Origin of the sequence: Sphingomonas sp. GC_Shp_5 (assembly GCF_026540855.1) — a bacterium.
GTDB lineage: Bacteria > Pseudomonadota > Alphaproteobacteria > Sphingomonadales > Sphingomonadaceae > Sphingomonas.
The window spans coordinates 285,786-340,577 of sequence record NZ_JALNUP010000001.1; the positions used below are offsets into that span (position 1 = coordinate 285,786).

Below are 54,792 nucleotides of genomic sequence, written 5' to 3' on the forward strand. Positions count from 1 at the left end.
TCGTCACCGCCTGCTCGAGGTAGGAGGTGATCTGCATGTCCTCGCCGCGATAGATCGCGCCGATTTCCTCGACGCCGGCGACTTCCTCGGCAAAGCGCACGCAGCGGGTGCACTGGATGCACCGGGTCATGATCGTCTTGACGATCGGGCCCATGTACTTCTCGGTCACCGCGCGCTTGTTCTCGGTGTAGCGGCTGTGGCCCTTGCCGTACGCGACGGACTGGTCCTGCAGATCGCACTCACCGCCCTGATCGCAGATCGGGCAATCGAGCGGATGATTGATCAGCAGGAACTCCATCACGCCCTCGCGGGCCTGTTTGACCATCGGCGAGGTGGTGAACACCTCCTGGTTGTCCGCGGCCGGCAGCGCGCAGGAGGCCTGCGGCTTGGGCGGGCCGGGCTTCACCTCGACCAGGCACATCCGGCAGTTGCCGGCGATGCTGAGCCGCTCGTGATAGCAGAAGCGCGGGATCTCTTTGCCCGCGATCTCGCACGCCTGAAGCACGGTGGCGCCCTGCGGCACCTCCACTTCGATTCCATCGACCTTGAGCTTGGGCATTACTCGGCAGCTTCCATCATCGGTGCCAGATCGCCGCCGCGCTCGCGGATGCGGCGTTCGATTTCGGGGCGGAAATGCTTGATCAGACCCTGGATCGGCCAGGCCGCAGCATCGCCGAGCGCGCAGATCGTGTGGCCTTCGATCTGCTTGGTGACCTGCTGCAGCGTGTCGATCTCGGAAATGTCGGCGTCGCCGGTGCGCAGCCGCTCCATCACCCGCCACATCCAGCCGGTGCCCTCGCGGCACGGCGTGCACTGGCCGCAGCTCTCATGCTTGTAGAAATAGGAGATCCGGCTGATCGCGCGGACGATGTCGGTGGACTTGTCCATCACGATCACCGCAGCGGTGCCGAGCCCCGAGCCAACCGCCTTGAGGCCGTCGAAATCCATCGGCGCGTCCATGATATCGCGCGCGGGCACCAGTGGCACCGACGAGCCCCCCGGGATCACCGCGAGCAGGTTGTCCCAGCCCCCGCGGATGCCGCCGCAGTGCGTTTCGATCATCTCGCGGAAGGAGATCCCCATCGCGTCCTCCACCACACAAGGCCGGTTCACGTGCCCCGAGATCTGGAAGAGCTTGGTGCCCTTGTTGTTGTCGCGTCCGAAGGAGGAGAACCAGGCGGCGCCGCGGCGGAGGATGGTCGGGACCACGGCGATCGATTCGACGTTGTTCACCGTCGTAGGGCAGCCATAAAGGCCGGCACCCGCCGGGAACGGCGGCTTGAGCCGCGGCTGGCCCTTCTTGCCCTCAAGGCTCTCAAGCATCGCGGTTTCTTCGCCGCAGATGTAGGCGCCGGCGCCGCGGTGGACGAAGACGTCGAAATCATAGCCAGAACCGCTGGCATTCTTGCCAATCAGGCCCTTGTCATAGGCCTCGGCCACCGCCGCGAACAGCGTTTCGGCCTCGCGGATATATTCGCCGCGGATGTAGATGTAGGCGGCGCGAGCGCGCATCGCGAAGCCGGCGATCAGCGCGCCCTCGATCAGCTTGTGCGGATCGTGGCGGATGATCTCGCGATCCTTGCACGAGCCCGGCTCGGACTCGTCGGCGTTTATAACCAGGAAGTTCGGCCGGTCCGGCTTGGGCTCCTTGGGCATGAACGACCATTTGGTCCCGGTCGGGAAGCCGGCGCCGCCGCGGCCGCGCAGCCCCGAGGCCTTGACCACGTCGATGATCGCATCTTGGCCAAGCGTCATCAGCGCCTTGGTATTGTCCCAGTCGCCCCGCTTCAGCGCGCCCTCGAGGTTCCATGGCTGGAACCCGTAGACGTTGGTGAAGATGCGGTCCTTGTCAGCCAGCATCAGGCCCACTCGCTCCGATAATCGTGGTTGTCGCCCACCATCGCCGTGAGCGTGGTCGGCTCGCCTTCCGGCGCACTGGTCTGGCGGCCGATGGTAGAACCGGTCTTGGGCTGTTCACCCTTGGCCAGCGCCTCGAGTACCGCCACGGTGCGATCGTAGTCCAGGTCTTCGTAATTGTCGTCGTTGATCTGGACCATCGGCGCGTTGGCGCAGGTGCCGAGGCATTCCACCTCGGTCAGCGTGAACATGCCGTCCGGCGTGGTGCCGCCCTTGACGAGCCCACGGTTCTTGCAGGCCGCGAGCACGTCGTCCGACCCGCGCAGCATGCACGGCGTGGTGCCGCACACCTGGACGTGGAACCGGCCGACCGGGGCGAGATTGAACATCGTGTAGAAGGTCGCGACCTCGAACACGCGCATATACGGCACGCCGATCTGACGCGCCACGAACTCGATCACCGGCACCGGCAGCCAGCCCTGGGTATGCGTTTCCGCCCCCACCTGGCGCTGGGCGAGATCGAGGAACGGGATCGACGCCGACTGCTCGCGACCCTTGGGGTAGCGACCGAGGATCTCGTTGGCCGTGATCTGATTCTCGTCCGACCAAGTGAAGCCGCCCCAGCGGGCGCGGGTCTCGGCTTCGTCGGGGATTTGCGCTGCTTCAGCCATCAGCGGTCACACTCACCAAAAACAATATCCATCGCGCCCAGGATCGCCGTGATGTCGGCAAGCATGTGGCCGCGGCTCATGAAGTCCATCGCCTGGAGATGGCTGAACGCGGTCGGGCGGATCTTGCAGCGATACGGCTTGTTGGAACCATCCGCGACCAGGAACACGCCGAACTCACCCTTCGGGCTCTCGGTGGCGACATACACTTCGCCGGCGGGGACGTGATAGCCCTCGGTATAGAGCTTGAAGTGATGGATCAGGGCTTCCATCGACTGCTTCATCTCGGCGCGCTTGGGCGGCACCACCTTGCGGTCGCTGCTGGCGATCGGTCCCTCGGGCATGTCGCGGAGGCACTGCTTCATGATCCGTGCAGACTGACGGACCTCTTCGACGCGGACCATGAAGCGATCATAGCAATCGCCGCGGGTGCCGACCGGAATGTCGAAGTCCATCTTGGCATAAACATCATAGGGCTGCGACTTGCGCAGATCCCAGGGAATGCCGGCGCCGCGGATCATCGGGCCCGAGAAGCCCCAGGCGATCGCATCCTCGCGGCTGACGATCGCGATATCGACGTTGCGCTGCTTGAAGATCCGGTTGTCGGCAACCAGGCTGATCGCATCCTCGAACAGCCGCGGCAGGCGGGTGTCGAGCCAGTCGGCGATATCGGTGAGCAGCTTGAGCGGCACATCCTGATGGACGCCGCCCGGACGGAAATAGTTGGAGTGCATCCGCGCACCGGTCGCGCGCTCGAAGAAATTGAAGCAATCCTCGCGGATCTCGAACAGCCACAGGTTCGGCGTCATCGCGCCGACGTCCATCACATGGCTGCCGAGGTTGAGCATGTGATTGGAAATGCGGGTCAGCTCGGCGAAGAACACGCGGAGATACTGCGCGCGCTCCGGCACCTCGAGATCGAGCAGCTTCTCGATCGCCAGAACGAACGTGTGCTCCATGCACATCGGTGAGCAATAATCGAGGCGATCGAAGTAAGGGATCGCCTGCGCGTAGGTCTTGTACTCGATCAGCTTCTCGGTGCCGCGATGCAGCAGGCCGACGTGCGGATCGATCCGCTCGATGATCTCGCCATCAAGTTCGGTGACCAGCCGCAGCACGCCGTGCGCGGCAGGATGCTGCGGCCCGAAGTTGATGGTGTAGTTCTGGATCGCGACATCGCCCTCGGTCGGGTGCGCGCCGCTGGTCTTGTCCAGCAGCTCGTCGACATAAGGATCGACCGTCGTCGTGGCGGGCGCGATCAGCGTTTCCTGGCTCACTGGTTCTGTCCTTCGCCCTTGGAGGGGACGACGTCGGCGTCCACGGGCTTGTCTTCACGCTTGTTGCCGGCATCAGCGTCGCCAGCGCCGGTCTTCGCGGTGCTGGTGGCGTCGTTCTTGGCGTAAGGCTCGCTACCCGCGGTCGGCGCCTTGGCAGGCGACTGGGCGGCATCGGCCTTCTGGATCGCATCGGCGTTCAGCGGCGTCGGCGCACCCTTGGCCTCGGGCAGCGCCGCCTTTTCGTCACCCGGCAGCACATATTGCGCGCCTTCCCAGGGACTCTGGAAGTCGAAGGTGCGGAAGTCCTGCGCCAGCTGCACCGGCTGGTAGACGACGCGCTTGTCTTCCTCGGAATAGCGCATCTCGACAAAGCCGCTGAGCGGGAAGTCCTTGCGCTGCGGATGTCCGCTGAAGCCATAGTCGGTGAGGATGCGACGCAGGTCGGCGTTGCCGGTGAACAGCACGCCGTACATGTCGTACACCTCGCGCTCGAGCCAGCCGGCGACCGGCCACAGCCCGGTCACCGACGGCACCGGCTGGGCGTCATCGGTCGAGACGTGGACGTGGAGGCGATGATTGCGCGTGAGCGACAGCAGACAATAGACCACCTCGAAGCGCTCCGGGCGCTCCGGATAATCGACGCCGGCAATCTCCATCAGCTGCTGATATTCGAGGCCGGGCGTGTCACGCAGCGCGGCAAGCACCGTGACGATCGCCTGGCGCTCGACGTACAGCGCGACCTCACCAACCTGCTCGACCGCGTCGATCAGCGAAGCGCCAACCGCGGCGCGAACCGCATCGATCGTCTCACCATTGAGGTTGGCCGCAAAGGCAGGAGCAGGCGCCCTCACCGTTCGATGCTCCCCGAGCGACGGATCTTCCGCTGCAGCTGCATGATGCCGTAGAGCAACGCCTCGGCCGTCGGCGGGCAGCCCGGCACGTAGATGTCGACGGGCACGATCCGGTCACAGCCGCGCACAACGCTGTAGCTGTAATGGTAATAGCCGCCGCCGTTCGCACAGGATCCCATCGAGATCACATACTTCGGGTTCGACATCTGATCGTAGACCTTGCGCAGTGCCGGTGCCATCTTGTTGCACAGCGTGCCAGCCACGATCATCACGTCAGACTGGCGCGGGCTCGCCCGTGGCGCGGCGCCAAACCGCTCCAGGTCGTAACGCGGCATGTTGACGTGGATCATCTCGACCGCGCAGCAGGCGAGGCCGAAGGTCATCCACCACAACGAGCCGGTACGGGCCCATTGGAACAGATCCTCGGTTGAGGTAACAAGGAAGCCCTTGTCGGTCAGTTCGCCGTTGAGGCTGTCGAAAAAGCCCTGGTCGGGCGGAACGAGCGAGCTGGCAGAAGCCGCGCGATCGAGCTCGACGGGTCCGGAAGAGGGCATCATTCCCAATCCAACGCTCCCTTCTTCCATGCGTATACGAGGCCAAGCGCAAGCTCGGCGATAAAGATCATCATCGAGAACCAAGCCGTCCACCCGAGGGTGAAGACAGAGACCGCCCAGGGATAGATGAAGGCGGCTTCGAGGTCGAAGATGATGAACAGGATGGCGATGAGGTAGAAGCGCACGTCGAACTGGCTGCGCGGATCCTCGAAGGCCGGGAACCCGCATTCATATTCGGAGAGCTTCTGCTCGTTGGGCTTGTGCGCCCCGGTGAGCCGACCGACTACCATCGGCAGGAACACAAAGGCGCTCGACAGCGCCAGGGCGACGCCGAGGAATAGCAGGATCGGCAGGTATTGCGACAGATCGACCAATTGGCTTCTCGCAAGTGCGAATGATGGGGTGGCTTTAGGACGATGCAAACGACCCGGCAAGGCCGCGAGGCCTTGAGAATCACTCGCAAAAATAGGTCAGGCGTACGACCGTTAGCCACCGGCCGCACTATAGGCGCCGGAACCTCGCCACGCTGATGAGATCCCGTGCTTTTACAGATAGTAACGATGACCGGCGATGCAAACCCCGCCGGCTCATCAGCGGCGGATCAGCGCAGCGCGCTCGCCACCAGTTTGTGCAGTCGCGAATGGAGGGAATCGTTGGCGGCGAGGAACTCGTTACGCTCCATCGCTCGATCGCCGCCGCGGAAATCGGTGACGAAGCCACCGGCTTCTTTGACCAGCAACACGCCGGCGGCGACGTCCCACGGCTTGAGCCCGGATTCCCAATAACCGTCGTAGCGGCCGGCGGCGACCCAGGCGAGATCGAGCGCCGCGGCGCCGAACCGGCGGATGCCGGCAACCTCAGGGGCGACGGCACCGAAGATGCGGCTCCACTGGACGAAATCGCCATGGCCGAGGAACGGGATGCCGGTCGCGATCAGCGCCTCGCTCATGTCGCGCCGCGACGACACGCGTAGCCGCTGGTCGGTGAGCCAGGCGCCGCGGCCCTTCTCGGCCCAGAAGCTCTCGTCGGTCAGCGGCTGGTAGATCAACGCGGTGGTCACCTCGCGCTTGCCGCTCGGCAACGGCTCCTCGACCGCGATCGACATGGCGAAATGCGGGATGCCGTGGAGGAAGTTGGAGGTGCCATCCAGCGGATCGATGATGAAGCGCGGCTTGCTCGGATCGCCGATCACCTCGCCACCCTCCTCCATCAGGAAGCCCCAGTCCGGCCGCGCCTTGCTGAGCTCCTGGTAGAGCGTGTCCTCGGCGCGCTTGTCGGCCATGGTCACGAAATCCGCCGGTCCCTTGCGGCTGACCTGGAGGTGCTGGACCTCGTTGAAGTCGCGACGAAGCTGCGGCGCGGCCTTGCGGGCGGCGCGCTCGATGACGGTCATGATGCCGGAATGGCTGGGCATGGTTTCTTCTCGATACCCCCCTCCCGGCGGGAGAGAGAAGGACCCGCCGCTGGTGACGGTGGGATGGTGAGGCCGGGCGAGGCATGGGCCCCGCCGGGCTTCGGAACGCTGGGCCGTGCTCTCCCGACGGGAGAGGGATGCGATCAGTCGGCGCGGCGGACGTAGGTCTGTTCGTAGACATCAACCACGATCCTGGTACCGGCGCCGATATGCGGGGGTACCATCACGCGCACGCCATTCTCGAGCAGCGCGGGCTTGTAGCTCGATGAGGCGGTCTGCCCCTTCACCACGGCGTCGGCCTCGACGATCGTCGCCTCGATCGTGCTCGGCAGCTCGACCGAGATCGGGCGCTCGTCATAGAGTTCGAGGACCACGTCCATGCCGTCCTGAAGGAAGGCCGCGGCATCGCCGAGGATGCCGGCATCGAGCGTGATCTGCTCGTAATTGTCCTTGTCCATGAAGGTCAGCGCATCGCCGTCGCGGAACAGGAACTGGAAGTCCTTGGTGTCGAGGCGGACGCGCTCGACCGTTTCGGCGGAGCGGAAGCGGACGTTGTTCTTGCGGCCATCGATCAGGTTCTTCATCTCGACCTGCATGTAGGCGCCGCCCTTGCCGGGCTGGGTGTGCTGGATCTTCACCGCACGCCAGATGCCGCCTTCATACTCGATGATGTTGCCGGGACGAATGTCCACGCCGCTGATCTTCATGGATTTGACCTACTGCAAAGAGCGAGGGCACCCAGCGGCGCCCGATGGCGCGCCTTTAGCTTGCGGGCCGCCGGGCGGCAAGCATCGGGTAGGGGTTGATGTCCTCACCCTGGTACCAGCGCTCGTCCGGGCGGGTACGCTGCAGCCCGAAATGGAGGTGGTAATTGCCGGGTCCGGCATCGCCGGTGTCGCCGACAAAGGCGATCCGCTCGCCCGTCGTCACGGCCTGGCCTTCGTGCAGCCCCGGCACGTAACCGGCGAGGTGGGCATAATAATAGACCATCTGGCGGTCAGGCGAGCGGACGTAGACGGTGGTGCCGCCGAGCCGCGACTGGAACAGCTTCTCGACCACGCCCGGGGCCGCGGCGACAACCGGCGTCCCGGCCGGCGCGGCGATGTCGGTGCCGTGGTGGCTGCGCGCGCCGCCGCCCCGCGCCTCGCCCCAATTGTCGCGGATCGCGCTGCGCGCGATACCCGCGACCGGTACGGCGAGCACGCCGGTGGAGAGTGACGCCAGACGCTCGGACCGCGACTCGCGATCTGTTGGCGGCGGCACCGCGATCGACATGCGTTCGCCCCCACTGCCGAAGCTGGTCATCGACAGGAAGGCTCCCAGTCCGGCGACAATCAGCCCGAGAATGCCCCAGCCGAGCCGCGTCATGCTCGCACCCGCCATGTCGTCGCCGTCATCGTTCGTTCTCCCGTCCGAAAACAACGGGCGACCCGCCGCTTTGTTTCCCATACGGAACGATCGTGGTCTGGCCTAGCCGAGCAGCGCGGCGAAGTCGCGGATCGCCGCAGCCTCGTCGCCGTTCCACACCGCACCCGAGACGGCGATGAAATCGGCGCCGGCGACGATCAGCGGCGCGGCATTGGCCGGGGTGATCCCGCCAATCGCTACCGAGGGAAGCTCGAACATCGACGCCCACCACGACAGGATCGACGGCTCGGCGTGATGCTTCACCTCCTTGGTGGTGGTCGGATAGAAGCTGCCGAACGCGACATAATCCGCGCCGGCCTCGCCGGCCTCCATCGCGAGGTGGCGGCTGTCGTGGCAGGTGACGCCGATCTGGGCGTTGGGCCCAAGCGCGGTGCGCGCCTCGCGCGAGTCGCCATCCTCCTGGCCGAGGTGGACGCCATCGGCCCCGAGCCGCTTGGCAAGGCTGATGCTGTCGTTGACGATGAACGCCACGTCGCGCTCGGCGCAGATCCGCTGCAGCGGATCTGCGAGCGCTGCGGCGGCATGCTGGTCAACGTCCTTGATGCGGAACTGGAAGGCGGCGACCGGCCCCGCGTCGAGCGCACGCGCGAGCCGGTCGGCAAAGCCGCCGGTGACGTCGAGCGGCGAGATCAGGTACAATTGGCAGGGCGGCCGGCGGTCGGTCCGCTTGAAGTTGGCGGCGAAATCAGGGTCGAGGGGCCCGAGGGGATCGTCTTCAATCATGCCAGCCCCCCTACCCTGTCCGTGCCGCCAGCGAAAGCAGCGCGCTTATGCCTCGTTCTATTCATCCCCCTTGTAGATGGCGATCAGCTTGGCGAGCATGTCCAGCGCCTCCTCGCGCGGGCGCTGGAAGGTGTTGCGGCCGATGATCGAGCCGTTGCCGCCGCCGGCGAGAATGTCGCGCGCATCCTGGTAGACGGCGTCGGTGCCCTTGGCGGCGCCGCCCGAAAAGACGACGATGCGGCGCCCCGCGAAGCTTGCCTGGACGACATGGCGGACGCGATCGGCCTGGCTAGACCAGTCGGTGCCCGCATAGGCCTGCTGCGCCTCGGGCTGCTCGATGTGCGCGGTCGGCAGCTTGACCTTGATGATGTGCGCGCCGAGCAGCGCCGGGATATGCGCGGCATAGGCGCCGACGTCGAGCGCGAGCTCGCCCTCCTTGGAGAGCTTGCCGCCGCGCGGATAGCTCCACAGCACGGTGGCGATGCCGACCGACTTGGCTTCTTCGGCGAGTTCGCGAAATTCCTCGATCTGCTCGAGGATCTGGTCCGAGCCCGGATAGATGGTGAAGCCGATCGCCGCGCAGCCGAGCCGCAGCGCATCCGAGACGCTGCCGGTCACCGCCTGGTCGATGCTGGTCGCCCAGCTGTTCGAGCTGTTGAGCTTGAGGATGGTCGGGACCTGCCCGGCGAAGGTATCCGCCCCCGCCTCGAGGGCGCCGAGCGGCGCTGCATAAGCGGACAGACCGGCATCGACGGCGAGCTGATAGTGGTAATGGGGATCATAGGCCGCCGGGTTGATCGCGAACGAGCGCGCCGGACCATGTTCAAAGCCCTGATCGACCGGCAGGATCACCAGCTTGCCGGTGCCGCCGAGCTTGCCGTGCATCAGGATGCGGGCAAGGTTCGCCTTCACCGCCGGGCTGGTCGCTTCATAGTTGTCGAGAATTGCTTGGACGGTCGGCGTCATGGCAGGCTCCTTGGAAACAAGAACAACAGGTCGGTCAAAGCATCAGCCAGCGGCGCAGCGCCTGGTCGATCTGCTCCATCCGGGTTGCGGAGGCGTGCCCGATCACGCCGCGCAGCCGTGTGCGGGGGATGCTGGCGATACGATCGACCTGCACCTCGCATTCGGCGGTCAACCCGTTCTGCTCGCGCGGTGAGACCGTGACGCGGAACAGCGCCTCGCCCCCCACCCTGCTGGTCAGCGGGCACAAAGTGACGGTGCTGTGAGACTCGTTGAACAGATCGGACTGAACGACCACGCACGGCCGCTCGGCTCCGTCCCCCCAGTCGGCAACGAGCACGATCGCGCCATGGCCGACGGCGCCGCCATCGGGCTGCGCAGGATTCGCCCAGAACCGTTCGTCCGCGGCATCGTCGCGAGCAGAGGCGCGCAGCGACTGGCGCCGCGCCTCGCGCCGATAGGCGTCGTCGTGCAGATCAACGAAGCGACGCACCGCCTCGCGTGCGACATCGCTCTTGCTGCGCCCCTGGGTGCGCGACACCGCGGCAAGCCGTTCTTCCAAATCGGTATCGAGCCGAACGCCCAGCATCACCTATCCCCGTTTAACATGTTAAACGCTAGCTCACGCCGGTGTTCGGTTCAACTGCAGAATGGCTTGGATCGCCCCGCCCTTCCTCTTGACGAATGACGTGAATTCCGATGGATTCTAATTCAGGGGGGACAAGGACGATGAAGAGGATGGCCCAGTGGGCTGCAGCCCTGCTGCTCATAGCGGGCACGGCAGCCGGAACGGGAGCCGGTGCGGCCGCCGACAAACGGCTGACGGTCGGCACAAGCGCGCCCGATTTCGAGCTGACCATGCTCGACAACAGCAAGGTTCGGCTCGCCGATCTGCGTGGGCAGGTGGTGGTGCTGAATTTCTGGGCGACCTGGTGCGGCCCGTGCCGAGCGGAACTGCCGCTGCTCGACACCTATTATCGGGCGCGCAGCAATCGTGGGCTGAGGGTCATCGCCATCGCTACCGAGGATTCGCTGCCGGTCTTCAAGCTGAAGCCGCTGTTCGCGGCGATGGCCATCCGGTCGGCACGGCGCATCAAGGGGCCCTATGACATCATGGGGGCGCTGCCGACAAACTACGTGATCGATCGCACCGGCGTGATCCGCTACGCCAAGGCCGGCGCTTTCACGCTAGACGAACTCAATGGCGTGCTGGTGCCGCTCCTCAACGAAGCGGCACCGGCCAAGCTCGCCGCGGCGAGCTGATCAGCGCGGGCTGATCAGTTGGTCAGCGCCGCGACGCCGGGCAGGTCGCGGCCTTCCATCCACTCGAGGAAGGCACCGCCGGCTGTCGACACGAAGGTGAAGCGATCGGCGACGCCGGCCTGGTTGAGCGCGGCGACGGTGTCGCCGCCGCCGGCGACCGAGACCAGGCTGCCATCCTGGGTGAGCGCCGCCGCGGTCTTGGCGAGGCTGACAGTGGCGACATCGAACGGCGGTGTCTCGAACGCGCCCATCGGCCCGTTCCACACCAGGGTGCGGCAATTCTTGAGCACGTCGCCCAGCGCCTCGACCGCCGCCGGACCGACATCGAGGATCATCTCGTCGGCCGCGACCTCGTGGACGTTGACGGTGCGGGTAGCCGGGTTCGGCTTGAACTCGGTGGCGACGACCACGTCATAGGGCAGGTGGACGGTGCAGCCGGCACGGTCCGCGGCGGCCATGATCTCGTCGGCGGTGCCGGTGAGATCATGCTCGCACAGCGACTTGCCGACGTTGACTCCGCGTGCGGCGAGGAAGGTGTTGGCCATGCCGCCGCCGATGATCAGGTGATCGACCTTGCCGACAAGATGCTTGAGCACATCGAGCTTGGTCGAGACCTTGGCGCCGCCGACCACCGCCGCCACCGGGTGCGCGGGGTTGCCCAGCGCCTTTTCCAGTGCGTCGAGCTCGGCCTCCATCGCGCGGCCTGCATAGGCGGGCAGGCGATGCGCGAGCCCCTCGGTCGAAGCATGGGCGCGATGCGCGGCGGAGAAGGCGTCGTTGACGTACAGATCGCCGAGCGCCGCGAAGCGATCGACCACCGCTGGATCGTTCTTTTCCTCGCCGCCAAAAAAACGGGTATTCTCGAGCACGGCGATGTCGCCCGCTTGCAGTGTCGCCACCGCGTCTTCCGCGCCCTCCCAGTCGATGTAGCGGACCGGGCGACCGAGCACCTGCTCATAGGGCTTGGTCACCAATGCCAGCGACAGATCGGGGGTCGGCGCCTTGGGCCGGCCGAAATGGGCTAGGACGAGCACGATCGCGCCTTTATCGGCCAGTTCGGTGACGGTGGGGATCGTCGCGCGCAACCGGGTGTCGTCGGTCACCACGCCATCGGCCATCGGCACATTAAGGTCCTCGCGGACGAGCACGCGCTTGCCGGTGACGTCGCCGATATCATCAAGCGTCTTGAAGGTCCTGGTCATCGCGCGCTCCGCTTGGTTCGTTGAAATTGACGTAAAGTATCAGATCGCCGGCTCGACGAGGATCACGTCGCCGACAGCAATGGCGCCGCCCTCGATCACCCTCGCCAGCACGCCGCCGCGCCAGTCCGGGGTGAGCGCCGCCTTCAGCCCGGCGGCCAGCGTCTCCATGCGGCTGCACGGATCGCATTCCTGGGTGATCTCGAGCACGACCGTGCCGATCCGCAGCCGCGTGCCGGGGATCTGCGGCAGGTCGAGCCCGTCGACCAGCAGATTGGCGCGGCGTTCCTGCCACGGCAGGCTGTGGCCAACCGCCGCCATCGCAGCCTCCCAGTCGCCGCGTTCGACCAGCGAGACCTGGCGACGGCCCCGCCCGCCGGGTTTTACCGCGCCGCGGAAGTCGCCCTCCAGCCCTGCCTCAACCGAGACGTTGACGTGGTCGACGACCTCCATCGGCGCCTTGGGAAAGGCATGCCGCGCGATCCCGGCGAGGATGCCGCCCATCCGGTTAGAGGAACTTCGCCATCGCCGCGGCGGTATCGACCATGCGGTTCGAGAAACCCCATTCATTGTCGTACCAGGACACGACGCGGACCAGCTTGCCGTCGATCACCGCCGTCTCGAGGCTGTCCACCGTCGAGCTCTGCGGCGTGTGCATCAGATCGATCGAAACCAGCGGCTCATCCGAATAGACCAGGATGCCCTTGAGCGGACCGCTCTCGGACGCCGCCTTGAGGATGGCGTTGATCTCTTCCTTGCTGGTGTCGCGCTTGGGCGTGAAGGTGAGATCGACCAGGCTGACGTCCGGCACCGGCACGCGGATCGCCGAGCCGTCAAGCTTGCCCTTGAGCTCGGGCAGCACCTCGCCAACGGCGCGGGCGGCGCCGGTGGTGGTCGGGATGATGTTCATTGCCGCTGCACGGGCACGGCGCAGATCGGGGTGGATCTGGTCGAGGATCTTCTGGTCGTTGGTATAGGCGTGGACGGTGGTCATCAGGCCGCGCTCGATACCGACGCTGTCGTTGAGCACCTTGGCGACCGGCGCCAAGCAGTTGGTGGTGCACGACGCGTTCGAGACGATCGTGTGATCGGCGGTGAGCTGGTCGTTGTTGACGCCGAACACCACCGTCAGGTCGACGCCCTTGCCCGGTGCCGAGATCAGCACCTTCTTGGCGCCGGCGTCGATATGCTTCTGGCACGAGGCCTTGTCGGTGAAGAAGCCGGTGCATTCGAGCACCAGCTCGACGGCCAGTTCCTTGTGCGGCAAGTTGGCGGGATCGCGCTCGGCGGTGACGCGGATGCGCTTGCCGTCGATCACCAGATCATCGCCTTCGGCGGCGACGGTGCCGGGGTATTTGCCATGGACGCTGTCGCGGCTGAACAGCCAGGCGTTCGACTTGGCATCGGCGAGATCGTTGATCGCGACCAGCTCGAGATCATGGCCGTCGCGCTCGATGATCGCCCGTGCGACGAGGCGGCCGATGCGCCCGAAGCCGTTGATCGCTACCTTGGTCATCCGAAAGTCTCCTCGCGTGTCGCGTGCTGGATCGTCGCGGCCCTGCCCCGGATCGCAGGGCGCCGGCCACGGCGGGCGGGTCGCCTTTGCGGGGGGCGCCCCACCCTGTCAACCGCCGCATCGCCACCGCCATCGGCGTGAGCCGTCGACGCGACGAGCGGGACGAACGGCGCGGTCAAGCCGGGTTGCCGCGAGAGGTGCGCGCGCTTACTTGCCCTCGATGGCAGACACCCACTCCGCGGTCGACCGGGTCGACGCGGCCCTTGCTCGAATCGAAGCGGCAATCGACGCCCGTGCCCGGGCAGGCGATGCGCTGGCGCGCCGCCATGCCGCGCTTAAAGCGCGAATGGCCGAGGCGGTGAGCGCGCTCGACGACGTCATTGCCCGCGGGAGCAATGGCTGATGGCCGAGGTGACGCTGCAGATCGGCGGCCGCCCGCACACCGTTGCCTGCCGCGATGGCGAGGAAGCCCGCGTCAAACTGCTGGGGCGGATGCTCGGCGAGCGTTGGCCGGCGGCGAACCGCGCGGCAGGCGGCATGGACAGCGAACGCGCGATGCTGCTGGTCGCGCTGATGCTCGCCGACGATCTCGACGAGATGATCCAGCGACCACCCGAAGGCGCCGCGGTGAGCGAGGCCGCGCTGGCGCGGATCGCCGACCGGCTGGAAGCGCTTGCGAATGCCCTTGAGCAGACGCCCTCGACCACCTAGATAGGTGGTGGCGGGTTCTGCCCGGTACGAGCCTCAAACATCCCCGAGGCTATTCTTCATCCTAGGGGGCTGTCCCTGCCCAGGCCCTGGCCTGACGCACATGGTCCCCACCTGACGTTCTGGGCGTCGGAGGATAATTTGGCAAACGGCCACGGCGGGCCCGCCACCCCGCCCCCAATGATTGCCGCAGCGATAGGCTGCTGCGTTTCCTGCGCGGGCAAATCGTGTAGACGGCAGCCATGGTTGTTGCGTCGCGGGGCTGCTGACATGACCGACAAGAACGCGCTTCGTGCCCGGTTGCGGGCTGCTCGCGACCGCTTCGATCGCGCAGGCGCGATCGCGCCGCCCGGCGCCTACCTTCGGCGTCTTACCCACGGCATGACGGTCGCCTCCTACGTCCCGATCGGCAGCGAGGCTTCGCCCTCGGCGCTGGCGCGGGCCGCGAGCGAGGCGGGATGCGTGCTCGCCCTGCCCCATGTCACCACCCGCAGCGAGCCGCTACGCTTCCTCGCCTGGGAAACCGAAGCGGCGCTCGCGAGCGGGCCGCTGGGGCTGCAGCAGCCCGCAGCGACGGCGCGCGAGCTGGGGCCCGACATCATCCTGACGCCGCTGATCGGGTTCGATCGTCGTGGCAACCGGCTCGGCCAGGGCGCCGGGCATTACGATCGCGCCTTCGCGCGCCATCCCCAGGCGTGGCGGATCGGCGTCGCCTGGTCGATACAGGAGGTTGAGGCGCTGATGCCCGATGCATGGGACGTGCCGCTCCACGCGATCGTCACCGAGCGCGAATGGATCGTGGCATGAGCCCGAGCTGGCGCAAGCCTGCCGGCATGCTGGCGATCCTGGCGCTGATCGTCTTATGGTGTGGTATCATCGCCAGCGCCTCGACGACGGTGGGTGGCTGGCACTGGCTGGCGCAGCTTGGCTTCTATGCGGTGGCGGGGATCATCTGGATCGCGCCGTTGAAGCCGCTGCTTCGCTGGATGGAAACCGGCCGCTGGCGGTAGCGCCCTCCCCTGGCGGGGAGTGGCGCGAGTGACGGGGCTCGAACCCGCGACCTCCGGCGTGACAGGCCGGCGCTCTAACCAACTGAGCTACACCCGCAAACCCGGGGACGGACCCGACCCGGGCCATTTGACCCGTGCCTAATCCTGGTTTCTGAGAGGCTTCGATACGCATTCCCGGCAAAAGGAATGGCGCGAGTGACGGGGCTCGAACCCGCGACCTCCGGCGTGACAGGCCGGCGCTCTAACCAACTGAGCTACACCCGCTTAAAGCGTCGAGGCGCGCCAACTAGGCGAGCCGCCGGGGGGTGTCAACGGTCTAATCCGCGCGCCTATTCGCTGGGCTCGTCGGGCGAGCGCTTGCGGTCGCGCTGCTGCTGGACGAGCGTGCCATGTTCGAACAGGAAACCGGTGATGTCGGGCTTGCCCGCGGCACCGATCACGGTCTGGATGATGATCAGCAGCGGCACCGCGAGCAACGCTCCCGCCGTGCCCCATACCCAGCCCCAGAAGCTCAGCGAGATCAGGATCAGGATCGGGCTGATCGTCAGCCGGTGGCCGACCACCAGCGGCGTGATCACATTGGCCTCCACCAGGTGGCAACCGATCATGATCGCCGGCGGCAGCAGCGCCACCCAGATGTCCGAGAAGGTCATCAGCCCGCCGACCGCCATCAGGAACGCCGCAACGATCGGCCCAAAATACGGCACGTAGTTGAGCAATGCGACGATGCCGCCCCACATCAGCGGATAGGGCATGCCGACCAGATACAGCGCGCCGGACACCACCATGCCGAGGATGATGTTGATCACGGTGATCGTGCCGAGATAGGCCGAAACGTCGTCCACCACGTCCTGGATCACCCGCGCCGTCGCCATTGCGCCATCGAAGCTGGTGCGGCCGGTGATGGTGCGCTTGCGCATTCGCGTCCAGCCGGAGAGGAAGAAGAACACGATCAGCACGCCGAAGAAGAATTGCACGATCACCGCCGGCGCCGAGGTGGCGGCAAGCTCGAGGATCGAACTCGGTGGTGCCACCGCAGCGGTTTGTGGCTGGCGCACCGGCGTGGTCGCGATCTGCCGGAACAGGCGGTTCACCGATTTCTCCAGCGTCGAATAGAGATCGAGCAGCGGCGACAGATTATGCTGGATTCGCGAGATGCGGGTCGGCAGCAACTGGAAGAAGTCGGTGGCGGGCACCACGATCGCCGCGATCGCGACATTGGCGACGAGCAGGAACACCAGCACGCAGAGCAGCGCCGCAATCGGTGACGGCAAGCCGCGGCGTTCGAGCCATTCCAGCACCGGCACCAGCGCAATCGCGATCACCAGCGCCGCGGTGAGCGGCATGAAGAACTCGACGCCCGACTTGAGCGCGAATGGCGTGCCGACCACCAGCCCGATACCCGCGATCAGCGTCAGCGCCGCGAGAAGACGATCGCGGCGCTGCGCGATCCGCACGATGTCGTCGATCGGCACCCCCGCATGATGGGCGATCGCCTCTTCATTGTCCGCCGCGGCGGGAAAACTGGGGTGGGAAGCACCTAGGTCTGCCATGACGACACCCTAGCGTCATTCCCGCGCCGTGTAAGCATCCAGCCATCATGGCTGGATCTTTACAGAGTTGAACAGCCGGTGTGGTGCGCGTGACGCCCAGCCATGTTTTTCGCTTGATGATATCGGCCAATCCAGCAATATCCTCCACAAGTTAGAAAGGCGGGTACGCTGCTGAGGTAGATCGGCGCCCCGCTACGCCCTGTCAACGCGGAGAGAAGAATGGCTGCGCCGATCCGTGCCGAGCGGCATGACGACGTCCTCGTCATCATCGCCGACAACCCGCCGGTCAATGCGCTGGGCGCGGCCGTGCGCAGCGGATTGGCGGCTGCGATCGAAGATGGCGAGCGAAATCCGGCGATCGGCGCGATGGTGATCCGCTGCGACGGCCGCACCTTCTTTGCCGGCGCCGACATTACCGAATTCGGCAAGCCGATGCAGGAGCCGGGGCTGCCCGCGGTGGTGGACCGGATCGAGGCCAGCACCAAGCCGATCGTCGCGGCGATCCACGGCACCGCGCTCGGCGGCGGCTGCGAGATCGCGCTGGGCTGTCACTATCGGATTGCCGTCGCCTCGGCCAAGCTCGGCACTCCCGAGGTCAAGCTCGGCCTACTGCCGGGTGCGGGCGGCACGCAGCGGCTGCCGCGGATCGCCGGGGTAGCGTTGGCGCTGGAAATGACCGCGCTCGGCACGCCGATCAGCGCAGCCCGCGCGCACGATGCTGGGCTGATCGATCGGATCGCGGCAACTGATGATCTGGAAGCCGAGGCGATCGCCTTCGCGCGGAGCAAGGTCGGCCAAACGCCCCTGCCCCGCGCGTCGGCGCGCACGGTCGCGCCCGATCCCGCTGCGGTCGAAGAGTTCACCCGCGCCCATGCCCGCAAGTTCCGCGGATTCGATGCGCCTGCCGCCAACATTGCCTGCGTGGTCAAGGCGACCGAGCTGCCCTTCGCCGACGGCATTGCCTTTGAGCGCCAGGAATTCATGCGGCTGATGACCGGCACGCAATCGGCAGCGCAACGCCACCTGTTCTTCGCCGAACGCCAGGCCGCCAAGATCGACGACCTGCCAGCCGGCACGACACCGCGGACGATCCGCCGCATCGGCGTGATCGGCGCCGGGACGATGGGCGGCGGCATCTCGATGAACTTCCTCGCCGCCGGCCTGCCAGTGACGATCGTCGAAACCGCGCCCGAAGCGCTGGAGCGCGGCACCGCGGTGATCCGCGCCAATTACGCCGCCTCCGCCAAGCGCGGCCGCTTCACAGAGGCCAAGGTCGAGGGGATGATGGCACTGCTCAATCCGACGCTAGACCTTGATGCGCTCGCCGACTGCGACCTGATCGTCGAGGCGGTCTATGAGAATATGGCGGTGAAGAAAGAGCTGTTCGCGCGACTCGATGCGATCGCCAAGCCGGGGGCGATCCTCGCCTCCAACACGTCCTACCTCAACATCGACGAGATCGCGGCGGCGACGACGCGCCCTGCCGACGTGGTCGGCATGCATTTCTTCTCGCCCGCCAACGTCATGAAGCTGCTCGAAGTGGTGCGGGGTGCCGCGACTGCGCCGGATGTGCTGGCGACGGTGATGGCGCTGGCGCGGACGATCGGCAAGGTCGCGGTGGTCAGCGGCGTTTGCGAAGGATTCATCGGCAATCGCATGCTTTCGCAGCGACAGATTCCCGCGATCGCGATGCTGATCGAGGGCGCACTGCCAGCGCAGAGCGATGCGGTGCATACACGCTTCGGCATGCCGATGGGACCATTCCAGATGGCCGACCTCGCCGGGGTCGATATCGGCTGGCACAGGGATCCAACCCGGATCGAGAGCATCCGCGATGCGCTCGCTGCCGAGGGGCGCTGGGGGCAGAAGACGCAGGCCGGCTTCTACGATTACGACGCGCAGCGCACGCCGACGCCATCGGACAAGGTCGCCACCATCATTGATGAATTTCGCCGTCGTGCCGGCGTGACCCCGCGGGAGATCAGCGACGAGGAGATCGTCGAGCGCACGCTCTACCCGATGGTGAACGAAGGTGCGCGCATCCTTGCCGAGGGTATCGCGCAGCGCGCGTCCGATATCGATGTGGTGTGGGCGTTTGGCTATGGCTGGCCGGTGTATACCGGCGGCCCGATGTTCTGGGCCGACACGGTGGGATTGCCCCGGATCGTCGCCGCGCTCGACAAGCATGGCATCGAGGTGGCGCCGCTACTCCGCGCCAAGGCCGACAGGGGTGAACGCTTTGTCGGCTGATGGCGCTGCCCTGGCCGGACCAGCAGGAGGACTTGCATGAGCGATCTCGACGCGTTCAGGACCCACGCCCGTGCCTGGCTTGCCGAGCACTGCCCGCCGGCGATGCGCGAGCCGGTGCGCAGTGATCGGGATGTGTGCTGGGGTGGCCGCCGCTACACGCCAAGTTCGCCCGAGCAGAAGGCCTGGCTCGACGCGATGGCCGCGCGGGGCTGGACGGTGCCCGATTGGCCGAGCGCCTATGGCGGCGGCGGCTTGTCGGCGGCCGAGACCAAGATCCTGCGCGAGGAGATGGCTGCGATCCACGCGCGCAATCCCTTGAACTCGTTCGGCATCTCGATGCTCGGGCCGGCGCTGCTCAAATATGGTACGGAAGCGCAGAAGCTCGAGCATCTGCCACGAATCGCGCGCGGCGAGATCCGCTGGTGCCAGGGCTATTCCGAACCCAATGCCGGCTCGGATCTCGCTGCGCTCGCCACCGCGGCCGAGGACGGCGGCGACCATTATCTGGTCAGCGGCCAGAAGGTATGGACCTCCTATGCGGACAAGGCCGACTGGATCTTCTGCCTGGTGCGCACCAGCAAGGCGAGCAAGCAGGGCGGGATCAGCTTCCTGCTGTTCGACATGGCGAGCGAGGGCGTCTCCACCCGCCCGATCCTGCTGATCAGCGGCAATTCGCCTTTCTGCGAGACCTTCTTCGATCAAGTGAAGGTGCCCAAGGCCAACCGCGTTCATGACGAGAATAAGGGCTGGGACGTCGCCAAATATCTGCTCGGCCATGAGCGCGAGATGATCAGCGGCATGGGATTGGGCCAAGGCGCGCGCAATCCGCTGATCGATGGCGCGCTCGCTACGATCGGCCTCGACGCCGAAGGCCGATTGGCCGATCCGGTGCTCCGCGCCCAGATCGCGCTGTTCGAGGTCCGCGCCAGCGCCTTTTCCGCCATGTCGGAGCGGTTCATCGACCAGCTGAAAGCCGGCCAGGCTCATCCCGCCCAGCCCTCGATGATGAAGTACGTCGGCACCGAGCTCAACAAGCAGCGCCATGAGCTGGCGATGGCGGCCGGCGGATCCGATACGCTCGAATGGGAGAGCGAGGCGTCGAACGGCGGCGCGGCGGCGCGGACGTGGCTGCGCACCAAAGCCAATTCGATCGAGGGCGGCACCAGCGAGATCCAGCTCAACATCATCGCCAAGCGGATCCTCGATCTGCCGGGTGCCTGATCGCCGCTCCCGCAACCACCTCCACGAAGGCCAAGACAATGCCGCTGTACCTCACCGACGAACAGGACATGCTGCGCGACACCGCGCGCGACTTCATCGCCGAGCGCGCACCGGTCGCCCATCTGCGCCAGTTGCGCGACATCGATGATGCGACCGGCTTCTCGCGTGAGCTGTGGAAGCGCTTCGCCGAGATGGGCTTCACCGGGATCCTTGTTCCCGAAGCCGAGGGCGGCCTCGCGCTAGGGCATGTCGAGGCCGGCATCGTGCTCGAGGAGATCGGCCGCAACCTGTCGCCCTCCCCGTTCCTGTCTACCGCGGTGGCGGCGGTAGAGGCGCTGAAGGGCAGTGCGCAGGCCGCGCACTGGTTTCCGGGGATCGTCGCTGGCGACACCATCGCGGCGCTTGCGGTCGACGAGGGCGCCAAGCATCGTGAGACGATCGGCCTGCGCGCCGAGCGGGCTGGCAACGGCTTCGTCCTCACCGGGCGCAAGCAGTTCGTGGTCCACGGCCATGTCGCCGACCTGCTGATCGTCGCCGCGCGCACCGCCGGTGCTGCGCCGGACCAGGACGGCATTACTTTGTTCGCCATCGATCACGGGATGAAGGGCCTGACCGTCGAGCCGCAGCGTCTCGCCGATGCGAGCCTGGCTGCCCGGATCGACTTCGACCGGGTCGCCGTGGATGGCGATGCGGTGATCGGCACGGTCGATGACGGCCGCGCGCCGCTCGAGCGGCTGCTCCGCGCCGGCCGTGCCGGGGTCGCTGCCGAGCTGCTCGGGGTCGGCAGCGGGGCGATGGCGATGACGCTCGACTATCTCAAGCAGCGCACCCAGTTCGGTCAGGCGATCGGCAGCTTCCAGGCATTGCAGCATCGTGCCGCGCATCTCTACAGCGAGCTGGAGATCGCGCGCGCGGCGACGCTGAAGGCGCAGCAACTGCTCGACAGCGGCGAGGCCGCGGCCGACGAGGCGGTATCGGTGGCCAAGGCGATGAGCGCGATGGCGACGACGCTCGCGGTGCAGGAGGGCGTGCAGATGCACGGCGGCATCGGCATGACCGATGACTATGACATCGGCTTCTTCATGAAACGGGCACGCACCCTCACCGAGATGTTCGGCGACATCGGCTTCCACGCCGACCGGCTGGCACGGATCGCCGGCTATTGAGGAACGCTATAGGCTTGTCCAGCGCTTGTGACCCTCTCTAGGCTGGCGCCAACCGGCGCCTGGCGCCCCGATGCGAGACGGTGATGACAGACAAGCAGTCCCCCGAACAACTGACCGCCGGCCTGGTGGCGCTGCTCGATGTCGAGGAGATCGATACCGACCTCTACCGCGGCGCGCGCCAGCCCGGCGGTCGCGGGCGGGTGTTCGGCGGGCAGGTGATTGCCCAGGCATTGCAATCGGCCCAGCGCTCCACCGAGGGCAAGGACGCGCACTCGCTCCACGCCTATTTCATGCGGCCGGGCGACGAGAACCACCCGATCATCTTCCGCGTGGTGCGCGACTTCGAGGGGCGCAGCTTCGCCACCCGGCGGGTGATCGCGATGCAGCAGGGCCGGCCGATCCTCAATATGGCCGCCTCGTTCCAGACCCCCGAGGAGGGCCTCCACCACCAGGATGCGATGCCCGATGTGCCGCCGCCCGACGAGCTCGCCTGGGAGCATGAGCTGCGCCACCGGCTCGCCGATCAGATCCCCGAGGCGTATCGCGAGACCTTCCTGCGCCGGCAGAGCGCGATCGACATCCGGCCGGTCGACCCGCGCAGCTGGATCGAGCCAGCCAAACGCCCGCCGCACGGCGCCTGCTGGTTCCGGATCGTCGCGCCGATCGCCGACGATCCCGCCCTTCACCGCGCCGTGCTCGCTTATGCCTCGGACATGGCGCTGCTCGGCACCTCGATGCTGCCGCATGGCGTGACCTGGCTGATGCCGCAGATGCAATGCGCCAGCCTCGATCACGCCTTGTGGATCCATGAGCCGCTACGGGCCGACGACTGGCTGCTCTATGTCACCGACAGCCCCTGGGCCGGCCATGCGCGCGGCATGAACCGGGGCACCATCTTCACCCGCGACGGCCGGCTGGTCGCCAGCGTTGCGCAGGAGGGACTGATCCGCAAGCGCGGCTCAGTTTAGAACGCCAGGCCGATGGTGACGCCGCCATCGACCACCATCGCCTGGCCGGTCATGTAGCGGCTGGCGTCGCTGGCCAGATAGACCACCGCTCCCGCGATATCGACGGGGTCGCCGAGCCGGCGCAGCGGGGTGGCGCGGCTGCTGCGCTGCTCGGCCTCGGGCGTGTCCCACAAAGCGCGGGCGAAGTCGGTCTTGATCAGCCCGGGGGCGATGCAGTTCACCCGGACGTTGTCGATGCCATATTCGACGGCATAGTTGCGGGCGAGCTGGAAGTCGGCGGCCTTGGAGACGTTGTAGGCGCCGATCACCGGCGAGCCGCGCAGGCCGCCGACCGACGAGACGATCACGATCGAGCCCGCCTTGCGCTCGCGCATCTCGGGGGCGACCATCTGGATCAGCCAGTGGTTGGAGAGGACGTTGTTCTCGAGGATCTTGCGGAACTGCTCGTCCTCGATGCCGGCCATCGGCCCGTAATAGGGGTTGGAGGCGGCGTTGCAGACGAGGACGTCGATGCGGCCGAAGGCGCGGCGGGTCTTGTCGACGAGGTGCTGGAGCGCGGGCTTGTCGGAGATGCTCGCCGCGACCGCGATCGCGCGGCCGTCGCCATGCTCGGCGTTGATCGCCGCCGCGACCGCGTCACAGGCCGCCTGCTTACGGCTGGAGATGACCACCCGCGCGCCCTGGCGGGCCAGCTCGACCGCGCTCGCCTGGCCGATGCCGCGCGACGAGCCGGTGATGATGGCGACCTTGCCGGTGAGATCGAACAGCGACATGGCTAACTCCTTAACTTGTCTAACTTCACGCATATCGCACACGGTGCGATGCTGAGAGGCGGTGTGAACGGCGGCGCCTAAGTACCGGCCATTTGAGCGAAATGCCATGAAGCACTGGCCAGGCGATAGACCTGCGCGGCCGATGCCTCGGCCTGGGCGTTCGAGGCGGTGCCATCGACGATGCGCTTCTTGATGCCCTGGACGATGCCGGTGAGCCGAAATAGATTGTAGGCAAAATACCAGTTGAGATTGGGGACGCCGTCACGACCGGTGGCACGGCAGTATCGCTCGGTCATCGCCTCGATCGTCGGGATGCCGGTGGCGGCGCCGGTGCGGCCGAGCACGCCCGAGCGGCCTTCGGGCTCGGTGACCCAGCTCATCAGGAAATAGGAAAAGTCGGCGAGCGGATCGCCGAGCGTCGACAGCTCCCAGTCGAGCACCGCGATCACCTGCGGCGCGGCGGGGGCAAAGATCAGATTGTCGATGCGGTAATCGCCATGGACGATCGCGGTGCGGGTCTGCGGCGGCAGCGTGCGCGGCAGAAAGTCGATCAGCCGCTCGACCTCGGGCATCGTCTCGGTCTCGCTGGCACGATACTGGCGGGTCCAGCGCTCGACCTGGCGCGCGAAGTAATTGCCGGGCTTGCCGTAATCGGCGAGGCTGGCCGCTTGATAGTCGATCGTGTGGAGCGCGGCGAGGGTGTCGACCATCGCCTCATACAGCGCGGTGCGCTCGGCGGGCGCGCTGCCGGGTAGCGTGCCGTCCCACAGGTTGCGGCCATCGGCGAGCGCCATGACGTAGAACATCGCGCCGATCACGCCCTCGTCGCTGCATAACGCATAAGGCCGCGCGACCGGGAAGCCGCTGGGATGAAGCGCGGCGATCAGCCGATATTCGCGATCGACCGCATGAGCGCTCGGCAGCAGCGCGCCGAACGGCTTGCGGCGCAGGACATAGGCGCCGCCGGGGGTGTCGAGCCGATAGGTGGGGTTGGACTGGCCACCGGGGAATTTGGCGTAGCTGAGCGGGCCGGCGAAGCCGGGAATGTGGGCTTCGAGCCAGGGGACGAGCTTGGTCGTGTCCAGCTCTTGGGTGGAGGTCATGGGATCATCGCCGGAATTTAAGCTTTCGCTGGGATGACGGAATGGTAGCGGTGGGGTGGCGCGGGCTCATGCGTGGCGGCCGAGCTCTGCGCGGGCGATGGCGCGGTTGTGGACCTCGTCGGGGCCATCCGCGAAGCGCAGGGTGCGCATCGCCGCCCAATCATGGGCGAGCGGGAAATCGGCGGAGACGCCGGCGCCACCATGCGCCTGGATGGCATCGTCGAGAATCTTGAGCGTCATGGTCGGCGCCTGGACCTTGATCATCGCAATCTCGAGCTGCGCCGATTTGTTGCCGGCACGATCCATCATGTCGGCGGCCTTGAGGCAGAGCAGCCGGGTCATCTCGATGTCGATGCGCGCGCGCGCCAGCCGCTCCTCCCACACCGAATGATCGGCGATGCGCTTGCCGAACGCGACCCGCGCCTGCAGCCGCCGCGCCATCGCCGCGATCGCCTCCTCGGCGACACCGATGGTGCGCATGCAATGGTGGATGCGGCCCGGGCCGAGCCGCCCTTGCGCGATCTCGAACCCCCTGCCCTCGCCGAGCAGCATGTTGGCGGCGGGGACGCGGACCGCGTCGAGCACCACCTCGCCGTGGCCGTGCGGCGCGTGATCATAGCCATAGACCGACAGCATCCGCTCGATCCTCACCCCCGGCGCGTCGAGCGGGACCAGGATCATGCTCTGCTGGGCGTGGCGACTGGCAGCAGGATCAGTCTTGCCCATCACGATCGCGATGCGGCAGCGTGGGTCGCCGACCCCGCTCGACCACCATTTGCGCCCGGTGATGACGTAATCGTCACCGTCGCGGGTGATCCGTGTCTCGATATTGGTCGCATCGGACGATGCCACCGCCGGCTCGGTCATCAGGAAGGCGGAGCGGATCTCGCCATCCATCAACGGTTGCAGCCAGCGGTCCTTCTGCGCGCGCGTACCGTAACGATGAAGAACCTCCATGTTGCCGGTATCTGGCGCCGAGCAGTTGAAGCATTCCGATGCCCAGCCGACCCGCCCCATCTCCTCGGCGCAGAGCGCATATTCGAGGTTGCTGAGCTGGGTGCCCGCGAAGGCGAAGCTGTCATCGACCGGCGCCGGCCCGGCGTGCGGCGGCATGAACAGGTTCCACAGTCCCTGCGCCCTGGCGAGCGCCTTCACCTCCTCGATCACCGGAATCACTTTCCAGCGCTCGCCCTCCTTCGCCTGGCGATCATGCTCGGCCTGGCGCGGACGGATGTGCTGGTCGATGAAGCCGCGGACCGAATCGCGCAGCGCGGCCTCGCGTTCGCCCAGCGTGAAGTCCATGACCGCTCTCCTGCCCGTATCGTTGCCGCGATCTAGACCGTACCGCATCTTCGGTAAAGCACCGCGCGCGGTCGCTATGCCACGCCGTTCAGCAGATGGTTGAGCGGCACGGCACGGCATTCGAAAAAACACTGTTTGTTCGAATAGTCGGTTGGTAAGGTGGCCGGATGCAGGAAGACGGCACGGCGGAACCCGACGGCGAACCCAACAGCGAGCCCACCAGCGAACAGGGCACCAAGCGGTTTCGGGCGAAACGCGATGCGATCCTCGCCGCGGCGGCGGAGGCGATCAACGAACAAAGCGCCAAGGGCATGACCTTTGCCGACGTGGCGCGGCGCGTGGGGCTCAACACCACCAGCGTCACTTACTATTTCAAGCGCAAGGAGGATCTTGCCGCGGCGGCGTTCGAGCACACGCTCGACTATCTGCTGGTGATGCTCGACACCGCGCTGGAAGAGCCGACGCCGCAACAGCGGGTGCGGCGCTATCTCGCGCTCAACATGGCGCGGCTCGAGCGCGTGCAGCGTGGCGAGGAGCGGCCGATGGCGGTGCTCGCCGATCTGCGCGCCACCGAGGAGCCGATCCTAGGCCGGCTGATGGCGGGGTGGCGCGAGGTGTTCCGGCGCACGAGAAGCCTGTGGGGAACCCCCAAGGGCCGTGCCCAGACCGATTTGTTCGGCGCGCGCGCGCATGTGCTGCTCGAGAACACCTTCTGGCTGCCGGCGTGGCTCGATCGCTACGAGCCCGATCAATATGCGCGGGTGGAAGTGCGGCTGATGGACGTGTTCGCGCATGGCATTGCCGGTGCCGATGCGCGCTGGTCGCCGACGATGCTCGACCTGTCGCATGGCGAGGCCGAGCCGGGCCGCGCCCAGTTCCTGCTCGCGGCGACGCGGCTGATCAACGAGATGGGCTATCGCGGCGCCTCGGTGCAGCGCATCGCCGCCGAGCTCAACGTCACCAAGGGCAGCTTCTACCACCATCTCGACGCCAAGGACGATCTCGTCACCGCCTGCTACCAGCGCAGCTTCGACACGATCAACCAGGCGCAGGAACTCGCCGACACCGCTGGCGGCAGCTATTGGCACCGATTGTCGAGCACGATCGCGACGCTGCTCGACGTCCAGTTCGCCGAGCGCGCGCCGCTGCTGCGGACGACCGCGCTAAGCGGGCTGCCGGCCGCGGAGCGCAGCGCGATGGTGGACCGCTCGAACCGCATCGCGCGGCGCTATGCGGGAACGATCATGGACGGCATCGCCGAAGGATCGCTGCGCGCGGTGGACGCGCTGATCGCGGCACAGACGCTGATGGCGCTGCAGAATGCGGCGTTCGACATGCGCAAATGGGCCTCGACCATGCCGCGCGAGCGGGCGATCGGCATGTATGCCTCGACGCTGCTGTTCGGGTTGTTCGACGATCGGGTGGCGGGGTAGGACTTGGCGTTTCGACCGTTACCCCAGCGGAAGCTGGGATCTCAAGCGGCTTCTGACCCGCGCCATCGCTTGAGACCCCAGCTTTTGCTGGGGTGACGGCTTTGTTCGGTTGGCGCGGCGGTGACCGCGCCCCATCTGGAGCGGGTCACGGCAAAGGACTTCTTGATGATCGACCTGCATTACTGGCCTACCCCCAACGGCCACAAGATCACGCTGATGCTCGAGGAGACCGGGCTCGATTACCGGATCTTCCCCGTCAACATCGGCAAGGGCGAGCAGTTCGCACCCGACTTCCTGCGCATCGCACCCAACAACCGCATGCCCGCGATCGTCGATCATGCGCCAGCCGATGGTGGCACGCCGGTGTCGGTGTTCGAATCGGGGGCGATCCTGCTCTATCTCGCCGAGAAGACCGGGCGGTTCGGCGGCGACGGCCTGCGCGAGCGGGTCGAGATCACTCAATGGCTGATGTGGCAGATGGGCGGGCTCGGCCCGATGCTCGGCCAGAACCATCATTTCAGCCGCTATGCGCCCGAAAAGCTGCCTTATGCGATCGAGCGCTACGTCAAGGAAACCAACCGCCTCTATGGCGTGCTCGACCGGCGGCTGGCGGACCACGACTTCGTTGCCGGCGACTATTCGATCGCGGACATGGCGGCCTATCCGTGGATCGTGCCCCATGAGGCGCAGGGGCAGCGGCTGGAAGACTTCCCCAACCTCGCCCGCTGGTTCGCCGCGATCGCCGCGCGGCCGGCGACGGTGGCGGCTTATGCCAAGGGCGAGGCGGTCAGCGCCGGTACCCAACCGATGACCGACGAGGCGAAGAAGGTGCTGTTCGGCCAGACCGCGCGCTGATCCGTCGCAATCAGGGGACCGAGCCGTGACCGACCTGCCCGCCACCATCGCGTTGCTCGAACGGCAGGACGACGGGTGGCGTGGCGAGATCCCCGCCAACTGGCTGCAGGGGCGCACCGCGTTGGGCGGCCTGTCGTCGGCGCTGGCGCTGCACGCGGCGCAGCAGGCGGAGGCGGACCTGCCGCCGCTGCGCTCGGCGCTGGTGGCGTTCATCGGTCCGTTGTCGGGCGCGGTGACGGTCCGCGCGACGCGGCTGCGGCGCGGGCGCAACGCCGCCTTCGTGCAGGCAGATGTGTCGAGTGAGGCCGGCCTCGGCCTACGCGCGACCTTCGTGTTCATGGCGCCGATCGCCTCGACGCTCGACCACCGCGGCGGCGAAGCGCCCACGGTGGCGGCGCCCCGGCCGGGCGATCCGATCAGCCGCGGGCGGCCGGAGATCGCCTTTACCGGCAATTTCGCCATGCTCGATGCGCCGGCGGAACTCGCCGGGCCGGCCGAATGGCTGCGCTGGGTGCGGCTGGAGGGACGTGCGGGGCTCGACCCGATGGTGGAACTGATCGCGGTGGCCGATGCGCTGCCGCCGGCGGCGCTCAAGCTGCTCGGGCGGTTCGCGCCGCTGAGCTCGATGACCTGGCAGCTCAACCTGCTGACCGCGCAGCCGCGCACCACCGATGGCTGGTGGCTGCTCGGCGCGCGCACCGATCATGCCCGCGACGGCAACTCGAGCCAGCGGATGACGATCTGGAACGCCGATGGCGTCGCGGTCGCCGAACAGATGCAAAGCGTCGCGCTGTTCGGCTGATGGCCGGCCGATGGTGCCGGCGCGACAGGTTGCGACAGTTTCGCCGCGCGCCCGACACATGGATGCGACATGGCGCCGGCATAAGCCTCAGCATCGGGCAGCGGAGGGGCCGCGCCTGTTCGGAGACGTACACGTGATGCGCAAGACCATTCTCACCCTCGCGCTCGCCGTCGGCGGGTTGGCGGCGGCAGCGGGCAACGCCCAATCGAGCGACACCGGGCCCGACGCGGTGCGGCCGCCGCGCGGCGGACCGATGATGCGGGCCGATGCCAATGGCGACGGGGTGATCACCCACGCCGAGGCGATCGCCGACGCCGAGGCGCGGTTCGCGGCGATGGATAGCAACAAGGATGGCCGGATCACGCCGGACGAACGCCAGGCGGCGCGCGAGGCGATGCGCGCGCACTTTCGCGAGCGCGCCGGCGCCGATGGCGACGCGCCGCCCCCGCCGCCGCGCGGGATGGGATCAGGCGACCGCGACGGCGACCGCGAGATCACCCGTGCCGACTATATCAAGCGCGCCGCCGAGCGGTTCGACCGAATGGACGCCAACCACGACGGCAGGCTCGATTCGGGCGAGCTCGCGCGGATGCGGCCGATGCGCGGGCCGCGTGGCGGTGGCGACATGCCGCCGCCGCCCCCGGCACCCGCCGACGCGGGCTAAGCGAAACGCGCCGGGCGGATGACCTGCCCGGCGCCTCGTTGACGCGCGCGCCAAGATCCGCTGGGCAGGAGGCCATGCCATGCTACACCCGCACGCCATGGGAGACATGCCGCACCTGTTGCTCGTCGACGACGAGCGCTCGATCCGCGAACCGCTCGCGCACTATCTCACCAAACAGGGGTTTCGCGTCACCCAGGCGGGTGATGCCGAGAGCGCGCGGACCAGGATGGCGGCCTATGCGATCGATCTCGTCATCCTCGACGTGATGATGCCGGGCGAGGACGGCCTCAGCCTGTGCCGCCACATCGCCGAGACCAGCGACACGCCGGTGATCCTGCTGACGGCACGCGCCGAGGAGACCGACCGGATCGTCGGGCTCGAGATGGGCGCCGACGATTACGTGGTGAAGCCGTTTTCGCCGCGTGAGCTCGCCGCCAGGGTCAAGGTGGTGCTGCGGCGGCTGACCGCGGGCGGCGCGCGCCAGCATGCGCCCGAGAGCGGCTCCTATGCCTTTGCCGGCTGGGTGCTGCGCACCGGCGAGCGCGCGCTGGTCGATCGCGACGGGGTGTCGGTGCCGCTGTCGACCGGCGAATATAATCTGCTGCTCGCGCTGGTGACGCGGCCGCGCCAAGTGCTGACCCGCGACCAGTTGCTCGATCTCACCCAGGGCCGCGAAGCGGCGGCGTTCGACCGCGCGATCGACAATCAGGTGAGCCGGCTGCGGCGCAAGATCGAGGGCGACGCCAAGACGCCGGAGATCATCAAGACGGTGTGGGGCGGCGGCTATACGCTGGCGGCCGAGGTGACGCGGCTGTGAGGCGGCCGTGAACGCGCTTCGCCAGCGGCTGCGGCCGCGCAGCCTCGCCGCGCAGATCGCGCTGCTGGTCGCGATCGCGCTGTTCGTCGCCCAGGGCATCAACTTCGCGCTGCTGCTGCGCGAACGGCGTTCGCTGCGGCTCGAGCAGGTCACCGGGCCGGTGGTGGCGCGGCTGATCGATGCGAGCGACCCCGATCCGCGCGACGATCGCCGCGGGCGGGTGCGGCGCGTCGCCACCAACCCGATCGATCCGCGCAGCCCGCGGGTGCCGGTGGTGGAGCGCGCGCTCGACGAGGCGCTGACCGAGGCGGGGATCGCCCATGGCGCGATCGTCACCGGGTTGCGGCCGCTGTCGCGCGACGACCACAGCGTGCGCCGGCTGCCGCCGCGACGGGTGGAGCGGTTCATCCGCAGCGGCGCGCAGCTGCAGATCGCGGTCGCGCAACCCGGCCATGGCTGGCTGGTGCTCAACTCGCTGTGGCTGCGCGACGACAGCGACCTGGTCTGGCGGCTGATCGGGCAGACGGTGATCCTCTACGTGGTGGTGCTGGCACCGCTGCTGCTTGCCGGGCGGCGGCTGTCGCGGCCGCTGAGCGCGCTGACCCAGGCGGCGGAGCGGTTCGGGCCGAGCGACAGCAGCGAGCCCCTGCCCGCGCGCGGACCCGACGACGTCGCGCAGCTGATCGCGGCGTTCAACGCGCTGCGGCTGCGGGTGACGGCGATGCTCGACGAGAAGGACCGGATGCTTGGCGCGATCGGCCACGACCTGCGCACCCCGCTCGCGGCGCTGCGGGTGCGGATCGAATCGGTCGAGGACGATACCGACCGCGCGCGGATGGTGGAGACGATCGCCGAGATGAACCGGACGCTCGACGACATCCTCTCGCTCGCGCGGCTCGGCCGCCCGAGCGAGGCGATCACCGAGGTGGATTGCGCGGCGCTGGTCGACGCGGTGGTGGAGGATTTCCGCGACCTCGGCCAACCGGTGAGCTTCGTCGAGGCCGAGCGCCTGCGGATGCGGATGCGGCCGTCGCTGATGCGACGGGCGCTCCGCAATCTGATCGAGAATGCGGTGAAATATGCCGGTGCCGCCGAAGTCTCGCTCGAGCCCGGACCGCAGCAGGTCGCGATCACCGTCGCCGACCGCGGGCCGGGCATTCCCGAAGAGCGGCTGGGCGACGTGTTCGAGGCGTTCACCCGGCTCGAGACCTCGCGCAACCGCGACACCGGCGGGATCGGCCTCGGCCTCGCGCTGGCACGGACGATCGTGCGCGAGGCGGGCGGCGACATCAGCCTTGCCAACCGTGCCGGCGGCGGGCTGGCGGCGACGATCACCCTGCCCCGCCGCTAGCCGGCGAACGCCCTCGGGCGTCAGTCCTCGCTGATCTGGCTGTGCGTCCTGGTGTCGCGCATGCGCAGATAGACGATCAGCGACACGCCGATCATCGCGGTGACGTACCAATAGAAGCCGCGCTCCATGCCGGCGTTCTTGAGCCACAGCGCGACATATTCCGCCGTGCCGCCGAAGAGGGTATTGGCGAGCGCATAAGGCAGCGCGACGCCGAGCGTGCGGATGTGGGCGGGAAACAGCTCGGCCTTCACCACCGCGTTGATCGACGTATAGCCGGTGACGATCACCAGCGCGCCCAGCACCAGGGCCCAGGCGAGCACCGGGCTGGTGACGTGCTCCAGCGACAGGAAGATCGGCACGGTGCAGATCAGCCCAAGCACGCCGAAGCCGACCATCAGCGGCTTGCGCCCGATCCGATCCGACAACGCCCCCGCCGCCGGCTGCAGCGCCGCGTAGAGCGCGAGCGCGGCGGTCATGATCCAGCTCGCCGTCTCACGGCTGAAGCCGCTGGTGTTGACCAGGAACTTCTGCATGTAGGTGGTATAGGCATAGAAGGCGAGCGTGCCGCCGGCGGTGAGTAGCAGCACCGTGAACGCTTCGCGCGGGTGATCGCGGAACAGGATCCAGCCGCTCGACCTGGGCTTGCCGTCACCGCTCACGTTCTTGAACGATTCGGTCTCGAGCAACCCGCGGCGGATGCGGAACACGACGATCGCGAGCAGCCCACCGATGGCGAACGGGATCCGCCAGCCCCAATGTTCGAGCTGCGCCTCGCTGAGCGTGTTCTGGAGGATCAGCAGCACGCAGAGCGCGGTCAGCTGGCCGCCGACCAGCGTGACATATTGGAAGGACGAGAAGAAGCCGCGGCGGTTCTTGCCCGCCATTTCGCTGAGATAAACCGCCGAGGCGCCATATTCGCCGCCAACGCTGAGGCCCTGGAGCAGGCGCGCGAGGACCAGCAGCGCCGGTGCGCCCCAGCCGATCGTCGCATAGCCTGGCGTCACCGCGATCATCAGCGCGCCGACGCACATCAGCGTCACCGACAAGGTCAGCGCCGATTTGCGGCCGTGGCGATCGGCATAGATGCCCATGATCCAGGCGCCGACCGGGCGCATCAGGAAACCGACCGCGAAGATCGCGGCGGCGTTGAGCAATTGCGCGGTGGCGCTGCCCTTGGGAAACATCACTGGGGCAAAATAGAGCGTGAAGGCGGAGTAGACGTACCAGTCATACCATTCGACCAGATTGCCCGCCGAGCCGCCGAGGATCGAGCGGAGCCGATGCTCGGGTGGCGGTGCGCCTGCCGGTGCTGCGGTGGCCATGATCGTCTCCCTCGGTTTGGGGGTATACCTAGAGTATGATGACCTCGGTCGAACCACCTAATCCGTTCGCCCTGAGCTTGTCGAAGGGCATGAGACCCACAGTGCTTCGACAAGCTCAGCACGAACGGATCAATCCCCAGTCCACGTGCTCTACGTGGCTTGCCCGGCGGTGCCGTTGCTGATCGCGGGTGAAGACGTGGACCCCGAACGAGCTCAGCGCGATGGGGAAGATGGGGCGGCGTTGGCCCCTCTTCGCTATCCTAATATTGCGTCGTCGAATACGGCCGCGCGGTCTTGGCGGTGGCCCAGCTCTTGTTGGGGGTGGCCTGCATGGTGAAGCGTAGCTCGCCGCCAGCGACGATCTCCTCGTGGCGGATGTAGCTACGGGTCAGCGGCTGCCCGTTGAGGGTGACGCGGCCGATGTAGCGGTTGGTGTCGCTGAGCCCGTCGGCGATCACGGTGAAGCGCTTGCCGTTGGGAAGGTTGAGCGCGGCGCGCGGCGCGAACGGGCGGCCGATGACATATTGGTTGCTGCCGGGCGTGACCGGATAGAAGCCGAGGCTGGTGAACACGTACCAGGCCGACATCTGGCCGAGATCGTCGTTGCCGGCGAGCCCGTCCGGCGTCGGCTTATACTGGCTGTCGACGATCTGCTTGAGCCGCTCCTGGGTGCGCCAGGGCTGGCCGGCGAGCGCATAGAGATAGGCGACGTGATGGCTCGGCTCGTTGCCGTGGATGTACTGGCCGATCAGCCCGGCGATATCCTCGGCGTGGCTGTAGTCGAGCTTGCTGTTGTCGTAATCGAACATCGCATCGAGCTTGGCGACGACCTTGCGGTCGCCACCGAGGATGCGGAACAGCCCGCCCTGATCCTGCGGCACGAACCAGCTATACTGCCAAGCATTGCCCTCGGTATAGTCCGAGCCATAGTTGATCGCGGTCGGATCGAACGGCGTGCGGAAGCTGCCGTCACTCTTGCGCGCGCGCAGGAAACCCGATTTGGCATCGAAGCTGTTGCGCCAGTTGCCGGCACGTTTGTCGAACCGGTCGGCGATGTCGGTGCGCCCGAGCGCACGGGCCATTCGGGCGATGGTCCAGTCGTCATAGGCATATTCGACCGTCTTGGACGCCGCCTCGGGCTCCTTGTCGATCGGCACATAGCCGCGCTTGATATACTCGCCGAGGCCGCCGTAGGGCGCGTAATCGGCAGAGGCGACCATCGCATCGAGCGCGGCATTGGCGTCGAACCCGCGCAGGCCCTTGAGATAGGCGTCGGCGATCACCGGCACCGCATGATAGCCGATCATCGTCCAGGTCTCGCGGCCGTGGAACTGCCAGATCGGCAGAATGCCATAGGGGCTGTAGCGCTGGCTCGCGAGCAGCGACTGGACGACGTCGCTGGTGGTGCGCTCGGGCTGGATCAGCGTCAGCAATGGATGCTCGGCGCGGAACGTATCCCACAGCGAAAAGGTCGACCGGAAGGTATAGCCGGTCGCCTGATGAACCTGATCGTCGGGCCCGCGGAAGCGGCCATCGACATCGCCAAACACGCTTGGCGCGAGCAGGCTGTGGTAGAGCGCGGTATAGATGTTGGTGCGGGTCGCGGCCGGTGCGTCAAGCTCGACGGCGCCCAGCGCCTGATCCCAGGCGGTGTGGGTCTGGGCGCGGATCGTGTCGAAGTCGCCGGGTTCGCCCTCGAGATTGGCGAGCGCGCCGGCGGCATCAACGCCGGAGATGGCGACGCGAACCTCCAGCGGCTTGGCAAGCTTGCCAAAATCGAGCCGCGCCTCGAGCGCGCGACCGAGCTTTTCGGCGACCTCGTCGCTGTCACGGCTCGGCCCCTGGAAGCCTTTGTAGGGCACCTTGGTGTCGCGATCGACAAAGGCATGGCCGGTCAGCGGTGCCGAGAAGCGCATCGCGAAGAACAGTTTGCGGCCGGGCGCCCAGCCGCGGGTCTCGCGCATGCCCGTCACGGTGCCATCAGGCAGCAGCCGCAGCGACGACCACAGGATCTTGCCAGGATAATCGTACAGCGACGAGCGCAGGTCGATCACCAGATGCGCCGCCTTGCCACGCGGAAAGGCGTAGCGGTGGAGGCCGACGCGGGTACCCGCGGTGAGCTCGGCGCGAACACCGCTGTCGGCAAGGGTGACCGCGTAATAGCCGGGCTTGGCAATCTCGGTGGCGTGGCTGAAGCGCGAGCGATAGCCCGAGGTCGGCGTGGTGGGATCGCCGGGATCGAGCGACACCGTGTCACCCACCGCCGGCATCACCAGGATATCGCCGAGATCGGAATGGCCCGCACCGGAGAAATGGGTGTGGCTGAAGCCCTGGATGGTAGGATCGTCGTAGCGATAGCCGGCGGCATGGCCGTAGCATTTGCGGATCTCGCAGCCGGTGTCAGTATCCGGGCTGAGCTGGACCATGCCGAACGGCGCGGTCGCACCGGGAAAGGTATGCCCCTCCCCGCCGGTGCCGATCAACGGATCGACCGCGTCATAGGGCGACACCGCGGTCTGCGCGGCGAGCGGGGTGGCGGCGAGCGCCGGGAGCAGCGAAGCGGCGGCGAGCAGGACGACGGATAAGCGCATCACCGCCTTAGAGCAGGCAAGGTCGGCGCTGAAAAGCCCGTCAGCGCTGCTTGTCGGCCTCCTTGGCGGCGACGATCAGCCGGCGTCCGGTTTCATCCGCCGATTCCGGCGTCATCGACACCGCGACGCCGTCCGGCCCGTCCAGCAGCACCTCGCCCGATTCCGCGGCAGCGACGCCTGGATCGGTCTCCGGGGTTTGGGGCACGCCAGTGTCGGAGTCGGCGTGGTCGTGCTGCTGGCCGAGCATGTGCGTCATCACCGATGTTCTCCATAGAGATAGCCGGGTTCGAACTCGGCTATCTGGGCCAAACGCTTGGGATCGAGAATGGTCACCGCACCGCTGCGAAACAACAGCACGTTCGCTTCGCGGAGCGCCTTGAGCGTGCGGTTGACATGAACACCGGTGAGCCCGCAGGCCTCGGCGAGATCGGGCTGGGTGAGCGGCAGCTCGAAGCGGCCGTCGCTCGCCAGCCCGACCATCTCGAGCCGGCAGTTGAGCTCGCAGAAGAAGTGCGCCAGCCGGCCTTCGGCGCCGAGCCGGCCGAGGCGGAAGATCCACTCGCGGTGCATCGCCGCGTCAATCAAGGTCGCGAACCACAGATGGCGGGTGAGCCGCGGATGGCTGGCGGTGAGATCGGCGAGCACGCGATGCTCGAACATCGCCACCGTGACCGGCCCGAGCGTGCCGACATCGTGATCGAGGCGCTTGAGCGGAAAGGCGTGAAGATCGATGAAGTCGCCGGGAACATGGACCGAGACCAACTGGCGATGCCCCTCGCGGTCATCCATGTTGCGCGCGACATAGCCCTCGATCAGCAGCATGCTGACATCGAGCGGCTCGCCGGCGCGCACCAGCTGATGGCGCGCCGGGTAGCGGCGCACGGTGCCGACTGCCGCCTCGAGCGCGGCCTTCTCCTCGTCCCCCATCTCGTCGCGGCCGCGCCCGAGCAGGAAGCGCCGCGTGATCGGCTCGCCAAGGGTGGTTGCGAGCGTAATCCGGTCGGTTACGTCATGTGCCATGTTCGCCAGCCTCACCTTGCCATGATGGCGCGGCGAGCCAAGCCTATTCCGCCGCGCATGGCAACGCTTCCGTCACACGCGGCTGCCCCTGGCCGATTTCCGCGGCGAACCAGGCGACCGTCTGGCGCAGGCCGTCGGCGAGCGGCACGCGCGGTGCCCAGCCGAGCAGCGTGCCCGCACGGGTGATGTCGGGGCGGCGGCGGCGCGGGTCGTCGACCGGCAGCGGCATGGTCACGGTGGATGCCGTGCTGCCGGTGAGCGCGACCACATCGGCGAGCAGCTCGTTCACGGTGAGCTCGACCGGGTTGCCGAGGTTGACCGGGGAGAGCCCGTCGAACTCGCTGTCCATCAGCGCGATCAGCCCGGCGACCATGTCGGACACATAGCAGAAGCTGCGGGTCTGGCTGCCATCGCCATAGATGGTGATCGGCTCGCCCGACAGCGCCTGGCAGATCAGGTTGGAGACGACGCGGCCGTCATCGGGGTTCATGTTGGGGCCGTAGGTGTTGAAGATGCGCGCGACGCGGACCTCGGCGCGGCCCATCCGCGCGAAATCGAACGCCAGCGCCTCGGCGGCGCGCTTGCCCTCGTCGTAGCAGGCCCGCGGGCCGGTGCAGTTCACCCAGCCGCGATAGCCTTCCTGCTGGGGATGGACCTCGGGATCGCCATAGACCTCGCTGGTCGAGGTGAGCAGGAAGCGCGCGCCCGCGGTTTCGGCGAGGCGCAGCAGGTGGCTGGTGCCGACGACGTTGGTGAGCATGGTGTGCTCGGGGTCAGCCTGATATTGCGGCGGCGAGGCGGCGCAGGCGAGATTGTAGACGCGCGTAAAGCGGCTCGCGCGATCGGTGACGGCGGCGGGCAGCGGGTTGACGACATCGGCCTCGACGAACTCGAAGTGCGGATGATCCTCGAGGCTGCGCAGATTGGAGGGCCGCGCGGTCTGCAGATTGTCGAGGCAGACGACATGCTCGCCGCGATCGAGCAGCGCCTTGCACAGATGCGAGCCGATGAAGCCGGCGCCGCCGGCGACCAGGGTGAGCGGCGTCTCGGTCATGGTATTCCCCTTGTTGTTCTGTTCTGCGGCGGCGGTGAGATAGGCGTCGAGTTCGGCGGCGCGATGGTGCGCGGTGTGGGCGGCGAGGACGCGGGCGCGCGCGGCGTGGCCGAGCGCCGTGGCGTCCCGCTCGAGCGCGGCGACGACATCGGCGGTGGTGTCGGCGAGGATGATCTCGCTGCCGGCCGCGAAGATCTGGTCGAGCCCCTCCCACCGATCGGAGATGATCGGCGTGCCGCAGGCGGCCGCCTCGAACAGGCGCACCGAGGGCGACCAGCCGGCGGCGATCATGTCGGCGCGGGTGACGTTGAGGTTGAAGCGCGACGCCGAATAGAAAGCGGCATGGTCGGCGGGGGGCAGATGCTCGATCCGCTCGACGTTGGCGGGCCAGTCGATATCGGCGGGATATTGCGGGCCAGCGACCGCGAAGCGCTTGTCCGGGCAGGCGCGGGCGACGTCGATCAACAGGCGGGTGAGCGTCGGCTGGCGATCATCGCTATAGGTGCCGAGATAGGACAGGTCCCAGCGCAGCGGCACGTTGAGCGGGCGGTAGGCGTCCGCGTCGACCGAGCAGTAGAGCGCGTGGGCGGCGGGTGAGCCGAACTCGCGCTCGAGCCGGTCGAGCGTCGGGCCGCCAGTGAAGGATAGGTAGACGTCATAGCCCGGGATCACGGCGGGCGAGAGATACTCGAAATCGTCGCGGGCGAGCTTGGCGAGCGTCACCGGCGTGTCGATGTCGTAGAAGGCGGTGACGCCCCGCGCCTCGCGCTGGACGTAGCGGCCGACCGCGACGCCCTCGGGCACGTAGGAGCCGACGATCACCGCATCGGCGCCGGCGATCTCAGGCTGCCAGCGTTCCAGGTCCTGCAAGTCCTGGTAATATTCCAGCCGGCAGAAATCGGGGCTTGGCAGGTCGCGGTGATCGCCGGCGTACCAGGGCACCTCGCGCTCGAGGAACAGGATGTCATGGCCGCGCGCGGCATAGGCGCGGAGCAGCGCACGAAAGGTGGTCGCATGGCCATTGCCCCACGACGACCCCAGGCTGAGACCGAGGACGACCAGCTTCATGCGGCCACGCTCGCGCGATGGTGCTGGAACAGCGCGTCGACCTCGGCACCGCGCAGGTCATAGGTATGCTCGGCGAGCACCTTGGCGAGCGCGGCCTGGCCGATCGCCTCGGCGCGCTCGGGGGTGAGGCCGGCGAGATGCTCGGCGACATCCTGGCCGTCGCGCGCGACCAGCACTTCCTTGTCGGGGATGAGGAACTGCTCGATGCCTTCCCAGGCATCGGTGATCAGGCAGGCGGCGGCGCCGGCCGCCTCGAACACGCGGGTCGCCGGCGAGAAGCCGATATGCGCCATCGAATCGCGCGCGACGTTGAGCACCGCGCGCGGCGTGCAATTGAAGGCGTTGTGCTCGGCGGTGTAGACATGGCCGCGGTGGCGGACGTTGGCGGGCATCGCCTTGCTGTCCCAGCCGTTGCCGCCGATCAGGAAGCGCTGATCGGCGAGCAGGGCGGCGGGCTTGAGGAAGAACTCCTCCACCCGCGCCTCGCGATCGGGCAGGCGATTGCCGAGGAAGGCAAGGTCGCAGGCAAAGCGCTCGTCGCGCGGCACCGGATGGTGGGTCTCGGGATCGAGCGCATTGTAGACGGGCACGCACTGAGCGGCGCCGAAGCCGGTATAGGCGTCGATCACCGGCGGGCCGCCGCCATAGGTGAGCACCATGTCGAGATCCGGCAGCGCGCGGAGCACCGGGTGGGAAGCGTCGGCGCGCATCTCGTCGAGCGTCGCCGCGGCGTCGACGTCCCAGAAGATCTTGAGCGCGCCGGGGCGGGCATGCTCGACGATGCCCGCGAGCAGCTCGGCATCGAACACGCCGACGCCATTGGCCTTGACGACGATGTCGGCGCCGGCCGCCTCGGCGAGCACGCTTCGCAGGGCGTCGTGGGTCGCGGGGTAGACCACCGACTTGGCATAGGCCGGCGGATCGATGTCGCGATGCTGCTGGCGATCGAAGGCGTCGGGTTCGTAGAAGGTGATGTCATAGCCGCGGGCGTGGAGCGCCTTGAGGATGCCGCGATAGTAAGTGGCGGCGCCGTTCCAGTAGCTCGACACGAGGCTGGAGCCGTAGAATGCGATCTTCATGCGGCGTCTCTCTGTTGGGCGCGGTTCTGGAGGGTGGCGACGATGGCGAGCAGCTCGTCGACGCGGTGACCGCAGGTGTGGCGGGCGAGAATGGTCTCGAGGCCGGAGACGACGAGTGAGGCCCTAAGTTCACTATCTTCGCGCATAGCGCGCAACGCCGCGGCCATTTCGTCCCCGGAACGAACCATCAGGAAGTCACTGTTAAGGCGGAACAATCCCTCGGAATCGTCCCAGGGCGCCGAGACCAAGGGGATGCCGCAGGCGAGCGCCTCGAACACCCGGATCGTCGGGATGCCGGGGAGGATCGTCGCATAATAGCGGCGCGGAACGTGGACGGTAGCAAGATGGCCGGCGAACAGCCCCGGCGCGGCGGCGTTGGCGGCCCAGCCATGATAGGCGATGCCGTAGCGCTTGAGCGTCGCCTGCGCCGCGGCGGGGTAACGGACGCCATAGATGTCGAGCGGCAGGCCGGCGGCCTCGGCCGGGCGGAACAGATAATCCTCGAGCTCCTCGGTGCGCTCGCCGTCACCCCAATTGCCGACCCAGACCAGCCCTGCGCGATCCTGCTCGACCAGCGGCGGATGGAAGCGGCGGATGTCGGCGGCCTCGTGCCAGGTCCATACCCGCCCGCCCCAGCCCCAGCCGCGATAGACCTCGCTCAGCGTCTCGCCGAAGGCGAGCACGCCGTCATAGCCCGACAGATCATAGGCCTTCATCGCCTCGGGCTCGCTGACCGCGCGATGATGGGTGTCGTGGAACAGCAGGGTCCAGGGCGCGCCGCGCTTGCGCAGCACACCGATGTCGGCGACCAGGCGATGCTCGTTCCACTCATGGACCAGCACCAGATCGGCGCCATCGACCATCTCGGCGACGTCCGCCTCGGCCGGATAGGATACCGAGCCGAGCTCGGGATAGGCGGCGCGATAAGCATCGAGACCCTCGGGACCATGATCGGCGACGAGGTTGGTGAGGCTCCAGCTGTTCTCGGGGGCGTAGACCCGCACGTCATGGCCGCGCGCGATCAGCTCGCTAAGCACGCCGCGGAGGAAATGGGCGTTGCCGTGGTTCCAGCAGGAGGCAAGGCTGTGGGTGAAATAGACGATCTTCAAGGATGATGCCTCATGCGGCAGCTTGGCGCTGGGGTGGACGGGCAGCGATGACCTCGCGGTAGAGCGCGAGCATCTGGGTGGCGGTGGCTTCGGGGGTGTAACGGACGGCGCGGACGCGGGCGGCCTCGCCGAGCGCACGGCGACGATCGGTGTCGAGCACCAGCGCCTCGATCGCGGTGCACCAGCGCTCGCCGTCGAGCGCGACAAAGGTGGCGGCGCCATCCCACAATTCGCGGAATACCGGATTGTCGGCGAGCACCAGCGCGCAGCCGGCCTGGGCAGCCTCGAGCACCGCGAGGCCGAACGGTTCGAAGCTCGCCGCGGAGACGAAGATCGGCCGCCGGGCGAGGTGCGCGGCGATCGCGTCGGCGCCGAGCTGGCCGAGTTCGCGCAAATGGCTGAGCGCGATCGTCTCGCCATGCGGCCCGCGGGTGGCGCCGGCGGCGAGGAATGGGATCGGCAGCCGCGCGGCGGCGCCGTCGAGCAGCGCGGCGTTCTTCACGCCGTCCCACAACCGGCCGACCGTGAGCGCGACATCCGCCATCGGTGCGGCGGCATCGAAGCTGCGCAAGGGGCTGCGGCCGTTGTGGATCGCCAGCACCGGCCGCGCGAGCTGGTAGTGATCGGCGACGATCGCGGCATAGGCGGCGCTCGGTGCGACGACGCGGTCGACCGCAACCAGGCCATCAGCGGTCAGCGCGCGATGCCAGCGATAGTCGGCGGCGAGCGGCGTGCTCCGCGCATGCGCCCACCAAGTCGCGACGCAGCCATGGGTGACGGCGATCGACGGGATCGGCAGCGTCGCGGCGGCAGCGAGCGTCGGCATGTTGAACTGGACAAGATCGACCGCATGATCGGCAGCGAGCGCGGCGATCGCCAGCCCGGCGGCGCGGACCGGCGCGGCCGAGTCGCACATCCAGTCGAGCGGCAGGCCGGTATCGATCAGGGTGATCGGAGCGAGCGGCCCCCTACCCGTCTGCTCCGGGGGACGCAGGCGCACGGCGGCGGGTGCCGCGGCATGACCGACCAGGGTCGCCCGCTGGTCAGCCGTTGGCGACGGACCCAGCACCGCGACGACGCTCTCCACCCCCTGCGCGGCCAACGCGTGGGCGAGCTCGGTGGTATATTGCCAGACGCCGCCGACCGCATCGGTGGTGAGCAGAAGCTTCATCCGGCGGCGTCGCTCAGCTCCGCCACGGCGGCGCCGATCGGATGGTTGAAGCCGCGTTCGGCGGCAAGCCAGCGGGCCAAGTTGGCGACGCCCTCGCGCCATGGCACCTTGCTACCGAGGCCGAGTTCTGCCTCGGCCAACCGGGTGTCGGCGACGAAGTAGCGCTGGTCGCCGGCGCGCCAGTCCGAGAAGCTGACATCGACATCGCGGCCGATGAGCTGGCCGATATGGCCAAGGAGGACGCGCAGCGACACCGCGTTCGACGCGCCGCCGCCAAGGTTGAACGCCCTGCCCTTGGCCGTATCGATCCGCTGCCAGGCGCCGAGATAGGCATCGACCGCGTCGGACACGTCGAGGATGTCGCGGACCTGATAGCCGTCGCCGTAGAGCGTGATCGGCTTGCCTTCGAGGGCGCGGATCAGAAAGTGGGCGACCCAGCCCTGATCCTCGGTGCCCATCTGGCGCTGGCCGTAGATGCAGCTCATCCGCAGCACCGCGGCGGGCACGCCGAAGCTGCGCGCGTAATCGAGCACATATTGGTCGGCGGCGCCCTTCGACACGCCGTAGGGCGTGTGAAAATCGAGCGGGCGGGCCTCGCCAATGCCATGCGCGCGGATCTCGGGGTCGACCGGCACATAGGTGTCGCCGTCGCGGGCGAAATCGAGATCGGCGAGGTCGCCATAGACCTTGTTGGTGGAGGCGAAGACGAGCGGGGTATCGCGCTTCTTCCGCAAGGCCTCGAGCAGGTTGAAGGTGCCGAGGATGTTGATCTCGAAATCGTCGCGCGGGTTGTCCATGCTGGTCGTCACCGCGACCTGCGCGGCCATGTGGAACACCGCCCGGGCCTCGCCCACCGCGCGGGCGAGCTCGTCATTCTGGCGGATATCGGCCTTGATCGCGGTGATCCTGGCGCCGTGGCGGTCCTTCAGCCACTGCAGGTTGCGCTCGACGCCGGGACGGGTGAGCGCGTCGTAGATCAGCACGTCATGCCCCTGGCCGGCGAGGCGATCGGCGATGTTCGAGCCGATGAAGCCGGCGCCGCCGGTGACGAGGATGGGGGCGTCAGCCGCCATTATGCGACCAGTCCGCGCTTCTCAAGCTCGGCGCGCGCCTTGCTGACATTGTCTTCGGCGGTCTGCTCGCCGACCCATTCGGCGAGCTCGGCGAGGCCCTCGATAAAGTCCTGCCGCGCGGTGAAGCCGATCTTCTCGGCGGCGAGGCTGGTGTCGCAGAAGCAGTGACGGATGTCGCCGATCCGCGCCTTGCCGACGATCTCGGGACGGATGTTGTTCTTGCCCATCGCCTTGGCGAGCGCCTCGGCGACCTGGGTGACCGAGCGATCATGCCCTGAGCCGATGTTGAAGGTCTGGTCGACCGCCTCGGGCAGCACCAGCGCATCGGCGAAGGCGCGCGCGACGTCCGAGACATGGACGAAGTCGCGGCGCTGCTCGCCATCCTCGAAGATCATCGGCTGCTGGCCGTTGAGCAGCCGCGAGGCGAAGATCGCAAGCACGCCGGTATAGGGGTTGGAGAGCGCCTGCCCGGGGCCGTAGACGTTGAACAGCCGCAGGCACACGCCCTCGATGCCATAGGGCTTGGCCATAATGTGGGTGGTGCGCTCCTGGACATATTTGTTGAGCGCATAGATCGAGGCGAGGTTCGGCCGTTTCCACTCTGGGGTAGCGACCGGGGTCAGCGAGCGGCCCTGGGCGTCGACCGGATCCCAATTGGCCATGCCGTCGCGCACCGCGCCGCGCTCGGCATTCTCGACCAGCGCGCCATCGGCGTCGCGATACAGGCCCTCGCCGTAGATCGACATCGACGAGGCGGTGACGACGCGGCGGACCGGGTTGTCGATCAGTTTCTCGAAAAGCACCGCGGTGCCGACGTCGTTGGTGGAGGTGTAGCGCTCGACCTCGTACATCGACTGGCCGACGCCGACCTCGGCGGCGAGATGGATGACGCTGTCGACGCCCTTGAGGGCACGGGCAACCGCGTCGCCGTCGCGGATATCAGCCTTGATCAGCTCGACGTCGTCGCTGAGCAGCGGCGGCCGTTCTACGTCGCCATGGACCTGGGGAATGAGGCTGTCGAGCACGCGGACCTTGTTGCCGCGCCGCATCAGTTCCTCGCCAACGAAGCGACCGATGAAGCCGGCGCCGCCGGTGATCAGAACAGTTTCACTCATGCCTTGGCGATTCCCATATTGATCGAAGTTAACGACAAGACGGCGTGGACGCGTCGACAAGACCAACGCACCATTATTCCCCGCCATCGCTGGACGTTGTACATCCGGAACAATGCACCTTCTTCTTCTTTGTTCCCGGGCGCAAGGAACTTAGAAGCTGCATGAATGGTTTGGCCGCCGTAACGATCGTCGCAGGGGCGATTCCGGAAGCCTGCGGGGGATCAACGTGACGGCGACGCTCTACTTCATCCGCCACGCGGCGCATGGCCATCTCGGCCAGACGCTGTCCGGGCGAATGCCGGGCGTCAGCCTCAGCGACGATGGCCGGGCGCAGGCCGCGGCCTTGGCGCGGCACCTCGCCGGGCGGCGGTTTGCCGCGATCCACACCAGCCCGGTGCAGCGTGCCGGCGAAACAGCCGCGGCGCTGGCGGCGGATCGCGGGCTGGCGCCGAGCGTCGCCCCCGCGCTCGACGAGATCGATTTCGGCACCTGGACCGGGCGCCGCTTCGCCGAGCTCGACGGCGACCCGCAATGGACGCGCTGGAATGGCGAGCGCGGCTCGGCGCGGGTGCCGGGCGGCGAGACCATGGCCGAGGCGCAGGCGCGCGCGACCGGGTTCGCTGCCGCGGTCGCGGCGCGCCACGACGGCGAGGCGGTGGCGCTGGTCAGCCATTGCGACGTGATCCGCGCCGTGCTGGCGGGGTATCTCGGCCTGCCGCTCGACCAGGCGCTGCGCTTCGACATCGATCCCGCCTCGGTCAGCCGCGTCAGCGTCGGCGACTGGGGCCACCAGATCCACTCCATCAACGAGGTAATGGCATGAGCGCACGCGAGGATACCGATCGCGCCCCCGGCAGCCTGCGAGCCCGCGTCGAGGCGCTCGCCCCGTGGTTTCACAACATCGATCTCGGCGACGGCCTGACCACCGCGCCCGAGCATTTCCTCGGCGATTATCCGAGCTTCAAGTTCAAGCGCTTCGCCGAGGCGATCCCGGCGGATCTCACCGGCAAGACCGTGCTCGACATCGGCTGCAACGCCGGCTTCTATTCGGTGGAGATGAAGCGGCGCGGCGCGGCGCGGGTGGTGGGGGTCGACAGCGACGAGCGCTATCTGGCGCAGGCGCGGCTCGCCACCGAGGCGCTGGGGTTCGACGGCATCGAGTTCCGCAACCTTTCGGTCTACGACGTCGCCGCGCTCGGCGAAAAGTTCGACCTCGTGATCTTCATGGGCGTGCTCTACCACCTGCGCCATCCGTTGCTGGCACTGGACCTGATCCGCGAGCATGTCGCGGGCGACCTGCTGCTGTTCCAGACCATGCAGCAGGGATCGAAGGAGGTGTATCCGGTGCCGGACGATCACCCCTTCCACATGCCGGGCACGCACCAGCCGCCGGCGTTCTTCGACGAGCCGGGCTATCCCAAGATGCATTTCATCGAGCGCGAGTTCGCGCACGACTGGACCAACTGGTGGGCGCCGAACGCGGCGGCGAGCCAGGCGATGCTGCGCGCGGCAGGCTTCACGATCGAGGCGCAGCCCGAGAGCGAGGTCTATCTGTGCCAGGTCGCGCCGGTGCCTTATGACGATTATGGGCCGCATGCCGTCTACCCGGCAGCGGGCCCGAACAAGGGGGAATGAAGCGTTGATCGAAGCCGCGATGATCTGGAACGAGCCCAACAACAAGTCGCATTGGGATCCCGAGGTCGACCCCGACTGGACGTTGTTCGCGGACACGGTGATCCGCGCCGGCACCGCGATCCAGGCGGCCAATCCCGCGGTCAAGCGCGTGCTCGGCGGCATGTCGCCGATCGACCCGGCGTGGGTTGAGCGGATGCGCAGCCTCGGCGTGCTCGACGCGGTCGACGTGGTCGCGGTGCACGGCTTCCCGCTCGACTGGAACCTGTGGCCGATCCACGCCTGGCCCGACAAGATCGCCGAGATCGAGGCGGTGGTGCCCGATAAGGAGATCTGGGCGACCGAGGTCGGCGTCGGCTCGTTCGGCGCCGAGGAAGTGCAGCAATTCGGCGTCGCCAAGACCGCCGAGCTGCTGCTCGGCCGGGTGCCGCGGGTGTTCTGGTATTCGCTGTACGACCTGCCCCACGCCTGGGGCGCGACCACGCGCCACCGCGAGGCGGAAGGGTCGAGCTATTACCGGCATTTCTACATGGGGCTGATCCGCGAGGACGGCACGCCGAAACCCAGCCTCGACGATTACGCCAAGGTCGCCGACCGGATGGGGCTGATGCAATGGTTCCATTACCAGGACCCGCGGCTCGACGATGCGGTGACGTGGATGAAGCGGCTCGGCACCCGCAAGCTGCGCACCGGGCTCAGCTGGGCCGACAGCTTCCGCCCCGACGCGATCGACTGGTTCGACCGGCAGATGGCGGCGCTCGCCGATTTTGACGTCACCGTCACCTTCTGCTTCACGCCCGAGCATCTCGGCATCCAGCCGCATCACACCAGCGCCGCGCGCGACCCGCAGCAATTCGCCGATTTCTGCCAGTGGATGATCGAGCGCTATGCGCCCGCGGGCGTGAGCGTCGAGACGGCCGAGCCGGTGGCGGCGTCGGCCTGATCTTCTGGATGAACCGGCTGTTCCTGCGTTGAAGGGTGTACGATTGACCGACCATATGACCGCTGCGGTGCTCGCGGCCCCGCGGACCATCGCCATCGAGGTAGCGCCGCTGCCCTCGCCCGGGGCGGGCGAGGTGCGGATCCGGCTGGAGGGCTGCGGGGTGTGTGCGTCCAACGTCGAGCCGTACGAGGGCCAGCCGTGGTCGACCTTCCCGGGGCAGCCGGGCGGCATGGGGCATGAAGGCTGGGGCGTGATCGACGCGGTCGGCGACGGCGTCGATCCGGCCGCGATCGGCACCAGGGTCGCGGCGCTGTCGGGCAACAGCTTTGCCGGCTACGACATCGCCAAGGCCGATATGGTCGCCCCCCTCCCCGCCGCGCTCGACGGCCAGCCCTTCCCCGGCGAGCCGCTGGGGTGCGCGTTCAACATTTTCCGCCGCGCCGACATCCGCGCCGGCCAGACGGTGGCGATCATCGGCATCGGCTTTCTCGGCGCGGTGCTGACCAAGCTCGCGAGCGATGCCGGCGCGCGGGTGATCGCGATCTCCAGGCGGCAGGAGAGCCTCGACCTTGCCACCCACTATGGCGCCGCGGCAACGGTGCCGATGCACGATCACTGGGCGATCATCGATGCCGTCAAGCAGCTGACCGGCGAGGCGATGTGCGAGCGGGTGATCGAGGCGGTGGGCAAGCAATGGCCGCTCGACCTTGCCACCGCGCTGGTCGGCTTCGGGGGCAAGCTAGTGGTCGCGGGCTATCACCAGGACGGGCCGCGCCAGGTCAACATGCAGGAGTGGAACTGGAAGGGCATCGACGTGGTCAACGCGCATGAGCGCGACCCCAAGGTGCAGATGCAGGGGCTGACCGAGGCGATCGACGCGGTCGCGAACGGCCGGCTCGATCCCGCACCGCTCTATTCGCACCATTATCCGCTCGACCGGCTGGCCGAGGCGCTCGACGCGACGCGCGACAAGCCGCAGGGCTTCGTCAAGGCGCTGATCGACCTCGCATGAGCACCTCAGCTGGACATGACGGCGTGACCAGGCCGCGGGTCGGCTTTCTCGGCACCGGCTGGATCGGCCGCCACCGGATGGCAGCGATGATCGAGACCGGCGGCATCGAGGCGGTGGCGATCTGCGATCCTTCCGCCGATTGCCTCGCCGAGGCAACGGCGCTGGCGCCCGGCGCCGCCGTGGTCGACTCGCTCGAGGCGATGCTCGCGGGCGGCGTGGATGCGGTGGTGATCGCCACGCCGAGCGCGCTCCATGCCGACCAGTCGATCCAGGCACTGCAAGCCGGCGCCGCAGTGTTCTGCCAGAAGCCGCTCGGCCGATCGGGCGCCGAGACCCAGGCGGTGATCGACGCCGCGCACGCGGCCGACCGCCTGCTCGGGGTGGACCTGTCCTACCGGCACACTGAGGGAATGCAGCGCATCGCGCCGCTGGTGCAGGACGGCACGCTCGGCGCGCTGTTCGCGATCGATCTGACCTTTCACAACGCCTATGGGCCCGGCAAGCCGTGGTTCTTCGATCCCGCTCAGTCGGGCGGCGGCTGCGTGATCGACCTTGGCGTCCATCTCGTCGACCTTGCGCTTTGGACGCTAGGCTTCCCCGCGGTCGACGACGTCCAGGCGACGCTGCTCGCCGGCGGCAAGCCGCTGGGGCCAGGCCAAGTGGAGGATTATGCCACCGCGCGCTTTACTGCCGGCGGCGTCGACATCCGCCTTGCCTGTTCGTGGAACCTCCATGCCGGGCGCGAGGCGGTGATCGAGGCAGCGTTCTACGGCACCCATGGCGGCGCTGCGCTGCGCAACGTGGCCGGCTCCTTCTACGATTTTACCGCCGAACATTTCACCGGTACCGGCACCACCCTGCTCGCCGGCCCGCCCGATGCCTGGGGCGCCCGATCGGCCGCGGCCTGGGCCGAGCAGCTCGCGCGCGACGGGCGCTTCGATCCCGCCGCCGACCAGTTCGCACAAAGCGCCACGGTGCTCGACCGCATCTATGGACGTTAACGCAACCGGCGCTACGACGGGGCCGATGCTGGAACCCGGACGCAATTGCTGGCGGATCGAACCCGCCGAGCGCCTCGCCGTGATCGTCGACGCCGATCGTTATTTTGCCGTGGCACGCGAGGCGCTGCTGCGCGCCAAGCGGCGGATCATGCTGATCGGCTGGGATTTCGACGCGCGGATCGACCTGTGCGGCAGCGAGGGCTGCAACGAGGGGCCGCGCCGGATCGGCGAGTTCCTCTACTGGCTGGTCGAGCGCAACCCCGAGCTCGACCTCTACCTGCTGCGCTGGGACGTGGGCGCGGTGAAATCGATGTTTCGCGGCTCGACGCCGTTCACGCTGCTGAAGTGGCTGCGCCACCCGCGCATCCACCTCAAGCTCGACGGCCATCATCCGCTCGGCTCGTCGCACCACCAGAAGATCGTCTCGATCGACGACTGCCTCGCCTTCTGCGGCGGCATCGACATGACCAGCGAGCGCTGGGACACGCGCGCGCACCGCGACGACGATCCTGGACGCAAGCGGCCGAACGGCAAGCCGTACAAGCCGTGGCACGACGCCACCACCGCGCTCACCGGCCGGGCGGCGGTGGCGCTCGGCGAGCTGTGCCGCCAGCGCTGGCAGATCGCCGCGGGCGAGACGCTGGCCCCCGTCACCGACGCCGGCGACTGCTGGCCGCAGGGGCTGGCGCCGACCTTCACCGATCTCGAGGTAGCGATCGCGCGCAGCCAGCCGCCGATGGACGATACCGACGCGATCACCGAGATCGAGGCGCTGTTCGTCGACCAGATCGCCTCGGCGCAGCGGCATCTCTATTGCGAGAGCCAGTATTTCGCCTCGCGCCGGATCGCCGAGGCGATCGCCGCGCGGCTCGGTGATCCGGACGGCCCCGAAATCGTCATCGTCAACCCGCAGTCGGCGCAAGGCTGGCTGGAGCCGCTGGCGATGGACACGGCGCGGGCGCGGCTGATGGAAACACTGCGCCGGCGCGACACCTATGGCCGGCTGCGCCTCTACCATCCGTTCACCCGCGGCGGCGCGCCGATCTACGTCCATGCCAAGATCACCGTGGTCGACGACCGGCAGCTGCGGATCGGATCGGCCAACATCAACAATCGCTCGATGCGGCTCGATACCGAGTGCGACGTGCTGGTCGATGCCGCACGGCACCCCGGCGCGGGGCTGGAACAGGCGATCACCGGGGTTCGCGACGATCTGATCGCCGAGCATCTCGACGTGCCGCCGGCGCGGGTGACCGCGCTGATCGAGCGCACCGGATCGCTGATCGAGACGATCGAGCAGTTGCGCGGCCCCGGGCGAACGCTGGTGCCCTATGAGGTGCCCGACCTGCCGGCGGTGGAGAAATGGCTTGCCGACCATGAGGTGCTCGATCCCGAGGGCCCCGACGAGATGTTCGAAGCGGTGTCGGCGCGCGGGCTGTTTCGCGGCCGACTGCGCCGGCGGGGTTGATCGCGACGGGCGGGGACGGAACGCTCCCGCCCCTCCAGCGCTGTAGCAGCTCGCCCTATTTACCTGATCCCGAAGGACTTTCATCATGGCCGACCAACCCAGCGCGACGCTCTACCGCATGGTCCTGCCCGAGCACGTCTGCCCGTTTGGCGTCCGCGCCAAGCAGATGCTCGAGGGACAAGGCTATGCGGTGGACGACCGGATCCTCGGCTCGCGCGACGAGGTCGACGCGTTCAAAGCCGAGCACGGCCTGGCGACGACGCCGTTGATCGTGATCGACGGCGAGGCGATCGGCGGCAGCGACGATCTGGAGCGCTATCTGGTCGCCAGGGCGGATTGAACCGGCGCCGTCATGGCGGCGGCCGATTGTACGGGCGGCATCTTGCCGCCATGGGGAACATCCTGGCGCCTTCCGGCGCTATGCCTGCCACTGCGGCGACACCGCCGCCGATGAACCACGGAGAACACGCATGGCTGCTGACCGGCTCGATATCGACACTGCAAGCATCCTCGACAACGTCAACGAACGACAGGTAGAATTCGCCGGCGAGGTCGACGCCGAGGAGTATCAGTTCGCGGTGCAATATGATGTGCTCGAAGCGCTGAGCGGCGATGCGCCCGAGGATGACGACGCAGTCGACATGTTCAACCGCTTCTCCGACGCGATCGCCGAGGCAGGCCTCGCCGCCCTCGCCCGCAACAACGACCAGAGCCTGGTGGTGATCAGCGAGAGCGACCTCGAATAAGCGGACACGCTGACGACGGAGACGGACGATGATGGCGAAGACGGTGAAGACGGTGAGTGGATCCGGCGCGATGCTGGTCGCGGCACTGACGCTGGCAGGGTGCGGGAAACCGGCCCCGGACGCGACCGTCGCACCGGCCGCCAGCCCCGCCGCCAGCCATTATGTCGAGACGGTGACGGCGCTGCTGGAGGGGCAGCGCCGCGGCGTGCTGTTCCGCGCGATCGCCGACGCCGGCCACGACTGCCAGTCGATCGTCGACAGCCGCCGCGAAGACGCGGCGAAGGGCCAGGCCGCCTGGTCGGCGCGATGCGCGGACGGGGCCGTCTGGCTGGTGGCGCTGGGTGACGATGGCGTCGCCCAGGTTAGCCAGGCGCGCCCCGCCCGTTAGGCGACCGGCCGTCCGTCTCGGTCAAGGCCGGGTGCTGCGGACTGGCGGCACAAATCGCCGCCGCGCAACACCGCTTTCAATGGTTATCGGTTCTCGGCCGTCACTGCAGCGCACGCTGGAGTCTCGCGCGAACGGTCCCGGGCTTGCCGCACGTCATCCCAGCTGTCGCTGGGATGACCCTTGTGGCGGCACCGGCGCCCTCGGCTTACTTCGCCAGCCACGCCTGCACCGCCGGCCGTAGCCGGTCCGCGGTCGCCTTGCGCACCGCGATCTGCGACAGCGCGCGCTTGGCGCCGCCGCGCGACGAGGCAGGCAGATATTTGTCGGCAAAGGCGGTGATCTTGCCGGGCATGGCGGGATCGTTCGAGCCGGCGCCGAGGCCGACGATATAGCCCGGGCGCGAGCTTTCCTCGATGAAGCCCTCCGCCAGCGTGCGGTTGGCGACCGCCCAGTCGAAGGCGAGATCCGGGTGCGAGCCGGCGACTGCGCGCAGCAGCGCGGCCTTTTGCGGTGCGGTGATGCTGTCGGTCTTGAGCAATGCCAGTGCGCGGCCGGCGGTGGCGTCGTCGCGCGCGGCGCCGAGCAGCGACACGAAGCGGTTCTTGGCGACCGGGCTGGTCTCCGCCTGGGTGAGTTTCAGTAACTGATCCCATTCCGCTGGCGTCGCATTGGCGGCGAAGGTGGAGAGGATCGGCGCGCGAATGGTCGGCGGGATCGCGGTGGGATCGGTGGCGAGCCGCGCGACGTAACGACGGGCGAGCGTTATCACCTCGGGGTTGCCATCGCTGCCAAGCCGGCCGAGCAACTCTTCGCGCAGGTTGGTGACCAACGGCGATTCGCCCGGGGTCGCTTCCATGCCGATGCGGCGCAGCACCGGCCCGAGCAGCGCCGCGGTGCGCTGGCGCAGCGGGGTCTCAAGCGGGGTGTGGCGATAGAGGCCCCCGAGCGAGCCGAGATCGCCGGTGACGGTGGACCATTCGAGCGGATCGGCGGTGGCGCCGATCTGCGCGACCAGCGCGAAGTAGCGCGACAGATCCTGGTAACCGCCCGCGGCCAGCGCATAATCGTCGCCGAGCGTGCCGAGCCGGTCGGGCAGCGTCAGCCGCGTGTAATCACGGACCAGCGCCTGGTGGCCGGCCTCGTCATACATGACGCGGGTGTAGCTGCCCTTGCCGCGGTTGAGCACGATCGTGCCGCAGCCCTGGACTGTGACGCTGGTGGTGGGACCGGTGACCACGCTGCGCGTCTCGCCGCCGCCGAGGGTGGCGACCACCATCGGCACGTGCCAGGTTTGCGGCGTCTTGGATGCAGCATCGAGCCCGAACCGGCCCTGTGCCAGCGTCGCCACGGTGCTGCCGTTGGCGCAGCGGGTGCCAGTCAGCGTCACCAGCGGCACGCCGCCCTGCAGGGTGAAATCGTGCGCGATCGTCTCCACCGGGGTGCCGGCCGCGGCCGACAGCTCGGCCCAGAGCTGGTCGGTGACGGTGTTGCCGTATTTGTACTTGGCCATGTAGTGGCGGATGCCGGTGCGGAAGGTGTCCGGGCCGAGCGTCGATTCCATCATGCCGATCACGGCCTGGCCCTTGGCATAGGTGATGCCGTCGAACGCCTCGCCGATCTGGTCCACCGTCTCGATCTTGCGGATGATCGGGTGGGTGGCGCTGGTCGCGTCGATCCCCATCGCCTGCTCGCGCTCGCTCGCCACCGCGGCGGCGTCCGCCTTCCAGGTCGGGTTGAGATCGTTGGACGAGCGGCCCTCCATCCACGAGGCGAAACCCTCGTTGAGCCACAGATCGTCCCACCAGTTCATCGTGACCAGATCGCCGAACCACTGGTGCGCCATCTCATGCGCGACGACGGTGAAGATCCGCTGGCGGCCGCTCTCGGTGGTGCGCTTGGGATCGAACAGCAGCTCGTTCTCGAAATAGAAGATCGCGCCCCAATTCTCCATCGCGCCGAAGAACTGGCTCGAGCCCGGGCCGGCGATCATGTCCATCTTGGGCAACGGATAAGGCGTGCCGAAGTAATCGTTGTAATAGCTTAGCAGCCGCTTGGCCTGGGCAAGCGCGTAATCGCCCTGGTCGGACACGCCGCGGCGGGTGATCACGCCGATCTCGACCTTGCCGGTCTGCACCGTCTTGCGCTCGAGATCGCCCATGCCGAGGTAGAGCAGGTAGCTCGACATCACCGGGGTCTCGGCAAAGCTGTAGAGCTGGCTACCATCGGCCTGGCGAGTGATCGAGGTCGACGGCATGTTGGAGAAGGCGAGCTGGCCGGCGGGCGCCACGGTCTTGAGGCGGAACTTGGCCTTGAACGCCGGCTCGTCCCACATCGGCGCGAAACGGCGCGCATCGGGTGCCTCGAACTGGGTGGCGAGCATCCGCGCCTTGGAGCCGTCGCCATTTGTATAGTCGATCGCGAACAGGCCGGCGGCGGACTGGTTGATCGTGCCGGTCCAGGCGAAGGCGACCTGGTGGCGGCCGACGCTCGCCGCGGCGGGCAGCGTCAGGGTGAGCAGCTGGTGCTCCTTGTCGAGCTGGGTCTTGACCGGCGTGCCGTCGAGCGTCGCCTTGGTGATCACGAGATCGGCGGCGTTGAGCGTGATGGTGCGGGTCGCCTGTTTGACGTCGATCGTCACCGTCTCGGTGCCCGAGAAGGTCATCGCCTTGGCATCGGGGGTGACGGCGATGTCGTAGAGCACCGGCGCCACATTGGTCGGCAGGCTGCCGGCGGCGAGCGCGGGCGCGGATACGGTGAGGGCAAGAACGGCGGCAACGGCAAGCTTCATGGGGGCGGCGCTCCAAGTGAGATTGGGTCAGCCCTTACGCCATTGATCGCCAGCCGCAACCGCGGCTTGCTGGACAGGCGGGCGGGTTGCGCTAGGAAATGCCACCATGAGGATGCCACCGATATTCAACCGCCTGCGGCTGCCCGTGATCGGCTCGCCGCTGTTCATCATTTCCGGCCCCGAGCTGGTTATCGCGCAGTGCAAGGCGGGGATCGTCGGCTCGTTTCCCGCGCTCAACGCGCGGCCGCAGAGCCTGCTCGACGAATGGCTGCACCGCATCACCGAGGAACTGGCGGCGCACAACCGCGATCACCCGGACGCGCCGGCGGCGCCGTTCGCGGTCAACCAGATCGTCCACAAGTCCAACGACCGGCTCGAGGCGGACCTTGCCACCTGCGCCAAATGGCAGGTGCCGATCGTGATCACCTCATTGGGGGCGCGCGAGGATCTCAACACCGCGGTCCATGGCTGGGGCGGGATCACGCTCCACGACGTGATCGACGACCGCTTCGCGCGCAAGGCG

The 54,792-nt window shown here is 67.6% G+C and carries 56 protein-coding genes, 2 tRNA genes and 1 pseudogene (2 of these 59 running past the window's edge); 25 read left to right on the forward strand and 34 right to left on the reverse strand.

Annotated features, from left to right (window positions below):
- The 13 genes from nuoG to OXR60_RS01385 all read right to left on the reverse strand — a co-directional run.
- Positions 1–559 carry the 5' portion of an NADH-quinone oxidoreductase subunit NuoG gene (nuoG, locus tag OXR60_RS01325; RefSeq protein WP_267393274.1) on the reverse strand. Its footprint begins 1,436 nt before the window's first position, so the window shows 559 of its 1,995 coding nt (coding positions 1–559); the start codon lies at positions 557–559; the stop codon falls past the left edge of the window.
- Positions 559–1,860, reverse strand: a complete 1,302-nt coding sequence (gene nuoF, locus OXR60_RS01330) for an NADH-quinone oxidoreductase subunit NuoF (protein WP_267393276.1) — start codon at positions 1,858–1,860, stop codon at positions 559–561. Before nuoF ends, nuoG begins: the two co-directional genes overlap by 1 nt.
- Positions 1,860–2,528 carry an NAD(P)H-dependent oxidoreductase subunit E gene (locus OXR60_RS01335; RefSeq protein WP_267393278.1) on the reverse strand — a complete coding sequence of 223 codons (669 nt, stop codon included), beginning with the start codon at positions 2,526–2,528 and terminating at the stop codon, positions 1,860–1,862. The genes nuoF and OXR60_RS01335 overlap by 1 nt, the downstream gene beginning before the upstream one ends.
- On the reverse strand, positions 2,528–3,742 hold the full coding sequence (locus tag OXR60_RS01340; protein WP_267393596.1) for an NADH-quinone oxidoreductase subunit D: 1,215 nt from the start codon (positions 3,740–3,742) through the stop codon (positions 2,528–2,530). Before OXR60_RS01340 ends, OXR60_RS01335 begins: the two co-directional genes overlap by 1 nt.
- Before the next feature lie 56 nt (positions 3,743–3,798).
- Positions 3,799–4,653, reverse strand: a complete 855-nt coding sequence (locus tag OXR60_RS01345) for an NADH-quinone oxidoreductase subunit C (RefSeq protein WP_267393280.1) — start codon at positions 4,651–4,653, stop codon at positions 3,799–3,801.
- Positions 4,650–5,207 carry an NADH-quinone oxidoreductase subunit B gene (locus tag OXR60_RS01350; protein WP_267393282.1) on the reverse strand — a complete coding sequence of 186 codons (558 nt, stop codon included), beginning with the start codon at positions 5,205–5,207 and terminating at the stop codon, positions 4,650–4,652. Before OXR60_RS01350 ends, OXR60_RS01345 begins: the two co-directional genes overlap by 4 nt.
- A complete protein-coding gene (gene ndhC, locus OXR60_RS01355) occupies positions 5,207–5,581 on the reverse strand; it encodes an NADH-quinone oxidoreductase subunit A (RefSeq protein WP_267393284.1) in 375 nt (124 codons plus the stop codon). Before ndhC ends, OXR60_RS01350 begins: the two co-directional genes overlap by 1 nt.
- 227 nt (positions 5,582–5,808) lie before the next feature.
- On the reverse strand, positions 5,809–6,621 hold the full coding sequence (locus OXR60_RS01360; RefSeq protein ID WP_267393285.1) for an inositol monophosphatase family protein: 813 nt from the start codon (positions 6,619–6,621) through the stop codon (positions 5,809–5,811).
- A 143-nt stretch (positions 6,622–6,764) separates the two neighbouring features.
- Entirely contained in the window at positions 6,765–7,328 is a 564-nt protein-coding gene (gene efp / locus OXR60_RS01365) for an elongation factor P (protein WP_267393286.1), read from the reverse strand.
- A 55-nt stretch (positions 7,329–7,383) separates the two neighbouring features.
- Complete coding sequence (locus tag OXR60_RS01370) at positions 7,384–8,004, reverse strand: M23 family metallopeptidase (protein ID WP_267393287.1); 621 nt, start codon at positions 8,002–8,004, stop codon at positions 7,384–7,386.
- 87 nt (positions 8,005–8,091) lie between these two features.
- Positions 8,092–8,772, reverse strand: a complete 681-nt coding sequence (gene thiE, locus OXR60_RS01375) for a thiamine phosphate synthase (RefSeq protein ID WP_267393289.1) — start codon at positions 8,770–8,772, stop codon at positions 8,092–8,094.
- A 57-nt stretch (positions 8,773–8,829) separates the two neighbouring features.
- On the reverse strand, positions 8,830–9,738 hold the full coding sequence (locus tag OXR60_RS01380; RefSeq protein WP_267393291.1) for a class I fructose-bisphosphate aldolase: 909 nt from the start codon (positions 9,736–9,738) through the stop codon (positions 8,830–8,832).
- 34 nt (positions 9,739–9,772) lie between these two features.
- Positions 9,773–10,324 carry a type II toxin-antitoxin system PemK/MazF family toxin gene (locus OXR60_RS01385; protein WP_267393293.1) on the reverse strand — a complete coding sequence of 184 codons (552 nt, stop codon included), beginning with the start codon at positions 10,322–10,324 and terminating at the stop codon, positions 9,773–9,775.
- Positions 10,325–10,464: 140 nt separating this feature from the next.
- Here OXR60_RS01385 and OXR60_RS01390 point away from each other — a divergent pair, with 140 nt between their 5' ends.
- Complete coding sequence (locus OXR60_RS01390) at positions 10,465–10,998, forward strand: TlpA disulfide reductase family protein (RefSeq protein WP_267393295.1); 534 nt, start codon at positions 10,465–10,467, stop codon at positions 10,996–10,998.
- A 14-nt stretch (positions 10,999–11,012) separates the two neighbouring features.
- On the opposite strand, the gene OXR60_RS01395 is transcribed toward OXR60_RS01390, so the two are convergent.
- From OXR60_RS01395 to gap, 3 genes are read right to left on the reverse strand one after another with little or no spacing between them, the layout of a single operon-like run.
- On the reverse strand, positions 11,013–12,200 hold the full coding sequence (locus OXR60_RS01395) for a phosphoglycerate kinase (RefSeq protein WP_267393297.1): 1,188 nt from the start codon (positions 12,198–12,200) through the stop codon (positions 11,013–11,015).
- A 39-nt stretch (positions 12,201–12,239) separates the two neighbouring features.
- Positions 12,240–12,701, reverse strand: coding sequence for an MOSC domain-containing protein (locus tag OXR60_RS01400; protein WP_267393299.1), 462 nt, complete (start codon positions 12,699–12,701; stop codon positions 12,240–12,242).
- Positions 12,702–12,705: 4 nt separating this feature from the next.
- Positions 12,706–13,713 (reverse strand): type I glyceraldehyde-3-phosphate dehydrogenase, encoded by a 1,008-nt coding sequence (gap, locus tag OXR60_RS01405; RefSeq protein WP_267393301.1) that lies wholly within the window; start codon positions 13,711–13,713, stop codon positions 12,706–12,708.
- 220 nt (positions 13,714–13,933) lie between these two features.
- On the opposite strand from gap, the gene OXR60_RS01410 reads away from it, so the two are divergent.
- The 4 genes from OXR60_RS01410 (at position 13,934) to OXR60_RS01425 (ending at position 15,431) form a co-directional block, all read left to right on the forward strand.
- Positions 13,934–14,116 carry a hypothetical protein gene (locus OXR60_RS01410; RefSeq protein ID WP_267393303.1) on the forward strand — a complete coding sequence of 61 codons (183 nt, stop codon included), beginning with the start codon at positions 13,934–13,936 and terminating at the stop codon, positions 14,114–14,116.
- Positions 14,116–14,424: a cell division protein ZapA gene (locus OXR60_RS01415; protein ID WP_267393305.1), complete on the forward strand. Its 309-nt coding sequence runs from the start codon at positions 14,116–14,118 to the stop codon at positions 14,422–14,424. The genes OXR60_RS01410 and OXR60_RS01415 overlap by 1 nt, the downstream gene beginning before the upstream one ends.
- A 267-nt stretch (positions 14,425–14,691) precedes the next feature.
- Positions 14,692–15,228 (forward strand): 5-formyltetrahydrofolate cyclo-ligase, encoded by a 537-nt coding sequence (locus OXR60_RS01420; RefSeq protein WP_267393307.1) that lies wholly within the window; start codon positions 14,692–14,694, stop codon positions 15,226–15,228.
- Positions 15,225–15,431 carry a DUF2842 domain-containing protein gene (locus tag OXR60_RS01425; RefSeq protein ID WP_267393309.1) on the forward strand — a complete coding sequence of 69 codons (207 nt, stop codon included), beginning with the start codon at positions 15,225–15,227 and terminating at the stop codon, positions 15,429–15,431. The genes OXR60_RS01420 and OXR60_RS01425 overlap by 4 nt, the downstream gene beginning before the upstream one ends.
- A gap of 20 nt (positions 15,432–15,451) precedes the next feature.
- Here the strand turns inward: OXR60_RS01425 and OXR60_RS01430 are convergent.
- From OXR60_RS01430 to OXR60_RS01440, 3 genes are all read right to left on the reverse strand, one after another.
- Positions 15,452–15,528: transfer RNA gene (locus OXR60_RS01430), tRNA-Asp, on the reverse strand.
- Between the two features lie 90 nt (positions 15,529–15,618).
- Positions 15,619–15,695 (reverse strand) — tRNA-Asp (locus tag OXR60_RS01435).
- 65 nt (positions 15,696–15,760) lie between these two features.
- Positions 15,761–16,984 (reverse strand): AI-2E family transporter, encoded by a 1,224-nt coding sequence (locus OXR60_RS01440; RefSeq protein WP_267393311.1) that lies wholly within the window; start codon positions 16,982–16,984, stop codon positions 15,761–15,763.
- A 219-nt stretch (positions 16,985–17,203) separates the two neighbouring features.
- Between OXR60_RS01440 and OXR60_RS01445 the strand changes: the two genes are divergently transcribed.
- The 4 genes from OXR60_RS01445 (at position 17,204) to OXR60_RS01460 (ending at position 22,589) form a co-directional block, all read left to right on the forward strand.
- Positions 17,204–19,234 carry a 3-hydroxyacyl-CoA dehydrogenase NAD-binding domain-containing protein gene (locus OXR60_RS01445; RefSeq protein WP_267393312.1) on the forward strand — a complete coding sequence of 677 codons (2,031 nt, stop codon included), beginning with the start codon at positions 17,204–17,206 and terminating at the stop codon, positions 19,232–19,234.
- A gap of 36 nt (positions 19,235–19,270) precedes the next feature.
- Entirely contained in the window at positions 19,271–20,455 is a 1,185-nt protein-coding gene (locus OXR60_RS01450) for an acyl-CoA dehydrogenase family protein (RefSeq protein ID WP_267393313.1), read from the forward strand.
- A gap of 38 nt (positions 20,456–20,493) precedes the next feature.
- The gene (locus OXR60_RS01455) at positions 20,494–21,621 is read left to right on the forward strand and encodes an acyl-CoA dehydrogenase family protein (protein WP_267393314.1); all 1,128 of its coding nucleotides are present in this window, start codon (positions 20,494–20,496) and stop codon (positions 21,619–21,621) included.
- An 83-nt stretch (positions 21,622–21,704) separates the two neighbouring features.
- The gene (locus tag OXR60_RS01460) at positions 21,705–22,589 is read left to right on the forward strand and encodes an acyl-CoA thioesterase II (RefSeq protein ID WP_267393316.1); all 885 of its coding nucleotides are present in this window, start codon (positions 21,705–21,707) and stop codon (positions 22,587–22,589) included.
- Here OXR60_RS01460 and OXR60_RS01465 read toward each other — a convergent pair.
- The 3 genes from OXR60_RS01465 to OXR60_RS01475 all read right to left on the reverse strand — a co-directional run bounded on the left by OXR60_RS01465 (position 22,586) and on the right by OXR60_RS01475 (position 25,767).
- Entirely contained in the window at positions 22,586–23,362 is a 777-nt protein-coding gene (locus tag OXR60_RS01465; RefSeq protein WP_267393318.1) for an SDR family oxidoreductase, read from the reverse strand. The genes OXR60_RS01460 and OXR60_RS01465 overlap by 4 nt on opposite strands.
- A gap of 77 nt (positions 23,363–23,439) precedes the next feature.
- Positions 23,440–24,465 carry a phosphotransferase family protein gene (locus OXR60_RS01470; protein WP_267393320.1) on the reverse strand — a complete coding sequence of 342 codons (1,026 nt, stop codon included), beginning with the start codon at positions 24,463–24,465 and terminating at the stop codon, positions 23,440–23,442.
- A gap of 66 nt (positions 24,466–24,531) precedes the next feature.
- On the reverse strand, positions 24,532–25,767 hold the full coding sequence (locus OXR60_RS01475) for an acyl-CoA dehydrogenase family protein (RefSeq protein ID WP_267393321.1): 1,236 nt from the start codon (positions 25,765–25,767) through the stop codon (positions 24,532–24,534).
- 167 nt (positions 25,768–25,934) lie between these two features.
- Here OXR60_RS01475 and OXR60_RS01480 point away from each other — a divergent pair, with 167 nt between their 5' ends.
- From OXR60_RS01480 to OXR60_RS01505, 6 genes are all read left to right on the forward strand, one after another.
- Positions 25,935–27,200 (forward strand): TetR/AcrR family transcriptional regulator, encoded by a 1,266-nt coding sequence (locus OXR60_RS01480; RefSeq protein ID WP_267393323.1) that lies wholly within the window; start codon positions 25,935–25,937, stop codon positions 27,198–27,200.
- Between the two features lie 165 nt (positions 27,201–27,365).
- Entirely contained in the window at positions 27,366–28,055 is a 690-nt protein-coding gene (locus OXR60_RS01485) for a glutathione binding-like protein (protein ID WP_267393325.1), read from the forward strand.
- A gap of 25 nt (positions 28,056–28,080) precedes the next feature.
- On the forward strand, positions 28,081–28,857 hold the full coding sequence (locus tag OXR60_RS01490) for a thioesterase family protein (RefSeq protein ID WP_267393328.1): 777 nt from the start codon (positions 28,081–28,083) through the stop codon (positions 28,855–28,857).
- A gap of 136 nt (positions 28,858–28,993) precedes the next feature.
- Positions 28,994–29,521: a hypothetical protein gene (locus OXR60_RS01495; RefSeq protein ID WP_267393330.1), complete on the forward strand. Its 528-nt coding sequence runs from the start codon at positions 28,994–28,996 to the stop codon at positions 29,519–29,521.
- A gap of 97 nt (positions 29,522–29,618) precedes the next feature.
- A complete protein-coding gene (locus OXR60_RS01500; protein WP_267393598.1) occupies positions 29,619–30,338 on the forward strand; it encodes a response regulator in 720 nt (239 codons plus the stop codon).
- A gap of 7 nt (positions 30,339–30,345) precedes the next feature.
- Positions 30,346–31,689: a HAMP domain-containing sensor histidine kinase gene (locus OXR60_RS01505; protein WP_267393332.1), complete on the forward strand. Its 1,344-nt coding sequence runs from the start codon at positions 30,346–30,348 to the stop codon at positions 31,687–31,689.
- A 20-nt stretch (positions 31,690–31,709) separates the two neighbouring features.
- Here the strand turns inward: OXR60_RS01505 and OXR60_RS01510 are convergent, their stop codons facing one another.
- From OXR60_RS01510 to OXR60_RS01560, 11 genes and pseudogenes are all read right to left on the reverse strand, one after another.
- Positions 31,710–33,011, reverse strand: coding sequence for an MFS transporter (locus OXR60_RS01510; protein WP_267393335.1), 1,302 nt, complete (start codon positions 33,009–33,011; stop codon positions 31,710–31,712).
- A gap of 260 nt (positions 33,012–33,271) precedes the next feature.
- Entirely contained in the window at positions 33,272–35,602 is a 2,331-nt protein-coding gene (locus OXR60_RS01515; RefSeq protein WP_267393337.1) for a GH92 family glycosyl hydrolase, read from the reverse strand.
- Positions 35,603–35,642: 40 nt separating this feature from the next.
- Positions 35,643–35,858: a hypothetical protein gene (locus OXR60_RS01520; RefSeq protein ID WP_346015411.1), complete on the reverse strand. Its 216-nt coding sequence runs from the start codon at positions 35,856–35,858 to the stop codon at positions 35,643–35,645.
- Positions 35,858–36,622: a Crp/Fnr family transcriptional regulator gene (locus OXR60_RS01525; RefSeq protein ID WP_267393339.1), complete on the reverse strand. Its 765-nt coding sequence runs from the start codon at positions 36,620–36,622 to the stop codon at positions 35,858–35,860. The genes OXR60_RS01520 and OXR60_RS01525 overlap by 1 nt, the downstream gene beginning before the upstream one ends.
- Before the next feature lie 43 nt (positions 36,623–36,665).
- Positions 36,666–37,676 (reverse strand): UDP-glucuronic acid decarboxylase family protein, encoded by a 1,011-nt coding sequence (locus OXR60_RS01530; RefSeq protein ID WP_267393602.1) that lies wholly within the window; start codon positions 37,674–37,676, stop codon positions 36,666–36,668.
- Between the two features lie 60 nt (positions 37,677–37,736).
- Positions 37,737–38,744 (reverse strand): annotated as a pseudogene (locus tag OXR60_RS01535) (glycosyltransferase); the annotation flags it as partial.
- The gene (locus OXR60_RS01540; protein WP_267393340.1) at positions 38,741–39,823 is read right to left on the reverse strand and encodes a glycosyltransferase; all 1,083 of its coding nucleotides are present in this window, start codon (positions 39,821–39,823) and stop codon (positions 38,741–38,743) included. The pseudogene OXR60_RS01535 and the gene OXR60_RS01540, both read right to left, overlap by 4 nt.
- Positions 39,820–40,932 carry a glycosyltransferase gene (locus OXR60_RS01545; RefSeq protein WP_267393342.1) on the reverse strand — a complete coding sequence of 371 codons (1,113 nt, stop codon included), beginning with the start codon at positions 40,930–40,932 and terminating at the stop codon, positions 39,820–39,822. The genes OXR60_RS01540 and OXR60_RS01545 overlap by 4 nt, the downstream gene beginning before the upstream one ends.
- A gap of 10 nt (positions 40,933–40,942) precedes the next feature.
- The gene (locus tag OXR60_RS01550) at positions 40,943–42,103 is read right to left on the reverse strand and encodes a glycosyltransferase (RefSeq protein WP_267393344.1); all 1,161 of its coding nucleotides are present in this window, start codon (positions 42,101–42,103) and stop codon (positions 40,943–40,945) included.
- On the reverse strand, positions 42,100–43,176 hold the full coding sequence (locus OXR60_RS01555; RefSeq protein ID WP_267393346.1) for an SDR family NAD(P)-dependent oxidoreductase: 1,077 nt from the start codon (positions 43,174–43,176) through the stop codon (positions 42,100–42,102). Before OXR60_RS01555 ends, OXR60_RS01550 begins: the two co-directional genes overlap by 4 nt.
- Complete coding sequence (locus OXR60_RS01560; RefSeq protein ID WP_267393348.1) at positions 43,176–44,291, reverse strand: NAD-dependent epimerase/dehydratase family protein; 1,116 nt, start codon at positions 44,289–44,291, stop codon at positions 43,176–43,178. Before OXR60_RS01560 ends, OXR60_RS01555 begins: the two co-directional genes overlap by 1 nt.
- Before the next feature lie 226 nt (positions 44,292–44,517).
- Here OXR60_RS01560 and OXR60_RS01565 point away from each other — a divergent pair, with 226 nt between their 5' ends.
- From OXR60_RS01565 to OXR60_RS01605, 9 genes are all read left to right on the forward strand, one after another.
- Entirely contained in the window at positions 44,518–45,114 is a 597-nt protein-coding gene (locus OXR60_RS01565) for a histidine phosphatase family protein (RefSeq protein ID WP_267393350.1), read from the forward strand.
- A complete protein-coding gene (locus OXR60_RS01570; protein WP_267393352.1) occupies positions 45,111–45,926 on the forward strand; it encodes a TIGR04290 family methyltransferase in 816 nt (271 codons plus the stop codon). The genes OXR60_RS01565 and OXR60_RS01570 overlap by 4 nt, the downstream gene beginning before the upstream one ends.
- 4 nt (positions 45,927–45,930) lie before the next feature.
- Positions 45,931–46,866 carry a beta-xylosidase gene (locus OXR60_RS01575; RefSeq protein ID WP_267393353.1) on the forward strand — a complete coding sequence of 312 codons (936 nt, stop codon included), beginning with the start codon at positions 45,931–45,933 and terminating at the stop codon, positions 46,864–46,866.
- 43 nt (positions 46,867–46,909) lie between these two features.
- Complete coding sequence (locus tag OXR60_RS01580; protein WP_267393354.1) at positions 46,910–47,878, forward strand: zinc-binding dehydrogenase; 969 nt, start codon at positions 46,910–46,912, stop codon at positions 47,876–47,878.
- The gene (locus OXR60_RS01585; protein WP_267393356.1) at positions 47,875–48,879 is read left to right on the forward strand and encodes a Gfo/Idh/MocA family oxidoreductase; all 1,005 of its coding nucleotides are present in this window, start codon (positions 47,875–47,877) and stop codon (positions 48,877–48,879) included. Before OXR60_RS01580 ends, OXR60_RS01585 begins: the two co-directional genes overlap by 4 nt.
- A 25-nt stretch (positions 48,880–48,904) precedes the next feature.
- A complete protein-coding gene (locus OXR60_RS01590; RefSeq protein ID WP_267393358.1) occupies positions 48,905–50,347 on the forward strand; it encodes a phospholipase D-like domain-containing protein in 1,443 nt (480 codons plus the stop codon).
- An 85-nt stretch (positions 50,348–50,432) separates the two neighbouring features.
- Entirely contained in the window at positions 50,433–50,687 is a 255-nt protein-coding gene (locus OXR60_RS01595; protein ID WP_267393360.1) for a glutathione S-transferase N-terminal domain-containing protein, read from the forward strand.
- A gap of 130 nt (positions 50,688–50,817) precedes the next feature.
- The gene (locus OXR60_RS01600) at positions 50,818–51,093 is read left to right on the forward strand and encodes a DUF1488 family protein (protein WP_267393362.1); all 276 of its coding nucleotides are present in this window, start codon (positions 50,818–50,820) and stop codon (positions 51,091–51,093) included.
- Between the two features lie 28 nt (positions 51,094–51,121).
- Complete coding sequence (locus tag OXR60_RS01605) at positions 51,122–51,481, forward strand: hypothetical protein (RefSeq protein WP_267393365.1); 360 nt, start codon at positions 51,122–51,124, stop codon at positions 51,479–51,481.
- 205 nt (positions 51,482–51,686) lie between these two features.
- Here OXR60_RS01605 and OXR60_RS01610 read toward each other — a convergent pair whose 3' ends face one another.
- Positions 51,687–54,269, reverse strand: coding sequence for a M1 family metallopeptidase (locus tag OXR60_RS01610; protein ID WP_267393367.1), 2,583 nt, complete (start codon positions 54,267–54,269; stop codon positions 51,687–51,689).
- Positions 54,270–54,375: 106 nt separating this feature from the next.
- Between OXR60_RS01610 and OXR60_RS01615 the strand changes: the two genes are divergently transcribed.
- Positions 54,376–54,792, forward strand: the beginning of a protein-coding gene (locus tag OXR60_RS01615) for a nitronate monooxygenase family protein (RefSeq protein WP_267393369.1). 549 nt of this gene lie beyond the right edge of the window; the window shows 417 of its 966 coding nt (coding positions 1–417); its start codon is at positions 54,376–54,378; the stop codon falls past the right edge of the window.

What these genes read in the sequence shown, in the direction of transcription:
- nuoF (WP_267393276.1), bottom strand. Translation starts at nt 1,860, where the DNA reads ATGCTGGCTGACAAGGACCGCATCTTCACCAACGTCTACGGGTTCCAG.
- OXR60_RS01335 (WP_267393278.1), bottom strand. Translation starts at nt 2,528, where the DNA reads ATGGCTGAAGCAGCGCAAATCCCCGACGAAGCCGAGACCCGCGCCCGC.
- OXR60_RS01350 (WP_267393282.1), bottom strand. Translation starts at nt 5,207, where the DNA reads ATGCCCTCTTCCGGACCCGTCGAGCTCGATCGCGCGGCTTCTGCCAGC.
- OXR60_RS01360 (WP_267393285.1), bottom strand. Translation starts at nt 6,621, where the DNA reads ATGCCCAGCCATTCCGGCATCATGACCGTCATCGAGCGCGCCGCCCGC.
- efp (WP_267393286.1), bottom strand. Translation starts at nt 7,328, where the DNA reads ATGAAGATCAGCGGCGTGGACATTCGTCCCGGCAACATCATCGAGTAT.
- OXR60_RS01370 (WP_267393287.1), bottom strand. Translation starts at nt 8,004, where the DNA reads ATGGCGGGTGCGAGCATGACGCGGCTCGGCTGGGGCATTCTCGGGCTG.
- thiE (WP_267393289.1), bottom strand. Translation starts at nt 8,772, where the DNA reads ATGATTGAAGACGATCCCCTCGGGCCCCTCGACCCTGATTTCGCCGCC.
- OXR60_RS01380 (WP_267393291.1), bottom strand. Translation starts at nt 9,738, where the DNA reads ATGACGCCGACCGTCCAAGCAATTCTCGACAACTATGAAGCGACCAGC.
- OXR60_RS01385 (WP_267393293.1), bottom strand. Translation starts at nt 10,324, where the DNA reads ATGCTGGGCGTTCGGCTCGATACCGATTTGGAAGAACGGCTTGCCGCG.
- OXR60_RS01390 (WP_267393295.1), top strand. Translation starts at nt 10,465, where the DNA reads ATGAAGAGGATGGCCCAGTGGGCTGCAGCCCTGCTGCTCATAGCGGGC.
- OXR60_RS01395 (WP_267393297.1), bottom strand. Translation starts at nt 12,200, where the DNA reads ATGACCAGGACCTTCAAGACGCTTGATGATATCGGCGACGTCACCGGC.
- OXR60_RS01400 (WP_267393299.1), bottom strand. Translation starts at nt 12,701, where the DNA reads ATGGGCGGCATCCTCGCCGGGATCGCGCGGCATGCCTTTCCCAAGGCG.
- gap (WP_267393301.1), bottom strand. Translation starts at nt 13,713, where the DNA reads ATGACCAAGGTAGCGATCAACGGCTTCGGGCGCATCGGCCGCCTCGTC.
- OXR60_RS01410 (WP_267393303.1), top strand. Translation starts at nt 13,934, where the DNA reads ATGGCAGACACCCACTCCGCGGTCGACCGGGTCGACGCGGCCCTTGCT.
- OXR60_RS01415 (WP_267393305.1), top strand. Translation starts at nt 14,116, where the DNA reads ATGGCCGAGGTGACGCTGCAGATCGGCGGCCGCCCGCACACCGTTGCC.
- OXR60_RS01420 (WP_267393307.1), top strand. Translation starts at nt 14,692, where the DNA reads ATGACCGACAAGAACGCGCTTCGTGCCCGGTTGCGGGCTGCTCGCGAC.
- OXR60_RS01425 (WP_267393309.1), top strand. Translation starts at nt 15,225, where the DNA reads ATGAGCCCGAGCTGGCGCAAGCCTGCCGGCATGCTGGCGATCCTGGCG.
- OXR60_RS01440 (WP_267393311.1), bottom strand. Translation starts at nt 16,984, where the DNA reads ATGGCAGACCTAGGTGCTTCCCACCCCAGTTTTCCCGCCGCGGCGGAC.
- OXR60_RS01445 (WP_267393312.1), top strand. Translation starts at nt 17,204, where the DNA reads ATGGCTGCGCCGATCCGTGCCGAGCGGCATGACGACGTCCTCGTCATC.
- OXR60_RS01450 (WP_267393313.1), top strand. Translation starts at nt 19,271, where the DNA reads ATGAGCGATCTCGACGCGTTCAGGACCCACGCCCGTGCCTGGCTTGCC.
- OXR60_RS01455 (WP_267393314.1), top strand. Translation starts at nt 20,494, where the DNA reads ATGCCGCTGTACCTCACCGACGAACAGGACATGCTGCGCGACACCGCG.
- OXR60_RS01460 (WP_267393316.1), top strand. Translation starts at nt 21,705, where the DNA reads ATGACAGACAAGCAGTCCCCCGAACAACTGACCGCCGGCCTGGTGGCG.
- OXR60_RS01465 (WP_267393318.1), bottom strand. Translation starts at nt 23,362, where the DNA reads ATGTCGCTGTTCGATCTCACCGGCAAGGTCGCCATCATCACCGGCTCG.
- OXR60_RS01470 (WP_267393320.1), bottom strand. Translation starts at nt 24,465, where the DNA reads ATGACCTCCACCCAAGAGCTGGACACGACCAAGCTCGTCCCCTGGCTC.
- OXR60_RS01475 (WP_267393321.1), bottom strand. Translation starts at nt 25,767, where the DNA reads ATGGACTTCACGCTGGGCGAACGCGAGGCCGCGCTGCGCGATTCGGTC.
- OXR60_RS01480 (WP_267393323.1), top strand. Translation starts at nt 25,935, where the DNA reads ATGCAGGAAGACGGCACGGCGGAACCCGACGGCGAACCCAACAGCGAG.
- OXR60_RS01485 (WP_267393325.1), top strand. Translation starts at nt 27,366, where the DNA reads ATGATCGACCTGCATTACTGGCCTACCCCCAACGGCCACAAGATCACG.
- OXR60_RS01495 (WP_267393330.1), top strand. Translation starts at nt 28,994, where the DNA reads ATGCGCAAGACCATTCTCACCCTCGCGCTCGCCGTCGGCGGGTTGGCG.
- OXR60_RS01500 (WP_267393598.1), top strand. Translation starts at nt 29,619, where the DNA reads ATGGGAGACATGCCGCACCTGTTGCTCGTCGACGACGAGCGCTCGATC.
- OXR60_RS01510 (WP_267393335.1), bottom strand. Translation starts at nt 33,011, where the DNA reads ATGGCCACCGCAGCACCGGCAGGCGCACCGCCACCCGAGCATCGGCTC.
- OXR60_RS01515 (WP_267393337.1), bottom strand. Translation starts at nt 35,602, where the DNA reads ATGCGCTTATCCGTCGTCCTGCTCGCCGCCGCTTCGCTGCTCCCGGCG.
- OXR60_RS01520 (WP_346015411.1), bottom strand. Translation starts at nt 35,858, where the DNA reads ATGACGCACATGCTCGGCCAGCAGCACGACCACGCCGACTCCGACACT.
- OXR60_RS01525 (WP_267393339.1), bottom strand. Translation starts at nt 36,622, where the DNA reads ATGGCACATGACGTAACCGACCGGATTACGCTCGCAACCACCCTTGGC.
- OXR60_RS01530 (WP_267393602.1), bottom strand. Translation starts at nt 37,676, where the DNA reads ATGACCGAGACGCCGCTCACCCTGGTCGCCGGCGGCGCCGGCTTCATC.
- OXR60_RS01540 (WP_267393340.1), bottom strand. Translation starts at nt 39,823, where the DNA reads ATGAAGATCGCATTCTACGGCTCCAGCCTCGTGTCGAGCTACTGGAAC.
- OXR60_RS01550 (WP_267393344.1), bottom strand. Translation starts at nt 42,103, where the DNA reads ATGAAGCTTCTGCTCACCACCGATGCGGTCGGCGGCGTCTGGCAATAT.
- OXR60_RS01555 (WP_267393346.1), bottom strand. Translation starts at nt 43,176, where the DNA reads ATGGCGGCTGACGCCCCCATCCTCGTCACCGGCGGCGCCGGCTTCATC.
- OXR60_RS01560 (WP_267393348.1), bottom strand. Translation starts at nt 44,291, where the DNA reads ATGAGTGAAACTGTTCTGATCACCGGCGGCGCCGGCTTCATCGGTCGC.
- OXR60_RS01570 (WP_267393352.1), top strand. Translation starts at nt 45,111, where the DNA reads ATGAGCGCACGCGAGGATACCGATCGCGCCCCCGGCAGCCTGCGAGCC.
- OXR60_RS01585 (WP_267393356.1), top strand. Translation starts at nt 47,875, where the DNA reads ATGAGCACCTCAGCTGGACATGACGGCGTGACCAGGCCGCGGGTCGGC.
- OXR60_RS01590 (WP_267393358.1), top strand. Translation starts at nt 48,905, where the DNA reads ATGCTGGAACCCGGACGCAATTGCTGGCGGATCGAACCCGCCGAGCGC.
- OXR60_RS01595 (WP_267393360.1), top strand. Translation starts at nt 50,433, where the DNA reads ATGGCCGACCAACCCAGCGCGACGCTCTACCGCATGGTCCTGCCCGAG.
- OXR60_RS01600 (WP_267393362.1), top strand. Translation starts at nt 50,818, where the DNA reads ATGGCTGCTGACCGGCTCGATATCGACACTGCAAGCATCCTCGACAAC.
- OXR60_RS01605 (WP_267393365.1), top strand. Translation starts at nt 51,122, where the DNA reads ATGATGGCGAAGACGGTGAAGACGGTGAGTGGATCCGGCGCGATGCTG.
- OXR60_RS01610 (WP_267393367.1), bottom strand. Translation starts at nt 54,269, where the DNA reads ATGAAGCTTGCCGTTGCCGCCGTTCTTGCCCTCACCGTATCCGCGCCC.